The sequence below is a fragment of the uncultured Nitratireductor sp. genome (genome assembly GCF_913053745.1).
In the GTDB taxonomy this organism is placed as follows: Bacteria; Pseudomonadota; Alphaproteobacteria; order Rhizobiales; family Rhizobiaceae; genus Nitratireductor.
In genome coordinates this window covers 1-50358 of the sequence record NZ_CAJXGF010000012.1, presented here as the reverse complement: position 1 = coordinate 50358, position 50358 = coordinate 1, and the positions used below count along the sequence as shown (strand labels likewise).

The following is a 50358-nucleotide window of genomic DNA, read 5'->3' as shown; positions in this document are numbered from 1 at the left end:
CTCTTTCCCGGTCGCACCCAGGATCATGGATTTTGATTCGCTCATACCGACAGGATAGACGGCTGTGCGAATCTGGAAAAGAAAACAAAAAAACCGCCGCGCTATGGCGGCGGTTTCAATCGGCTTGTGAACCCGCGGGTCACTTCGAGACGAAGCAGCTTCCCCCGGCCGATTTAAGCTGCGAACAAAGTCGGATCGCATCGTCCTTCGACGACGACGGAATGCGCACACGATAGTATGTGCCCTTTCCGGCAATGTCGGCCTTGACGATGTTCACGCCCTTGCCCGTCAGCAGATCGCCATAGCGCTGGGCCATATCCTGGTAGGATTTCTGCGCAGCGTCTGCGGTCGGCTGCGATGAAATCTGAACCGACCAGCCGTCGGTCCCGGAGGTCACCGGAGCCGGTGCCTGCGTGCGTGCAACGGGTTGCGTCGGCTGGCTCTGCGCCGCCGCCACTTGGGCGGGCTGCGGCGCTTCGGCGGCAGGCTGCTGCGTCGGTGGGCTTGCAGGCCTTGAGGTCGGGACCGGAGCCGTTTCAGGCACATTCGATGGCGCAACACCGCCACTGCTTGGGCTATTTGTCGCGTTGTTGCCCGCAGGCTGCTGGCCGCCCGTCAACTGCGCATCCGGCGTGGTATCCAAGCTTGCCTGTTGCTGTGCAGTGGAGGCTGGGTTCTGCAAGGCGGTCGCGCCATTATCGGCGGTTCCGGCCGTCTGAGCCGGAGCCTCGGGCTCACGCGGAACGATTGTGCCGTCCGGGCGCACCACCATGGTGCGCACACGACGCGGCGCCATCGCCGTCACGGGCTCGCTGGTGGGCGTTGCGGTTTCGCCTTCGCCCGGCACGAGACGTTCCTCGGATTTCGACTCGACTTGCGGCACCTCGACGGGCTCTTCAGCGGTCGATACGAGCCGCTCCTGCACCGGATTGTCGCCAAGTTCCGCGCCGGAGACCCGCTGATACACCTGATTGTCCTGATTGGGGACTTGCTGTCCGCCCGGATTATCTGGCTTCACCTTGACCGGATCCTCATCCGCACGAACGAGAACCGGCGCGGCATTGTCATCGCCACCGCCACCGAAAGCGAAGAGTCCGATCAGCGCCAGCACCGCCACGCCGCCTAGCGCGGCCGCCAGCATCGTGTTGCGGCGATTTCTGAGAAGGCCGCGACGCGAGAGCGTTGTGGCCGCCGCTGCGGGAGCCGCCGCTTCCGTTCGACCGGAGAATTCATCGGTCGGATCGTCCCAGGGAGCCGTGCCTGAAGCCCTAAAGTCATCCTCGGCCTCGATGTCTTCCGGCTCCGCATTGCGTCCTCCCGCCGGCATGGCAGGCTGATCCGCTTCAGAAAAACTGTCGGCGAAGGCCGTATCGAAGTCAAAATCGCTGGACGCCTGCTCATCCTGCTGTAGGGCGGCCGCAGCATAGGCATCATTCGGCATTGTCGAGAACTGAGACGCTCCACCGCCTGCCGAAGCGGTCTCCGGCAAGCTCTCGCTATCGCCGAAAGCGCGTGCCAGAGCACGTTCCAGATCGTCCGCCTCGGCCTCGGGTGCCCGCTCGGGCTCACTCACGAATTCGGGTATATGCCGGGCATCTTCAACCGGAACACGCTCGTTTCCCGGTACATCTACGGTGTCGATATGCGGCATCGAAGAAGCATGCGTCGAAGACGTCGACGCTTGCGCAGGCTGCTGCCAGAACGGCGCGGACAAGGTCGACTGCGTCCCCGTCTCCTCAGGAGACCGAGGCATTTCGGGGTGCTCGTTTTCGAACGCATCCGAGGCTGTATCGAGCTCACGATAGGGGTCTTGCTGCGGTTCCATATGCGGTTCCATGACGGGCTCCGCCACGTCCTCTTCTGCAAGAGCCCCCGCGGTCAGCTGTTCTTCCAGGCTTGCCGTAAAGTCGTGATCTTCACGCGCAACGTCGCCATCCACCGCACTCGACCGTTCCGCTCCCTGAGCCACCGATGAAGCGAAAGCCTGCGGCGAAAGATACGGGTCGGCGCTCGAGGAACCGCCCGTGCCGGTGTCCACATCCTCCGCTACGTCGGAGCCGGCGGTAAACTCTTCACGGGAAAAGGTTTCGGCGACCACGTGGTCGGCCGCAGGGTTATGCCCGCCCGACATCGCATCCGGCGTGCCGGTACCAAAATCCGGCTCGATCCCATCCTCGGTCGCTTCGTCTTCGATATATTCGGGCGTCGGCTGGAAGGCCATGCCCTCGGTTTCACCCATCTCGCCATCGGCCTCGCGCCACCCTTCGGCGGCCAGCGATGCTTCAAGATCGGTGTCGAGCTGCGCAAAATCCTGATCGCTGAACTCCAGCGCTACATCCTCGACAGACGCATCCACCTTATGCTCGGCGGGCTGATCCGCCTCGGCAGCGAAATCCGAAGCCGCCGGCCGTGTTTCGTCAACATCGAACCCCGAGAAATGCTGTTCTACATTGTCGGCGTCAAATGCCTGTGCAGGTTCGGATGACTGAAGTTCCGTTCCCGGCATGACCGAGACATCCTCTGCCGGGTCAAGCCGCATCTCGCTCTCAAAACTGGCGGCGAAGCTCTCGTCCAGTTCATCGGCCATGTCGGAAGCGACATCTACCGGCGCTTGCTCGGCCACCTGACCCACCTCTTCGGCGGCGGGCTGCACGTCGAAGCGCCAATCGCTCGTCTGCTGTGGCTGCCAGTCATCGCTGGTGGCCGGTTCTTCGCGAACCTCGTCGGAGAACTCCGCCAGATCGCCCAGCAATTCGTTTTCGAGCTCAAGCGCAAGGTCGTCGCCCCCTTGCTCGGCGTCGTTACCGGGTTCCTCGGCGCGCCGTGGATCGTGCCCCATAATGCGGGTCAGTTCCGCAAATGGGTCGTCATCAGGGAGAACGGCGCTGTCCGCGCGTTGGTTCGAGCTATGATCTGCCATGTTTTTTCCGCACTCACACTCGGTAGACGCCCGCGACGTCGTACAATTGTCGGGTACCAGCGCAATGTGGGCAAAAGGTGACAGACAACCGCACCCCTCAAGGGATGGGTTCAGCGCATCTCAGAAGGCGCCTCCGCCCCGATCAACGCAAGTCCGGATGTCAGCACATCGCGAACTGCCTGCACCAGACCCAGTCTGGCGTAGGTCAATTCTGGATCGTTAACCTTAACAAAACGTAAGTCGGCTGTCTCACTGCCGCGATTCCACTGCGCATGGAACAGGCTCGCCAGGTCGTAAAGGTAGAACGCCAACCGGTGTGGCTCCATCGCCTGGGCGGCGCTTTCGACCAATCGCGGATATTCCGCCAGCTTGCGCACAAGCGCCATTTCGCCCTCGTCGGTAAGCTGTCCGAGTTGCGCCTTCATCTGGGCACGCGCGAATTCGGCAACGCCAAGCTGCTCGCTCGCCTGGCGAAAAGCGGAGTGGCTGCGCGCCGAGGCGTATTGTACGTAGAAGACCGGATTGTCCTTGGACTGCTCGGTCACCTTGGCGAAATCGAAGTCGAGCGGTGCATCATTCTTGCGATAAAGCATCATGAACCGGATCGGATCGCGCCCGACCTCGTCCACCGCTTCGCGCAGGGTTACAAACTCTCCAGCCCTCTTGGACATGCGCACCGGCTCGCCGCCACGGAAAAGCTTCACCAACTGGCACAGAAGCACAGACAGTTCGACTTCGTCTTCGGCGAGCGCACGCGCCACGGCCTGCAACCGCTTCACATAACCACTGTGATCGGCGCCCAGCACATAGATCAGATGCTGGAAGCCGCGATCCAGCTTGTCCTTCATATATGCCACGTCGGCAGCGAAATAGGTGAAACTGCCATCCGATTTCATCAGCGGACGGTCGATATCGTCCCCCACCTCGGTGGAACGTAGCAGCGTTTGTTCACGATCTTCCCAATCTTCAGGCTTCTGCCCCTTGGGTGGCGGCAATTTGCCCTTGTAGACGTGTCCATTCATGGTCAGATCGTTGATCGCCGAACGGATGGCACCACCATTGCCCGCATGCAACGAGCGTTCGGAGAAAAACACGTCGTGGCGGATGTTGAGCGCGGCAAGATCATCGCGGATCATCGCCATCATGCTGTCGACCGTCCGGTCCTTGACGATCGTCATCGCATCGGCCGAGGGCATCTCCAGAAGCTTCGTGCCGAACTCATCCGCCAGCGCCTTGCCGACGGGCTTCAGATAGTCACCCGGGTAGAGTCCGGACGGAATCTCGCCGATCGTTTCGCCAAGCGCCTCACGATAGCGCACCATCACCGACTGGCCGAGCACGTCGATCTGCACGCCTGCGTCGTTGATATAGTATTCGCGCTCTACGTCATAGCCGGCGAATGCGAGGAGGTTGGCCAGTGCGTCCCCCACCACCGCACCGCGGCAGTGGCCCACATGCATCGGGCCGGTCGGGTTCGCCGAAACATATTCGACATTCACCTTCTCGCCATTGCCCATGTGCGAACGGCCGTAGTCCGTGCCCAGATCGAGCATTTCGCCGAGCCGCGCCTGCCAGAAACGGTCGCTCAGCTTTAAATTCACGAAGCCCGGTCCGGCCACGCTCGCCGCCGCCACGTCGGGATCGGCTTCGAAAGCCGTAGCGATCTTTTCACCCAGAGCGCGCGGGTTCTCGCCGACAGCCTTCGCCAATACCATCGCCGCATTGGTCGCCACGTCGCCATGGCTGGCATCTCGTGGCGGCTCCACTGTAACGCGCGAAAGGTCGAGCGCCTCGCCGCTGCTGGAGCGCAGGCCGAGCGCTTCAATGGTCCTTGCGACCCGATCTGTGAAATCGGCGAAAATGTTCATGGACGATGTCCTGAAAAATGGATCGATGGATCTTTATTGTACGCCTTGCGGCGAAATTGCGGTTGGCACTAGCTCAATTCAGGAGTCTGGTCAAACAAGCGTCGGTGTTCCTTCACGGCATAGGTGTCGGTCATGCCCGACAGGAAGTCGGCCACCAACCGGGCCTTCTGCGCCTCCTCCCCCGCATCCAACTCCTCACGCCAGCCCTCGGGCATTTCTTGCGGATTGTCGAAATAAACATCGAACAGGTCCTTCACAATCCGATCAGCGTGGGCTCGCACGGCCACCACCGCTTCGTGGCGATAGAGATTGGCGTAGAGAAAACGCTTCAGTTCCTTTTCGTCAGCAGCCATGCGCTCGGAAAAGGCAACGATGGTGCGTCCGGCATCATGAATCGCGTCGGGACTTTCAGGGGCCAGGTCCTCAAGGCGTTGCCGGGATGCCACGATCACATCCTCCACCATTGCCGTGATCTGCCGCCGCATCAGTTCGTGGCCGCGGCGCACCGGATCGAGGTCGGGGTAGCGACGCCCCACCGTTGCAAGGATCTCGCCCGGCAACCCCACCGCCTCCATCATATCCAGTGTCAGAAGGCCCGAACGCAGACCGTCGTCGATATCGTGCGCATTGTAAGCGATGTCGTCGGCGATGGCCGCGCATTGCGCCTCGATGCCGGCAAAGCGAGCGAGCTCAAGATCATGTCGGGCCACATAGTCGAGAATGGGCTGCGGCACCGGGCCGTCGAGGCCGATCCCCTCACCGTCCGTCAACGGGCCATTGTGCTTGACGAGCCCCTCCAGCGACTCCCAGGACAGATTCAGCCCGTCGAACTCGGCATAACGGCTTTCCAGTTCCGTCACGATCCGCAAAGACTGGGCATTGTGATCAAATCCGCCCCAGCGGGCCATCCGTTCATCGAGCGCGTCTTCTCCGGTGTGACCGAAAGGCGTGTGGCCGAAATCGTGCACCAGCGCGATGGCTTCGGCCAGATCCTCGTCGCAGCACAGCGCCCGCGCCAGAGCGCGGGCGATCTGCGCCACCTCTATGGAATGCGTGAGCCGTGTTCTGTAATGATCGCCCTCATGGGCGATGAAGACCTGTGTCTTGTGCTTGAGACGACGAAATGCGGTCGAATGGATAATGCGGTCCCTGTCGCGTTGAAACGGCGTACGGGTCGGGCTCTCCGGCTCCACGAAAAGCCGCCCGCGCGAGGCCGCCGGATCGCTCGCGTAAACCGCCCTTGGCCGGTAGCCGAACCCGATATTCCGCAAGCCCTGTTCATTGTTCATGGTCTACAACACCTTGTTGGAAAACCGTTTCCGGGTCGCCACTGTCTCCATCTCAAACCCGATCGCATTGCTCAGGTTGACTTGCCGCCTGCGGCTTCATACCTATTCAATGAACACGAACGCAAGGTGACCGTCAGGACAACCATCATGGGCATGGACGCGGGTACGGAAATGAAAAGCGTTGAATTGACCGAGGCTGCCGCCCGGCGCATTGCCGTCATTCTCGAGGACGAACCGGGCAAGATCGCCCTACGTGTCTCCGTGGAGGGTGGCGGCTGTTCCGGTTTTTCCTATGCTTTCGATCTGACCGATCAGCGCAACGAGGACGACCACGCCATCGAGCGGGACGGTGCCACCGTCCTGATAGACGATCTGTCGCTCGTTTATATGGGTGGTTCGGTTATCGACTTTGTCGACGATCTGATCGGTCAATCCTTCCAGATCAAGAATCCGAATGCCGTCGCCTCTTGCGGCTGCGGAACCAGCTTCTCGATCTGATCCCTTTCGGATTTAACGGCGCGACGCCGCGTGTTCTTCACGCGGCGTTTTTTTGTGTCCGACTCTTTCCATAAAAGCGATTTCCGTTGACGGCGCAGCTGTGAACGATACAAGCCACAACGCCTCCACTAGCGAGGAAATTATTTTATATATCTGTTTTTAAAGGACTATTTTATGATAAAACAGACCCTTTCAGGGATGTTTCTGCTTTGCGTCTTACCGCAGTCCATTGCTTTTGCGGATCAGCAAAGTCCGCAGTCCGATTATCGGCGCGTTGAGCCTCTACTCGATACAAACAGCACGATTCTCGATCAGAAACTGATTTATCCCTCCGGCGAAGCCCAGCTCAAAGCAGTCATCGTCACGCTGATGCCCGGCGAGGAAACCGGACGCCATATGCACGCGGTTCCGCTCTTCGGTCATGTGCTCGAAGGTGAACTCGCCATCCATTACGAAGGCACGGAGGAAAAGACCTTCAAGCCCGGAGACAGCTTCATCGAAGCACTCAACGTCTGGCACAATGGTCGCGTTGTGGGCGAAAAACCGGCGCGCATCCTCGCCGTCTTTATCGGCAATCGGGAAACGCCACCGGTTATTCGCCCCTGACGGGCATGCGTCTTCGGGTTGCCGCCCGAAGACGCGGTTTCCCTCAGGTTTCGCGCTCGGCGCCCGCTTCCTGCGGCAGGATCAGATTGAGCACGATCGCCAGGAATGCGGCCGGCAAAAGCCCGGACGTCATCAGAATCTGCACGGTCTTCGGCAGGTGCTGCAACGCACCCGGTTCAAGCTGCAGTCCCAGCCCCACCGATAGCGAAACCGCAAAGATCACCATGTTCCGTCGGTTCCAATGCACCTCCGATAGCATGTTGATGCCGGCGGCAGCGACCATGCCGAACATGACGATCACGCCTCCACCCAACACCGTAATCGGCACGGTAGAGATCAGTGCCCCCACTTTCGGGATGAGACCGCAAAGAATCAGGAAAATTGCGCCACAGGTCACCACATGCCGACTCATGACGCCGGTCATTGAGATCAGGCCGACATTCTGGCTGAACGATGTGTTGGGCAGACCGCCGAATATACCGGCGATCGCTGTGCCGAGCCCGTCGGCATAGGTCGCGCCTGAGATTTCCTTTTCCGTCGCCTCGCGGCCGGCGCCGCCCTTGGTGATGCCGGAAACGTCGCCCACGGTCTCGATCGCCGAGATTACGGCCATGAAGCACATGCCGATAATGGCCGGTGCGGCCAGTTCGAACCCCCATTTGAACGGCACGGGAACGGCCACCCAGGAGGCATTGCCGACATTGGAGAAGCTTACCATGCCCATGGCGAGCGCCACCGCATAGCCGGCGATGAGGCCGAGCAGCACCGCCGCGATCGACCACATGCCGCGTGCGAAGAATTTAAGCAGCAGCGTAACGACGACCACCACCAGCGCCACGCTCCAGTTTTCGAGACTGCCATACTCGGGTTTGCCGATCAGCGGCACGCCGCCCGCCGAGTACTGGATACCCACCTGGATAAGCGAGAGGCCGATCATCAGCACGATCAGCCCCGTCACCAGCGGCGGAAGAGCGAATCGCAGGCGTCCGACGAAACTGCCGAGCAGGAAATGGAAGACCCCGCCGATCACGACGCCCCCCATCAGCGCACCCATGGCAGCCACACCTTGCCCCGCGACGATCGGAATCATCACCGGCAGGAATGCAAAGCTGGTGCCCTGGACGATTGGCAGGCGCCCGCCGACGGGGCCCATGCCGATGGTCTGGAACAGAGTCGCGATGCCGGCGAACAGCATCGCCATTTGGATCATGTAGATGAGGTTGGGAAAATCGGGAGAATTGGAGCCGAAGCCGAAACCTGCCGCCCCTGCCACAATGATCGCAGGCGTCACATTCGAAACGAACATCGCCAGCACATGCTGAATGCCCAGCGGCACCGCCTGCACCAGCGGCGGTGTGTAGTCGGGATTGCTCAAATCCGCAGGCGTTGCGCCCATATCGGCAGAAGCCGTTGTTTGTGTCATTTCGTTCCCCAGTTGCGTTTCAGAAGCCCTGAAATCTTTTTTGGCGAAGCATCGGTCACAAACGGACGCGCATCTATCTATATTTTTTTGAAAGACAGCCAGAATTTCGCACATCAGTCACGCTGAGCATTGAAGTGTCGACCGAAGGAAATTCTTCAACATTTTCTGATTGGATCGCGACCGCTCCCGAGTTCGAGACGGACAGCCTGAAACCGGCGTGCCCCGTTCGCTGTAAAGATCGAAAGACGCCGACGCTCCGATGTTTTCACTCCAAGCCCTCAAGAGGTCCGCCCGATACGAGCTGATCCGTGCCGGTTTGGAAGGCACCGCCCTCGCCTTGCGCACTGGACTTCCCCTGGCGACCGGGGGGCGCGGTGTGATCTTCGCGCTGCATCATGTCGACCCCGAAACCCCGGCGCGTTGGGTTCCCAACGCATGGCTAAGCGTAACCCCCGCCTTCCTGGAAGAAGCGATCCATACATCGCTTGAACAGGGGCTCACACCGATCGCCCTGCAGGATCTGCCCGAACGCCTCGCCGACCGTCGGGATACGCGCCGCTACGTCTGTTTTACGCTCGATGACGGCTATCGCGACAATGCCCGTTTCGCGGCGCCCGTTTTTCGCCGCCACGCGATCCCCTACACGGTTTTCGTGACCTCCGGCTTTGTCGAGCGCAGCCGTTCGATCTGGTGGAAAACAGCTCAGGAACTGGTCATGAAGATCGACACGGTCGATCTGTCGCCCTTCGGTCTCGACGAGCGCGTTGACACCGCAACACCGGTTGCCAAGGTCGCCTTGTTCGACCGCTTGTCGAAGATCTTGAACGAAGCGCCGGACGAAGACGTGGCGATTACGCGGCTGAACGTGCTTGCGCATGCACATGGCGTCGACCCGCTGGCAATAACCGAGCGCTTGACCATGAACGCCAGCGAACTCGCGGCGCTCGCCGGCGATGCCCTTGCCCGTTTCGGCGCGCACACGCTCACCCACGCCAATCTGCGCAAGGTGGACGACGCGCGCCTCCGATACGAAATGACCCACTCGGCCGCAAAAGTCCGCGATTATGTCGGCGTGGACCCGACCACCTTTGCCTATCCTTACGGCTATCCTTCCGCCGTGGGCGCGCGCGAAGTCGCCGCCGCGCAGGCAGCCGGTTTTACCGCGGCCGTTACGACACGCCCAGGTTTGCTTTCCTCCTCTTCCAGAGAAGCGCCCACGGCGCTTCCCCGCGTGTCGTTGAACGGGTTTTATCAACGCGGACGCTATGTGCGTGCACTGCTTTCCGGACTGCCCTTCTGGCTGCGGCGCGCGAATGCAAGACCCTGATTTCCACGCCGATCGTCGCACGGCACGCATTGTCAGTATCCTAGACAAGGCGGTTGCAGCGCCCTTGCGAGCCACCTAAGAAAGAGATGAGTTGTGGAAGGGTTCTCATGAAGATCGCTACCTGGAACATCAACGGCGTCAAGGCGCGTATCGACAACCTCCTGCATTGGCTGGAAGAAGCCGGTCCGGATATTGCCTGTCTGCAGGAGATCAAATCCGTCGATGAATCGTTTCCCCGCGAATCGATCGAAGCGTTGGGCTATCACGTGGAGACCCACGGCCAGAAAGGGTTCAACGGCGTCGCGTTGCTTTCCAAGCTACGCTTCGACGAGGTCCACCGCGGCCTGTCGGGTGACGAGAGCGACGAACAGGCCCGCTTCATCGAGGGCGTTTTCTCCACCGACAAGGGCGTCCTCCGCGTGGTTTCGCTCTATCTGCCCAATGGTAATCCGGTCGACAGCGAAAAATTTGCCTACAAACTCGGCTGGATGGAGCGGCTGGAAGCCTGGAGCGTTGAACGTCTCAAGCTGGAGGAACCGCTGGTTCTGGCCGGAGACTACAATGTCATTCCCGAACCGGAGGATGCCAGACACCCCGACGCGTGGGTGGGCGACGCTCTGTTCCGCCCGGAGAGCCGCCAGGCTTTCCGCCGGCTTGGTGCTCTCGGCTTCACCGACGCCCTGCGCGCCGTCAACGACGATGACGGTATCTACACCTTTTGGGATTATCAGGCCGGCGCCTGGCAAAAAAACAACGGAATCCGAATCGACCATCTGATGCTGTCGCCGGAAGCCGCCGATCATCTGGGCTCTGTTACGGTCGAAAAGCATACACGCGGCTGGGAGAAGCCTTCCGACCACGTGCCCGTGGTGCTCGACTTGAAACTTTCCGCCGCCTGACACGGCATCAGCCCCTGCACAATCGATGGCCCGCGCCGGAAGCGCGTGCTAATATGACCCGGTTATGTTCGTGTTCCGGCACGCAAGGATCGCTGCACTGACGGCGCTTGTCTCGTTCCCGGCCGCAATATCGGCTGCCGGCGATTGCCAATGCCGCGCAAACGGACAAGCCTTCTCTCAAGGGGAAACGACCTGTCTTTTATTGCCCGACGGCCCGCGCCTGGCGCGATGCGAGATGGTGCTCAACAATACGTCCTGGACGCTGCTGGATCGTGCGTGTCTTGCAGTGTCGAAGCGGTTGGAAAGGCGGTCATCCGTGAAAGTGGCGCATATCGGTGCGCGGTCCAGCGGGCATTAAACCGCTAGGCTATCCGATCAATCGAAACCGTTTTCGCGTAGATCGTGCGCAAGTGCGATCGCCGTCCGACGGTCGGATTCTCCGGCCAGTGCGAAAGCCTGTTCCTGCATGGTGCGGATCCAGCCCACATCGCCGGGAGCGGCATGGTCGAGCGCCGCCGTCATCATCGCCAGCCCCTTCACCATGCGACCGCTTTCGAACAGGATATGCCCCAGCATCGCCTGTGCGCCGGAATGCCCTTTTTCGGCAGCCAACTGGAACCAGCGAGCGGCTTGCTGCACGCTCTCTGCCACGCCCTCGCCATCCAGGAACATCCGCCCGACCTGATACTGCGCCTCCGAATTGCGGTAGGTCGCCGCGGCACGCATAAAGTGTTCCTGTGCGGCCAGTGGATTGGCGCGGATCGGACTATCGGGAATGCCCGCCTTGAGATATTTGCCCAGCGCAACCAGCGCATCGGAGACATAGGTTTCGTCGGGGCTGCCCGGTCGTACATCCTGCTGCGCGACCGCGTAGAAGAACTTGAAAGCTTCGTAGTCGTTGCGAGCGACACCGTCGCCTTCCGCATACATGCGCGCCAGTTTCCAACGCGCGCCGACCTGGCCGTTCTCGGCGGCGTAGCGGTAGGCCTCCACGGCCTCCTCCTTCTCGCCGCGCTTGTAAGCGGAAAAGCCGAAACGGAACACAGCCCAAGGGCTGCGCTTCTCCGGCTCCTGGATAACGGCGTTCTCGTCAAGCGCGTAAGCGGTCCCCGGCAGCGCCACCACGGACGCCACCAGCCCGGCAAGAACAGCAGTTTTCCCTGTTTCAAATATCCGCATAACAGTGCGTTTCTTTCTGAGCCCCCGGATGGGTAACGGCACCGTCGCGGGCCGACCCGACCGTCTGGGCGTACTTCCAGATCGCGCCGGATTGATAATCCGTCTCGCGCGGTTTCCATTCCTTCGCGCGCTCCTTGAGTTCTTCCTCGCTGAGCGCCACTTCGATCGTTCCCGTTTCGGCGTCGATCGTGATCACGTCGCCATCCTTCAAGAGGCCGATGGGGCCGCAGGCAGCGGCTTCCGGTCCAACGTGACCAATGCAGAGGCCACGGGTCGCACCGGAGAAGCGGCCATCGGTAATGAGCGCAACCTTGTCGCCCATGCCCTGCCCGTAGAGCGCCGCCGTGGTCGCAAGCATCTCACGCATTCCCGGTCCGCCCTTCGGGCCTTCATAGCGAATGACCAGCACTTCGCCTTCCTTGTAATTCCGCTCCTGAACGGCTGCGAAGCATTCCTCCTCGGAATCGAAGCAGCGTGCCGGCCCCGAGAACGTCAGTTTTTTCATGCCGGCAACCTTCACGATCGCACCTTCGGGGGCCAGATTGCCCTTGAGACCAACCACGCCACCGGTCTTCGTGATCGGGTTGTTCGCCGGACGCACCACATCCTGCTCCGCGTTCCAGGCAACATGCTCCATGTTTTCGGCAATTGTGCGGCCAGTCACCGTCATGCAATCGCCGTGCAGATATCCGTGCTCCAGAAGCGACTTCATGAGCAGTGGAATACCGCCGGCCTCGAACATGTCCTTGGCGACATATTTGCCGCCGGGCTTCAGATCGGCGATGTACGGCGTCTTCTTGAAGATTTCGGCCACGTCGAACAGCGTGAAATCGATCCCCGCCTCGTGCGCGATCGCCGGCAGATGCAGCGCGGCATTGGTGGAGCCACCCGAAGCGGCAACCACGGCGGCCGCATTTTCCAGCGCCTTGCGGGTCACGATATCGCGCGGACGGATCTGCTTGGCGATGAGTTCCATCACCTTCTCGCCCGAAGCGTAGTTGAACCGGTCGCGCATTTCGTAAGGTGCCGGTGCACCGCAGGAATAGGGCAACGCCAAGCCGATCGCTTCGGCAACCGTGGCCATCGTGTTGGCTGTGAACTGCGCGCCGCAGGAGCCGGCAGAAGGACAGGCCGCCTGCTCGATCTCCGTCAGATCGTCGTCGGAAATGGAGCCGACCGAATGCTGGCCCACGGCCTCGAACACATCCTGAACGGTGATCTGGCGTCCGCGATAATTGCCGGGCAGGATCGAACCGCCATAAATGAAAACAGAAGGCACGTTGAGGCGCACCATCGCCATCATCATGCCGGGAAGCGATTTGTCACAGCCGGCCAGACCGACGAGCGCGTCATAACAGTGGCCACGCATGGTCAGCTCAACGGAATCGGCGATGACCTCGCGCGACACGAGCGACGACTTCATGCCCTGGTGCCCCATGGCGATGCCGTCGGTCACGGTAATGGTGGTGAACTCGCGCGGCGTGCCGTGGGCCGCCGCAACGCCTTTCTTGACCACCTGCGCCTGACGCATCAGCGAAATATTGCAGGGCGCGGCCTCGTTCCAGCAGGTGGCGACACCCACGAGCGGCTGCGCGATCTCTTCTTCCGAAAGCCCCATGGCGTACAGATACGAGCGATGCGGCGCCCTTGCCGGGCCTACCGTAACGTATCGGCTTGGAAGTTTGTCTTTCGAAATTGCTTTTGCGTCCATAATTACCCCAGCCGCAGCGCGCGGCACTTCTCCTGAACAGTCGGTTGTGTCCCGTGCGCCATCGAGCATTTTCGATGCGCCGGGTTTATGGCGGGAAATTGGCGTTCCGTCCCGCCCCTGTCTTAACCGAATGCTTATTGAGAAACTGTTGCCAAATGGGCACAGAGGTCTGTGCACAAGTGTCAGGGGGCGTCAGCAGAAGGAAACAGGGCACGCGAAGCGCCCTGTCGAAGACGAGCCGTCAGGGCTGAGCCTCTTGCTTTTCGCGCTTTCGCGCAATGATCGAGGCGACAACCGAACCACCGATAAGAAGCACGGTCACCGAGAGAGCCAGTGGCGAAGGAATCTTGATCCAGTGAGCGATCAGCATCTTCAGACCGATAAACATCAGCACCAGCGAAAGACCGGTCTTCAGATGTTTGAAGGTGCGCATCATGCCCGAGAGCACGAAGAACATGGCTCTCAAACCCATGACGGCAAAAACATTGGATGAGAAGACGATGAAGGGATCGTTGGAAATTGCCAGAACGGCTGGAATGGAATCGACGGCGAAGATCAGGTCCGTGAACTCGACCGTGACCAGGACGACGAAAAGGGGTGTCATGAAGAGCATGCCGTTGCGCCGGGTCAGAAAGCGCGAGCCTTCATATTCCTGCGTCACGCGGCCGGTGCGCATCAGAAGTTTCACCACGCGGCTTTCGCCAGGGTCGACCATTTCCTCGTCCGACGTCATCATCTTGAAGCCGGAAAACACGAGCAGCGCGCCCAGTGCCATGCCGATCACCATGAACTGATCGACCAGCTTCACCCCCGGCACGATCAGCGAGAGACGCATCACGATCGCGCCCAGAATGCCATAGAAAAGCACGCGGTACTGCGCTTCCGAGGGCACTTTGAAATAGGTGAAGATGAGCGCAATGACGAAGATATTATCGAGGGAAAGCGCCTGTTCGATCAGATAGCCGGTCAAGAATTCCGCGCCGCGGTCCTTGCCGCCGAAATAGAACACGCCCATGGCGAAAATCATGGCCAGCGCCACATAGCCAGCAACGGTTTTCATTGCTTCACGTGTCGAGATTACATGATCGCGGCGATGCAGAACGAAAAGGTCGAAAAAGAGAACAATGGCCACGAAAGCCAGAAAGCCGGGCCACAGCCAGTCATGCATTGTCATTGGAAGGATACGAGGTTTGCGCCGCGTCAGCGCGTTGTCGTACGATCCGACATCACAGGCAACGCCTTGCCTGCCAGAGGGGCCCGGACCGGGTGACCACTCTTATGTGCGGCAAAACCGGGCGCAGTGCAAGCCCAGGCAGCGCACGAACCATGTCGTTATGCAATTCTGCATGGTGAAAGCCGTCGATCGAAACGAGAAGACCCGGCCGAAGCCGGGTCTTAAACAAGACGATTTGTTTAAAGCTTGGGTTGTTACCACTTGACCGAATAGCTCGCAGAGACAATTCCTGCCCAACCCGAATCCACGGACGCACCGAACTCGTTGGAATCCGCCGCGGTGATCTCGGCGGACGTTAAATAGGACACCGCGCCACCGAGGCGCAGTTCGCCGCCCAACGGATCTTTGATGCCGACGCCGGTCGCCAAAAGCCATTTGTCGGTCCGAAAATCGTACCCTGTGGCAACGCCACGATCCCATTGTAACGAAACGAGACCTGACACATTGTCGTTAAACGCGTGTCCAATACCGCCGGTTACCGTCCAACCATCCCGCCAATAATACTGGTTCAAGCTGTCGATCGTTCCAATGACAGGAACACCGGACATGCTCAGGTCGAGTGTCTCATTCACCGACCAGTCCGTCCATTTGACAGAACCGAATGCAAGCCAGCCGGGAGCGATGCCCGATTGAACCTTCAACTCGACGCTTTGCGGAAGGCTTCCGCGGCCCGTCGTTGTGAGCGGAATCACGCCAGCAAGCGAACCTGTTCCATCGGCGTTGTGCTTCGTTCCCGAACGGTACATGAGTTGGGTGCGGAATGCGATTTCGGGAATTTCATATCCGACCCCGGCACGCCACCCCGTGGCCGTGCTGTTGAGATCGACGCTCAATGGGGCGGAACCGAGACCCGGTAATGTCGGAAGCGCGCTCAACGAATAATCGAACTTTTCGACAAAACCGCCCCCCAGTATGGAAAGCCGTCCCTTTCCAAGGTCGAAAAAGACCGCACACGTCGCGCCAAACTCTGTAACCGTAAAATCCTCACTCAGCTTGCCCGTAAGACCGTACGGTGCGTCGTATACTGAGTTCGCCCCGTAGGCGCTCGTGAACGTTCCCGCGCAGGACAGATTGTCGCTTACCTTGAGTTTTATTGCAGCGCTGGGGATAGCATATGTGCCCAGATAATCTGTGCCAACGACTCCACCCGACGTCGTCCCCCCCGGACCGGTCTTGAACTTCTGCGTGGGCACAACAATGATCGCGCCCGCCCGCATGTTGAAATTGCCTTCCTCGTACAGAATATCGGTGTCTGCAGTGCCGCGCGAAAAACCACCGGCATGAGCAGACCCTATCGCTGCAGCTAAAACGGTCGAAGCCGAAAGAATGCGAACTAAACGCATGAGATCCCCTCTCCTCCAATTGTCGGTTCGAGAATAGCAGCGCCGTCCCAAACCTCAATTGTTACTGTACAACTTGTCGCACCTCACGCTTACGTTAACGTAATACGTCTATCGGATAGCCGTATGGCAACGGTTGCGCTTACCGTCAGCTACGCGCCGCGCACCTTAAAATTCCCTTGGAATCGGCATATTTTGGCTCACCGCGCGCACAATCCGGGCTCCAGTGGCACAAAAGCCACACCACCCTAGGATTTCGTCGAACTGTCATAAATCAGACGCTTTGAGCTCCTTTTCGCGCCTATCCCGCCGCAGCCGACGAATCAACCGCACATGCGAAAAGCCGCGCTCGCTATAATCGGCGAGCGCGGCTTTCGGATTCGACAATCCCTGTTCAGCCCTTCAGCCAGCGTCCCTGACACGTGCGAGTGCCACTTCCAGCTTACTCCTGGCTTCGGCGAACTCGGCGAGTTTCTCGCGCTCCGCCGCCACGATCTCCTCCGGCGCATTGGCCACGAATTTGTCGTTGCCGAGCTTCTTTTCCAGACGCTGCGTCTCGGAGACCGTCTTGGCGATCTCCTTTTCCAACCGCGCGGCTTCCGCCGAAAGATCGATCAGATCGCCCAACGGCAGGCAGAAGGTGGTGTCGCCGAGCACGATCTGCGCCGAGCCCTTCGGCGCTTCGCCGGCAAAGCCAAGCTCGCCCACGCGTGCAAGCCGACGAATGGCCGGGTCGTGACGGGCAATGCGCGCGCGCATGGCCTCGTCCGCCCCGACAGCCACCAGCGGCGCGGTGGCGGATGGCGGCACATTCATTTCCGCACGCACCGAACGGATGCCCGACACAAGATCGACAAGCCAATTGATGTCGGCCGCCGCATCGTCGTCCTCGAAATCGGGCGCTGGCCAGCGCGACAGCGCCAGAACGGCGACGCGCCCGGCGTCCCCGCCCGTGTGGGCCCACAACTCTTCCGTCATGAAAGGCATCATCGGGTGGAGGAGCTTGTATGTTTCGTCGAGCACATAGGCCGCACAGGCGCGGGCCTCGGCCTTGGCCTCCTCGTCCTCACCGGCGAAAACCGGCTTCAGAAGCTCCAGATACCAGTCGCAGAACAGACTCCACACGAAACGATACGCGGTTCCCGCCGCCTCGTTGAAGCGATATGTCTCGATACCCTCGGTCACGCCCTTCGCGGCGCGCGTCAGCTCCGTCAGGATCCAGCGGTTAATGGCGAGCTTCGCATTTTCGGGGCGGAAGCTCTCGTCCCGCTTGACGCCGTTCATTTCTGCGAAACGCGTCGCGTTCCAGAGTTTGGTGCCGAAATTGCGGTAGCCGGCCACGCGCGCCGGGTCGAGCTTCACGTCGCGGCCCTGTGCCGCCATGATCGTCAGCGTGAAGCGCAGCGCGTCGGCGCCGTATTCGTCGATCAATTCGAGTGGATCGATGACATTGCCTTTCGACTTAGACATCTTCGCGCCCGACTTGTCGCGCACCAGCGCATGCACATAAACGGTGTGGAATGGCTCCTCTTCCATGAAGTGCATGCCCATCATCATCATCCGGGCGACCCAGAAGAAGATGATGTCGAAGCCGGTCACCAAAACCGATGTCGGATAGTAACGTGCAAGCTCCGGTGTCTTGTCCGGCCAACCGAGCGTCGAGAACGGCCACAGCGCGGAGGAAAACCATGTGTCGAGCACGTCCTCATCACGTGTCAGGATTTCGCCGGGCTTGAAATTTTCCAGCTTGTCCTCGACCCAGGCCTTCCAGGGGCCCTCGTGCGAGATGTAGTGCTGGATTGCGGCCTCAAGCGCGGTCTCCTCATCCTTCTCGACGAAGACCTGTCCGTCCGGGCCGTACCAGGCCGGAATCTGGTGTCCCCACCATAGCTGGCGGGAAACGCACCAGGGCTGGATGTTTTCCATCCACTCGAAATAGGTCTTTTCCCAGTTTTTCGGCACGAAATTCGTGCGCCCCTCGCGCACCGACGCGATTGCGGGCTTCGCCAACGTCTTCGCGTCCACATACCACTGGTCGGTCAGGAACGGCTCGATCGGCACGCCGCCACGGTCGCCATGCGGCACCATGTGCTTGTGTGGTTCGACCTTCTCCAGGAGTTCGGCCTCCTCCATCATGGCGACGATCTTCTTGCGCGCATCGAAACGATCCTCACCGTCGAGCTCGGCGATCGTCCGCGCCAAAGGCGCATCGGCTCCCTCCAACCCGTCGAGAAACGCTTCGTTGCCCTTGAGCGTGATCGTGGCGTCGGTGGCCATCACATTGATCTGCGCCAGATCGTGCCGCTTGCCGACGTCGAAGTCGTTAAAATCGTGCGCCGGTGTCATCTTGACGGCGCCGGTGCCGGCTTCCGGATCAGGATAGTCGTCGGCGACGATGGGTATGCGCCGGCCGACCAGCGGCAGGAGCACATTCTTGCCCACCAACTCTCTGTAGCGTGGATCGTCCGGATGCACTGCGACACCGGAATCGCCCAGCATCGTTTCCGGACGCGTCGTGGCCACCACCACATAATCGCGTGTCTCATAGCCATCGGGATCGCCGTCCGAAGGCCGCCAGATCACGCGGTTGCCTTCTTCGTCCAGCCTGTAGGGATGCTCATAGGTCAGCCCATCGGCGAGCGGGTAACGGAAATGCCATAGATTGCCGTTGGTCTCGACCTGCTCGACCTCGAGATCCGAGATCGCCGTCAGAAGCTTCGGATCCCAGTTGACGAGGCGCTTGTCCTTGTAGATCAGCTCCTGCTTGTAGAGCGACACGAACACCTCGACCACGGCCTTCGACAAGCCTTCGTCCATGGTGAAACGCTCGCGTGACCAGTCGCAGGAGGCACCCAGCCGCTTGAGCTGGTTCATGATCGCGCCGCCCGACTCCGCCTTCCATTCCCAGACCTTGTCCACGAATTTCTCGCGACCAATATCGCGGCGATGCTGCTGTTTCTCCATGAGCTGGCGCTCGACCACCATCTGCGTGGCGATGCCTGCATGATCCATGCCCGGCTGCCACAGCACGTCCTTGCCGCGCATACGCTCGAAGCGCACCATGATGTCCTGCAGCGTGTTGTTGAGCGCGTGGCCCATATGCAGCGAACCGGTCACATTCGGCGGCGGAATGACGATGGTGAAAGGCTCCGCGCCGGGTTCGGCTCCGGCACCGGCGCTGAAGGCCCCGGCCTCTTCCCAGCGTGCAGCGATTTTCGGCTCAACGCTTCCCGCGTCGTATGTCTTTTCAAGCATGAGGGTTTCCGCGCTAAGAGCAATTCCGAAAAAAGTGGAAACCGATTTTGTCCGGAATTGCGTGGAATCAACAGATCATCCCGTTTCATCGTTTCCTGCGAAACGATGAAACGGCAAACCAGCAATCTGGTCCGTTCACAGCACGGTGTAAAGCCGAAGGGTCAGGTCAAGTCAACCGGCAGGCAACACAGCTTATCCGCCGCGCGCAATCCGCTCGATTTCTTCGCGCACGAGGCGCTCGACGATGTTCGGCAAATTGTTGTCCAGCCAATCCTGCAGCATGGGCCGCAGCATTTCCTCAGCCATTTGATCGAAATTGCGCCGACGGTTGGCCTCGAACGCCTCGTTCAACTCTCCAAAAGCCGCCGCCACCTTGCGGCCGGTATATTCCGACAGGATGCTTTGCTTCGCGTCGTCACCGGCTTCGCCTGTGATTGCCTGGGGCATTCGGGTCGGCTCATGTGAATGCCGGTCGGCTCCACCTTCTGCCATGGTGATCGTCGACCGAGCAGTCTGCGCCTCGGCGAGCCGCTGCATGAGACCACGATCCACGCCCGGCTCCGTGTCTGACGAAGCCGTCTCCGCCGTTGCGGAAAACGACGTTGCAGATTCCGCGGAGGATTTTTCGTCCTCACGCTTTGCCGCGTCGCGCAACTCGGTACGAAAACTCTCCACCTGATGAGACTGTTCGGCAGAAGCGGCTTCCTCGTGATCGGACGGACCCGCATGCAAGGGACGCGCCGATTGACGGGAGGGCTGGCTTTGCGGCAACGCATTCTGCGAAAACACCTCGGAGCCGTGCGCCTCCGCCTCTCCAAGAACATCATTCGGCGCTTCGTTCGTCGGTGCCTCTCCAGTCTCGCCGGCGTCGGCCGAACGCGCCGCAGGCGCATCGTTGTCTTCGATGATACGACGGATCGATGCGAGAATTTCCTCCATGGAAGGCTCGCGCTGGTTTCCGTTCGAAGTCAGCGCTTCGACTGCTGCTTCCATTTTCTGCGCCCCGAAACCCTGTGACATAGTCAAATTTGCCGCCTCTAGCCTGTGTCCGCTTCACCGGCATCGTCCGAAAGACAATCTCTGATCTCGCTCGGTCACCGGTGCAAACGGTCGAATCACAACACCGAGGGTACCGCAGGGCCGGTCCCATGAGAATCCCCACACCGGACCTGTCTCAGGTTGCACACAAGAATGCCGGGCTCCTTACGGGCCCGGCATGCACAATCGGATGAGAAAGAAAGGGCGAAACCGGCGTATCCGGCCCTGACAGGGGTCAGCGACCGTCCGGCGTGCGAAGGCCGTACCATTTGTCCTTTACGGCCTGATAATGTTCTTCAGGGCGATATTCGCTGACCTGAAGCCCGAGACGGCTCGCAGAGAGGCCTCCGGTGGCCGAAAGGATTGCGTAGCTTGCAACCACGATGTCGCGCTCGGCGCTGACTTGATTGATCTTCGCGTCGATCACATCAGCCTGGGCGTTCAATACATCGAGCGTGGTCCGCTGACCGACATTGCGCTCTTCGATCACGCCGTCGAGAGCAAGTTGTGCCGCCTGCACCAGTTCGCGGTTTGCGGAAAGCGATTCACGCGCCGCCTGATACTGGCTCCACGCCGAAACGACCGCTGCGCGAACCTGATCGCGGCTGACATCGAGATTGATGCGCGCCTGTCCGAGCGATTCCTTGTTTTTGCGCACCTGGGCGGAGGCCTGCCCACCCTGATAGATCGGCACCGTCAGATTGAGGCCGATGCGCGCAGCATCGCGCGATCCGTCAGCCGATAAGCCGGGCGTGCTGTCCTGATAGCTGTGCGACAATCCAACCGAGCCGGAGACCTGGGGCAGGAAGGCGCCTTCCGACGATTTCACCCGGAACGACGCGGTATCGATCTGGTGCTGTCGGGCCTTGATAACGGGATGCCCGGCCAACCCCAGCGACAGCGCGCTGTCGAGATTCCGGGGAAGAAGGTTTGCCAGCGGTCGGGCAGCCTTCAGGCTGTTCGGCTCATCGCCGATGAGCTGGCGGTACACCGCGGAACTCGATGTCACGGACGCTCTTGCAGCGCTGAGCTGCGCCAGCGCTGCCTGCCGGCGTGCCTGCGCCTGCGCCACATCGGTGCGCGTGCCCTCACCAACATCGAAGCGGGAGCGCGCAGAGCGCACCTGCTCTTCGAGGAATTCGAGATTCTGAGAGCGCAGCCCGGCGATCTGGCGGTCTCGAATCACGTCCATATAGGCGCTGGCGGCGTTGAAAAGCGTATCGAGCTCCTGATTGCGCAACGCCTCGCTGGCAGCACGAACCGACGCTTCTGCGGCCTGAACGTTATTGCGCGTCTGGAAGCCGTCGAAGATCGGTTGCGTCAGCGAAATGCCGAATTCGCCGGTGCGGATATCGGTGCCGTCATTGTGGGACAGTCCGAGCGAAGCGGTGCCCTGCACACGCGGCCGCATGCCGGACTTGGCAATCGCGACATCCTCGTCCGTCACCCGCACGCCGGCGCGTTCCGCATTGAGTGTGGAATTGTTCTCGTAAGCTTTTGCCAGAGCACCCAGAATGGTTTCGGCAGATGCGGCGACCGGCGCAGCAATCAACGCTGACGACGCCACCAGAGGGATCAGGAAACGACGGTAAAAAGACACGATCTGTCAACCTCGGACTGTTATCGGCAGCCGTGCCAACAGGACACCACCACCCCGATTGTATGTTCCGGTCTTCCGACCGGGCACCCACGCCCGGGAGACATACGCATCAGCCTGTCCCCCACCCCCAAATCAAGCGCTCTTTAAAAAGACGTTACATCAAACCCTTGATCAATTCCGTTGCAGGAAAGCAACAAGTATCCTCTCAAAAGACGAATGTGGGCTCTTTTTGGAACCCGGGCAGCGGCTTGACCGCCAGATTGAAAGCTCGACGGCTGGATACGACACCGTCATCCTTCACGAAAAGGTGCGCCTGGGCTGCATTGCCCACGCCCACCACCGCGACCAGGCGCCCACCGTCGCGCAGTTGATCCAGCAGGTTCTGGGGAACGTCGTCGACCGCGCCGCCGATGAAAATCACGTCATAAGGCGCATCGTCGGCGTAGCCGCCCTGCAATGCGCTGCTGACGACAGCGACATTGACGCAACCAAGATCGCTCAGCGCTTCCGTCGCGGTGGCAGCCAGTTCTTCGTCGCTTTCGAGCGCAACGACGAAGCTTGCAAGGCGCGACAGAACGGCAGCGCTATAACCGGTGCCTGCTCCCACGTCGAGAACCACATCGCTGGATTGGACATCGGCCAGTTGGATCAATTTGCCGAATGCGGCCGGTTCCATAAGGTAGCGCGCGCCGATGCCATCCGACGGCGATGCAATCTCCAGATCCTCATCGAGATAAGCGAGTGACTTCTTACGACCCGGCACAAACGCTTCGCGGGGAATGTCGCCCATCGCGTCCAACAGGGAAACGTTGGTCACATCCGAGGTCCGCAACTGCCCTTCCACCATGTTGGCGCGCTGCTGGGAGAAGTCGATTGTCATGCGTCTGATTCCCGAAGCCTGTTTTCGAGTCTTCTGCGGGTGAACATTCCCAATCGACCGAAAACAACGATTTAAACGGTTTGCTAACGGCTGCCGCCGCCCCTGTCAATCGCCCCGCGACGGCCGGGGAAGGACACGCGCGAACGCTCTCTGCGGGTTCACCCGGATCGCTTGAACTTCGATCGTTCTGCCGGCCCTTCCAAGCCTGCGCCAAACCATCGGATCAGCCCGGCAGGGGGCCGAATTCCTCATCGTCTCCCCCCGGCAGGTCAAACAACCCCGCGCCCCACCGCGCGCGGCGCCAGTCTTCCTTGGCCGCTTCGATACGTTCTTTCGATGAGGCGACAAAGTTCCACCAGATATGGCGCGGTCCGCCGAGAGTCGCGCCGCCCAGAAGCATCAGCCGCGCGCCTCCTGGCCCGGCGCTGACGGTGATGGAATCGCCGGGACGAAAAACCATCATTCGCCCGGCTTCGAACACCTGTCCAGCCACCGAAATCGCTCCATCGATCACGTAAATACCCCGATCTTCATGATCGTCGGGCAATGGAAAGCGCGCATCTGGGCCCAGAGAGACATCGGCATAAAACATATCTGTGTAAACTGTTGCCGGAGCCGTTTCGCCATAGGCGCGCCCCAGGATCAGACGCAGCGTCACACCGTCGTCGTCGATTTCGGGCAACGCCTCCTTCTCATGGTGTTCGAAAATCGGATCGGCGTCTTCCATGGTTTCCGGCAACGCCACCCAGGTTTGAATGCCCAGCAGGCTGTGCGGTCCCTGCCGCGCGACCGCGCTGGTGCGTTCGGAATGAGAGACGCCTCGCCCCGCCACCATCCAGTTCAGCGCACCGGGATGGATAATCTGGTCGGAGCCGATGCTGTCGCGATGGTGAAAATCGCCCCGAAAAAGATAGGTGACGGTCGCCAGCCCGATATGTGGGTGCGGGCGCACGTCGATCCCCTGGCCTGTCAGGAACTCCGCCGGTCCGGCCTGATCGAAAAAGATGAAGGGCCCGACCATCTGCCGCTTGGGCGCTGGCAAGGCCCGCCGCACCTCAAAACCGCCAATGTCTCGGGCACGCGGAATAATGAGTGTTTCGATGGAGTCGGCATCGATGTCATCCGGGCACCCCGGGGACAGAGCGGGATTCCAGCTCATGGCAGCATCCTTTGTAGCGGGCACGGTTCTGCAAAAAGGAATACCACCCCCGCCCTCGGCCGGAAACATCGCGATCGTTGACAATGCGTCACCGACCCGACCTTGCAGAAGAGTGAGCAAATGAAGGTGTGTAGCGAGCCGCAGAACGCCGGCAACCAGAACCTTAACCGCACAAGCAGCGCAAGGACCGCAACCCAGCTCACACAATAGCGAGACGCGCGATCGCTTAAGTAGCTGTCATTACTGAATAAAAAGGGAAATTGGAGGCCTCGCCCGGAATCGAACCGGGGTGCAAGGATTTGCAGTCCTCTGCGTAACCACTCCGCCACGAGGCCATGCCGGCAAGCGGCACCGGCTGTTCAATAGGTTGCGTCCAATTCGCCGTCAAGCGGGCAAACGCCTTCGCCGTAAAATTATCCGGGGAGACAGCGCTTTTCGCATGTCCGCGAAAGGTTTACCGACCGCGTGTGCCGACCTTCCGCTCCTTGCGGCGGCTCCACCAGACCGTCGCTCTACGCCGTTGACGCCGCACGGAGGCAATGTCGTAGGATAAAATCAAAAGCCCGAACGGTATCATCCAGAATCCCAACACCGGGAGAAAGCCGAACAGTCCCAGCAAGACAAGGAGGACGCCGCCAGCGATACGGGCAAGCCGCGAACGGGGTATTGGAATGCGTTTTCCCATGAGAGGAACCGACGGACGCCTGCTTTCCTCCGCCTTAGGACCGTGGTTTCGCTCACTCATCCGTCGTTCCATTAACCGTTCTCAGCCCTCAAGATGAGATTGTTCTACAAATGCAGAAGTCCCATATGTGTTGCAAAAGCAGTCCATGCGAGGACCTGTCCGAAAAAAACGGCAAAAATCACATTTGGCGCTTTGCAAAGCCGATTTTGGTTTGCTATAGGCTCGCTCACTCGCACGAGCAAAGGCATTCCCCGGTAGCTCAGTGGTAGAGCAACCGGCTGTTAACCGGTTGGTCGCTGGTTCGAATCCGGCCCGGGGAGCCACTTTTCACACCTTTCATATGATATTCTCTTGAATTCGATGCATGGCATCATCGTTTCAGACGACGGCGCCTTCGCACGCTCCCACCCGTCACACCGCTCGACGGTTTCTCTTCGCGGCAATCCCATCGACACGCATTCGCCGTTTTTCAATGGTTATTCTCAAATGCATCCGTGTGTGGAGTCTGGAATGTCGAAGAAAATGATCACATCGATCCTCGCTCTTGGAACTGCCGGTCTGATTCTCGGCGGCTGTGTTTATGAAGAGGGTTATGCATACGATTCCGATTATCGCCGCCCCTATGTGAGCAGCGGATTCTATGAATATGATCGTTACGACCGAGACGATTACCGCAGCTACCGTCAAAGATATGACCGCGATCACTGGCGCAAGCAGAGAGCCCGGCGGGCCGATCGTGAGGATCGTCGCTCACGTCGTGAGCGCAGGCACACATCGCGGGAAGGCATCATCAAGGAGGAGCGTGTCAAACGCATCGTCAATCCGCGCGTCCGCCTCCTGCCGCCCCAGGAGCGCGATCGGCATTAAAAGACGCGGGAGCGCGACGCGTTCCCCGACCGACCGCATCCGCCCGTCCGCAAAACTACGTATTCATGTCGCCGTTTCCCTGAGATGAGGAAATGCTCTAGTGTCGCGCCATGGTGTTGCGGGGTGGCGCACGGGGGCGCATCGTGTCCGAAGTCGAGTTGAAACTCCTGCTGGAAAAGCAGCAGATTCCCGCTGTCATCGCGCGCATCGAACAATTGCCGCAAGCGATGCGCAAAGTCCACGCAGGCAGGCTTTTGCGCAGTATCTATTTCGACACGCCGGCGCGCATTCTACGCAAAAACGGCATATCCATACGCCTTAGGCGCGACGGCAAGCGCTGGCTGCAGACCGTAAAGCTCAACGGCTCCATTGCCGGCGGTCTCTCCAAAGTTACCGAGATCGAGCAGCCGGCACTCAATGGCGGCATCTCCATCGACGCAATAAAAAACGGCGCCGTACGCGGTGAGATCGAAAAACTGGTCAGCGCAACACCGTTGCAGACCGTCGCCGAAACCCACATTCACCGCACCAGGGTGGATCTTTGTCTGGAGGGTGGCGCAAAAGCGGAACTCGCGGTCGACAGCGGCGCAATAAAGGCAGCCGGACGAAGCGAACCCTTGAACGAACTCGAGATCGAGCTTGTTGAGGGCCATCCGGCAGACCTCTACAAGACCGCGCGTCTCCTCCTGCCTGATGGAGCGGTGCGCTTCTCGCGCTTCTCCAAGGCGGCACGCGGGTTTCTGCTGGCGCAGAGAGGACATATCGAACCGCCCGCAAAGCCGCGCAAGGCGAAATCGGTTCCATTGAATCGCAAAGACGCTCCATCCGACGCCGCGCGCGGCATACTTCGCGAGTGCCTGGCGCAGATTGCGGAAAACATCGAAGCCGTCCGCCGTTGCGACGACATCGAAGGCCCACACCAGTTGCGCATCGGCCTTCGACGATTACGCGTTGCACTTGCCCTCTTCACCTGCGAGTTCGATCCGGCAAGCGCTGAGAAATTCAAGAAGGAAGCCCGCTGGCTCGGTCGCGAAGTGGGACGTTTGCGCGATCTCGATGTCGTCCTGCACGACATCGCGCAGCCCTTCTTCTCCGAAGGCGACCGATCGCACGGAGCCGCACCCGTTCTCGGCACACTGCAACGCCACACCGACGACGTCCGTGCTGATCTTCGTCATCTCCTGTCGGGCGAGCGGGTCAACAATTTTCTCCTTGACCTGTCCGAACTCGCCGAGACCGGTATTCGGGAAGGCAGTTCGACAAAGTCCCGATCGGCCGCAGGCAGGAAGCTGAAGGATCTTGCGCGTGCGAAACTCGAAAAACGCTGGAACCATGTCATAACCAGCGCCAAAGGTATCGACGCCTTCACGCTGGAGCGCAAGCACAGGCTGCGCAAGGAACTCAAGAAGCTGCGCTACACGATCGAGTTCTTCGCCCCCCTCTATACGCCCCGCAGCGTAAAGCGGATGACAGAAAAGCTCAAAACCCTGCAAACCGTTTTCGGCAGCCTGAACGATGCGGCAGTGGCGGATCAGATCCTGAGCAAACCGCCACTCTCTTCCATCAACGATCTCGCCGCACAACGGGCCATCGGGCGACTTGTCGGGAGTTGCGAAACCCGCGCGATCCACGATTGGCCAGCAGCCAAAATCGATTGGAAAGCGGTCAAAACCTGCCCGCCCTTCTGGAAGCAGGTCCGCAAATAGGTGTCATTCGCCGCGAGTGAGAACGAACTGGCTCGTCGCGCCCGATGGAGGAAATGCTTGAAATCGGAACGTTTCTTCTCTCTGCCGGTTGTCTCACCACAAGTCACAATTGGGCGGGCGCAATGAAACAGGAAAACGAACAGCGGCCTTTTTCGGCACCGGAAACCTTATCGGTCACGATACCAGCCGAACTCCTCGCCGCACTCGACCGCTTCAGGATGGTGCAGGACGCAAGTATGACGCGCGATCAGGCGTTGCTCGCGGCGTTGCGGGCCTGGGCACAGTCCAAGGGGTTGTTTCCCACGGCAGGTGATGGCGACGAGGGCTTACGGCCCGACGAACTCAACGCCACAAACGATGATTGACGCAACGCCGCACGGATAATCGCATGCCGACAAAGAATGAACGCGACCCGGTGATGGTGCTGTTCCGCCACGATCTGCGCCTCTCCGACAATCTTGCCCTTTGCGCGGCGACCGAAAAGAATCGGCCCATCGTCACCGCCTTCATTCTCGACGAGCAAAGCGAAGGCGTTCGCCCGCTGGGTGGTGCCCGGCGATGGTGGTTGCATCACAGTCTTTCTGCGTTAACGGCCGATCTCCAAAAGCGCGGACTCAAACTCGTACTACGACGCGGCCCAATGGCGGAGACGGTCACAGCACTCGCCGAAGAGGCCGGCGCCAGCACTGTTTACTGGAACCGGCGGTACGACCCCGCGGAGATCGCCGCCGACACTGACATGAAGGCCGCCCTTCGAGAGCGCGATCTCGAGACGGAAAGCTTCTCTGGCCATCTGCTCCACGAACCATGGCGGTTGAAGACAGGATCGGGGGGGCCATACCGCGTGTTCACTCCCTTCTGGCGCGCGCTGGTCGAGGCCGTGCATCCGCGCCCGCCGGCCGACCGCCCCGAAAATCTGACGCCCTTCGAAGGCAAGGTGGCAACGGATACGCTGGAGGACTGGCATCTCCTCCCCACGAAACCGGATTGGGCAAAGGGCCTGCGCGACACCTGGACACCAGGCGAAACCGGCGCTCAACGGCGGCTTACCGAGTTTCTTCAAGGCCGCGGCGATGGCTACAAGGCCCGCCGCGACGTTATGGGCGAAGCCGGCACGTCCGGCCTTTCGCCGCATCTCGCGCATGGCGAGATCACGCCGTTCCAGATTTGGCAGGCGCTTGACGGCGACACGGATCTCGCCGGTGAGGATGCACGCACCTTTCGCAAAGAGATCGGCTGGCGCGAATTCTGCTGGCATCTTCTGTTCCACAATCCGAAGTTCGCCACGGAAAACTTCAACCGTGATTTCGATGCCTTTCCCTGGCAAAGGGACGACAAGGCGCTCCGCGCCTGGCAGCGCGGTCAGACCGGCTATCCCGTCGTCGACGCGGCCATGCGCCAGCTTTGGCAAACGGGCTGGATGCACAACCGCGCCCGCATGATCGTCGCCTCCTTCCTCGTCAAGGATCTGGGGCTTCACTGGCGGCAGGGCGAGGAATGGTTTTGGGACACGCTGGTGGATGCCGACCCCGCCTCCAACCCGGCCAACTGGCAATGGGTGGCGGGTTCGGGTGCCGATGCGGCACCCTTTTTCCGCATATTCAATCCGGTGCTCCAAGGCGAAAAGTTCGATCCAAAAGGCAATTATGTGCGTGGTTTCGTGCCGGAAATCGAAGCACTCCCCGACAAGCACCTCCACCAGCCGTGGAAAGCACCCGCCGAGATGCTGGACAAGGCCGGCATAAAACTCGGCGACACCTATCCCCGCCCCATGGTCGACCACAAAGCCGCGCGCGAGCGGGCGCTGGAGGCCTACAAATCCGTCAAAAAGGCCGGCTGAGCACCGCCTTTCAGCCTGCTTTCCGCGAAAGAAAATCCGCCGCAACACGCATTTCGCGCATCGGCCGCACCTTCGCGATGCAGGCTTCATAGATCGGATCGGCTTTGTAAGCCGCCAGTGCTGCCTCGTCGCGAAACTCCGCGTAAACGATCACATCCACATCGGTGCCGATCTGGTCCACCTTGCGGTTCAAACCGATCTCGAAAAAATCCGAATGCGGAATGTCGGCCAGCATGCCCAGCCCCTCGGCAATCCGCTCCACGTCCGCCTCGTCTCTGGCACTAAAGAAAACGATGTGTCGAATCACGGGCCTGTCTCCTGAAACTACGCTGCAGATCGCGCCGCCAGGAAGCGGATGTCAATGCGCCGGCGCGCGACATCGCTTGAATCCATTTCTTCGATTTTCTCAATAATTAATTGTTTTAAAAAATAAATCTGCTTCGTCTTCCATTCTCCCGCGAGCCAATGAGAACCGCTTCATCGTGAACACGCAACAGTTAGAGCGCGATGCGATAAAGCGCGAAACCTTCCTTGCCTTCTCCTGCCGGTTCGATCGAAACCCCCTCGACACTGGCAGCGAATTCCGCCCCTTTCGGCCCCGTCTCGAACAGCACCGAAGTATCCGCCAGCGGTTTGAAACTCCAGTTGGCGTCGGCGGAAGGGTTGATCGTGCCCTGCTCGACGATATAGCGCACGATCACGTCGCGGTTCGTGTCAGGCGCGGCAAAGATAACCTTGTCCGGTCCAATGCCTGGAAAGTTGCCGCCGCCTCCGCCGCGGTAATTGTTCGTTGCGACGACAAATTTCTGATCCGGATCGATCGTTTCTCCATTGAACTTCAGGTCCACGATGCGGCTGGATTCCGCATTCTGAAGCTCGCCATCCGATGAATATTTCGCCGGTTGCGACAGATCGATCAGATACGTCACGCCATCGATCACATCGAAATTGTAGGACGGAAAAGACGGATCGAGCAGCGCCTGGTCCGCCTTTCCGGGCTCCACCTGGTTGAAGATGCCAGCCGACATCTCGAGCCACTCCTTGACCTCCGCCCCGGACACAAGAACGGCCTGCACCGTGTTGGGGTAAAGGTAAAGGTCGGCGACGTTCTTGATCGCCACATCGCCCGCCGGCACATCCGTGTAATAGTCGGGACCTCCGCGCCCGCCCGCCTTGAAAGGGGCCGCCGCCGAAAGCACCGGCAGATCCTCGTGCTCGCCGTCCTTCAACATGTCGGTGATGTACCATGTCTGCGCCTGACTTACGATCTGCACCGAGGGATCGTCCGCCACCAGCGCGAAATAGGAATGCAGCGGCGCCGATGTCTTGCCAACCGCCGTGCGCACATATTTCAGCGTCGCCTCATGGTCCGCGCGCACCGCATCCTCGACCGCAGCCTTGCTTTCCACCAGCGGCTCAGTCTGACGCTCCACCCGCTTGAAAATCGGTCGCGCTTCGGAAGAGGAGTTCACCACGACCCAACTTTGACCGTCCCGCTCCAAAAGCAGATCGATCAGCCCCAGATGCGACCCCCAGAACCCGCCCATAACGCCGGGCTTGCCGCCAATCGTTCCTTTCGCGTTGTCGACGCCTTCGAGCCCGTCGAACTTCGGCCCGGGAAAATCCAGATGGCTGTGGCCGGTAACAATCGCGTCGATGCCGGCAACGCCCGCGAGCAGAAGCGAGGCGTTTTCCAGGTTCTCCTCGTATTGCGCGGGACCTATGCCGGAATGCGAGAGCGCCACCACGATGTCGGCACCTTCTTCCCGCATCTGCGGCACCCAGGCTTCCGCCGCCTTGACGATGTCGCGCGTCATCGCCTTGCCTGTCAGATGCTTGGAATCCCAGTTCATGATCTGCGGCGGAACGAAGCCGATCAGGCCGACGCGGATCGGATGTTCATCGCCATTGCCGTCCTTCACACTGCGCTCGAGGATCACATAGGGCTTCATGAAGAGATCGTCCTGACGGCCATTGGCCGCGAGCGCTCCCTTGCTCAGATTGGCGCAGACGAAGGGGAAATTTGCGCCCGAAAGCACCTTGAACATGAAGTCGAGCCCGTAGTTGAACTCGTGATTGCCGAGCGTCGAACAATCGTAGCCCAGCGTGTTCATACCCTTGATCACTGGGTGAATATCGCCTTCCCGCATGCCGCGCTCATAGGCAATGTAGTCACCCATCGGGTTGCCCTGCAGAAAGTCGCCATTGTCCACGAGGATCGAGTTCGTCGCCTCGGCGCGGATCGCGTCTATGATCGAGGCGGTACGCGCAAGCCCCATCGTGTCGTTGGGCTTGTCGGCATAATAATCGTAAGGAAAAACGTGCACATGCAGATCGGTGGTTTCCATGATGCGCAGATGCGCCTGGTTCACCGAAGCGTTGGCGGAGAATGGGTGCATGAGCGCCAGCGAACCCGCCGCTGCCGAACCGGCTAGAAACGAGCGGCGCGAAATCGAAGCGTGCGTTGGGAACATGATCGTCTCTCCTTGGCCTTTGAAAAGGAACCGGCGAAGGGGCATGATTGCGCCGTCGTGCCGAGACTTCCAGCAAAATCTCGTGACGCGCGCATGACAGTCGGACGGCACGTCTTCCACGCGGCCCGTCGCAGGAAGAACAGTCCACAGGCAAGGGAACCCTTAGTGTGGCGCAACGCACAAGGGCGGAGGAAACGCAAGGATGAGCGATATGCCAGGCGAACGCGGTAAGAGCTATGCCTCCCCACCCTGCTTCATGCACGAACTGGACGGTGGTCACGGATCGTCGGGGGAAGAACACTGGCCGGAGGTGCGCCGCTGGCGCAAGGCCACGCGTGATCGCCTCATCGCGGAGCGACTGGCCGTTCCCGCCGCCGAGCGCAGTCGCCTTGCCGGCACCATCGCACACAAGCTCGACACGCTCATTGGCGATCCGTCGGGCCGGATCGTGGGACTCTACTGGCCGTTTCGGGGAGAGCCGGACCTGCGCCCATGGCTGGCCAGTCTTTATGATCGTGGCGCTGCCGGGGCACTGCCGGTGGTAATCCGCAAAGCCGCTCCCCTCGTCTTTCGCCCTTATCGTCCCGGAGACACACTTGAACGCGGCGTCTGGAACATTCCCGTGCCAGCGACGGATGAGGAAGCAATTCCCGACATCGTGATCTCGCCACTGGTCGGCTTCGACACGGGCGGCTATCGGCTCGGCTATGGCGGTGGCTTCTACGACCGCACCATTGCCGCCTTACCGAAAAAACCATTGCTTGTGGGCGTGGGTTACACTTTCTCGCAACTGCCGACGATCTACCCGCAGCCCCACGATGTCCCAATGGATCGCATCGTCACCGCCGGTTGACCGCGATGTCTCACGCCATTTGCGGCTTCAGCCCCACGCCGGTGCGGTCCACCACTTCGCGCAGAGCAAAGGCGGAATTGATCTTGATCACATGGGGCATGCCCGTCAGCCATTCCTTGTGAACACGCTCGTAATCCTGGAGGTCGCGCGCGGCGATCCTCAGTATATAATCGTACTCGCCCGACATCAGATGACATGACACGACATTGGGGCAGCGCTGAACCGCCGCCTCGAACTCGCTCAACGTGCGCTCGAACTGCCCCGACAGAGAAATATGAACAATCACCGTAACGCCGTGTCCGAGGGCTGCATTTGAAAGCCGGGCGTGGTATCCCTTGACCACGCCGCTTTTCTCCAGATTGTCGAGACGGCGCGAGCAAGCCGATTGGGACAGCCCCACTTTCTCGGCAAGCGCGGAGTTCGATATTCGCCCATCCTGCTGAAGCGCATCCAGAATGGCGATATCAATCCTATCCAAAGCCATTATTCGAATTTCCTCCCGTATATTTTCTATTTTATGCAAGAAATAGCGAAAAATGCAACCGAGCGCAAACATCTTCGCAAGGACGTTCCGTCAATTTTGTGGTCTCATCAGTTAAGCCAGAAAATTCGCTGAAGCTGGAGGAGACTCGGATGCGCGTCGGCTGCCCGAAAGAAATCAAGAATCACGAATACCGCGTCGGTCTGACGCCGGGCTCGGTGCGCGAATATGCGGCGCACGGGCATGATGTGTTGGTGGAAACCGGCGCGGGCGCGGGGATCGGCGCCGACGACAATGCCTATCGCGCCGCCGGGGCGACCATCGCAGCATCGGCCGGAGAAGTTTTCGCCAAATCCGACATGATCGTGAAGGTGAAGGAACCGCAGCCGACGGAATGGGTCCAGTTGCGCGAAGATCAGATCCTCTACACCTATCTTCACTTGGCGCCCGATCCGGACCAGACGCGCGGCCTCGTCGAGTCCGGCGTCACGGCCATCGCCTACGAAACCGTAACCGATAACCGCGGTGGCCTGCCCCTGCTCGCGCCCATGTCGGAAGTCGCCGGTCGCCTCGCTATCCAGGCAGGCGCCACCGCGCTTCAAAAGGCCAATGGCGGACGCGGTGTGCTGCTCGGCGGCGTGCCCGGCGTGCTGCCGGGCAAGGTCGCCATCATCGGCGGTGGCGTGGTCGGCCTTAACGCGGCCAAGATGGCCGTCGGCCTCGGCGCGGATGTCACCATTATCGACCGCTCCCTGCCCCGCCTGCGCGAAGTGGACGATATCTTCAACGGCCGTGTCCACACACGCTATTCCACCGTCGAGGCGCTGGAGGAAGAATGCTTCTCCTCCGACGTGGTCGTCGGCGCAGTGCTCATTCCCGGTGCCGCCGCGCCCAAACTCGTCACCCGCGAAATGCTTTCGGGCATGAAACAGGGCGCGGTTCTGGTCGACGTCGCCATCGACCAGGGCGGCTGCTTCGAGACCTCGCACGCCACCACGCATTCCGACCCGACCTATGAAGTCGACGGCATCATTCACTATTGCGTGGCCAATATGCCGGGCGCCGTTCCCGTCACCTCTGCACACGCCCTGAACAACGCCACATTGCACTACGGCCTCCAGCTCGCCGACAAGGGCCTCAAGGCGCTTGTCGACGATCAGAACCTGCGCAACGGCCTCAACGTTCACAAAGGTCGCATCACCAATCAGGCCGTGGCCGAAGCGCTCGGCTACGAAATGGCCGAGCCGAGATCCGCGCTCGCCGCCTGATCGCAGGTACTTTTCCTACCAACGTTGCCCGCCGGAAACGGCGGGCTTTTTTTTCGGATATGAAGCGTTCGCCGGTTTCCAGTCTCAGACGCGGTCGATCCGCACCTGGTAGCAATTGTATTGCGCCGAGCGCATGTGCAGATACGCGACGTCGTCGCGTTGCAAAAGTTCGTGCGCTCGTGTGCAGATATCCTTTTTGGGTGTAACCGCCCCGGTGCCGTAGACGATGCGGTCGTCATGGCCATAGCCGCGCAAAAGCCATTCCGTACGCGCCCGAAAGAGTTCGGGCATCACGTCACTGTCGGGCGCCCGCTCGCATACTTCTGCGCACAGAAAAATCGGGCCGGTCTCGGCATAAGGCTGGGTTTCGGGAAACGGCCGATACGCCATTGTAAGATACGGCTTGCCCGCCGGAACCGAGCGCAGACAATGGCGGCAGGGTACCCCGCTTCCGTCGGATATCCGCCGCTCCGGCTTCATTCCATAGGCATCGAATGCACCATTGCGAAAGGCATTTGCCTCCTCGCTGGCCATGGCAACGAACTTGATCAATCCCATATCTGCTCTCCTTCGAAGACGATCGGGAGCAGTTTGCGCGGTGAAAGCTGACCATCCCACCCGTTTCCGGCCAAGTGTGGCTGTCAGCGGAGAAAATCGTCGATGCGCCGCAAAGTCACACGCCGGTTGCGCCAATTCTCGTTTGGAACCGGCACCAGGAGGAATTCCTCGCCATACCCCGCCGTCTCCAGCATGCGCGCCGGCACGCGGAATTCCTGCACCAGAACACGCCTCAACGACACGGCCCGGCGTTCGGAAAGCTGCTGGTTGTAGCCGAAAGACCCAACCGCGTCGGTGTGTCCTTCCAACAGCACCACCGTGCCCGGTCGACGACGGCGCAGACGCTGCAGCGCCTCGGCAATTTGTTCCACTTTGCGGAACTGCGAATAGGGAATCTCGGCCGAATCGAACTCGAAATTGATTGCCTGAATGTCGATCGAGGGGGCACGCCGGCGCAGATCGGGGCGACGTTTCAGTTCCCGCACCGTCACCCGGTCCTGCGGGCGCACGCGCTGTGCGGGCGCGGCTTCAAGGCTGCGCCGAATGCGCGACGCCGATGGCATGGACGATTGCGCCGCGGCCGCGCCCGGTATCAGCGATGCCGCGATGGCCGCTCCCAGCATTTGTCGGCGGTTCAGCATGGAAGGTTCCTTTCAAAGACACGCTTTATCGATCGGACGCATCTTCGTTGAACGCGGCTGAATCGGCGATGAACGCGCCGTTGCCCGGCCTTCAGCTTTCCGTTCCGGTGGCCACGGACGTATCTTCCCGGCCTCCCCACTCGGTCCACGAACCGTCGTAAAGCCGATTGTCGGTATGGCCAACCGTTTCCAGCGCCAATGTGATCACCGCCGCTGTCACGCCCGAGCCGCACGACGTCACGACGGGCCGGTTCAGATCGACGCCCGCCTTTTCGAACAGCGCCCGCAATTCCTCCGGTGGAAGAAGTCTGCCATCGCGCGAGAGCGTCGATGCCGGCACATTGCGCGCACCGGGCATATGGCCGGAGCGCATGCCCGCGCGTGGTTCAGGCTCCGCGCCGGTGAATCGGCCGGTCGGTCGCGCATCGGCAATCTGCGCCGACCCATCCTCGATCACCCGCCGCACGCCGTCGAGGTCTGCAACACGCGCCTCATCCAACTCGGCATTGAAGACCGAGGGCGCAATCTTGGTTGGCTCGTTGGTGAGCGGCCGCCCCTCCGCCCGCCAGCCGTCCAGTCCGCCGTCCAAAATTCTCACATCCTGCGCACCCATCGCCCGGAACATCCACCATACGCGCGGGGCAGAGAACAGGCCTGGTCCATCGTAAACGACAATGGTGTCAGCTTCCGATAGGCCCATTGCACTCGCATGGCGCTGAAAGGTGGCTGCATCCGGCAGTGCGTGCGGCAGTTGCGAATCTGGATCCACAACCGTGTCCTGATCGAAGAACACGGCACCGGGTATGTGCCCTGCCTCGTATTCCGCCTTGGCGTCCCGCCCCTGCGAGGGAAGATACCAAGAGGCGTCGACAATAGAGAGACCCGGCTCATCCAGCCGCTCTTCCAGCCAGGTCGGCGACACTGTGAAACGGCTTGTCGTCTCGCTCATCTGATCCTCTCAATCCCGCCCATCACGCTCAGTTGGCCGGCAACGGTCCGAAACGGATGCGAAAGCGGCGATTTTCGCGCCCCTTCTTCTCGATCTTGCCGATGTGTATCTCGCCCACTTCGGCCGTGCGCCCGACATGAGTTCCGCCGCATGGCTGGCTGTCGACGGCCGCATCGTCGCCGATGCAGACGAGCCGGATACGGCCCGCTCCCTGCGGCGGGCGTACATTCTTCGACTTCACCAGACCGGGGTTGGATTCCAGCTCCTCTTCGCTGATCCAGCGGGTGAAAACGGGATAATCGCCGTTGACCAGTTCCATCAGCCTGGCGGTGACGTCCTCCTTTGTCACGGTCGCATCCGGCAGATCGAAATCCACCCGTGAATCCGTCTCGCTCACCGAAGCGCCGGTGATCGGAAAAGGACAAATCACGCTTAACAGATGACAAGCCGTGTGCATTCGCATCAGCTTGAAACGGCGATCCCAATCGATGGCCAGTTGCAGCGTCTCTCCCACTTCCGGCAGAACCTGCTCGGCTGCCGGCACGTGGATAATCTCGTCTTTCGTCTGACCGGTCACGGTCGCCGCGATCTGGATGGCCGAGCCGTCCTCGCGCGTCAGGCGCCCCGTGTCGCCCGGCTGCCCGCCCGAGGTTGCATAAAACATTGTCCGGTCGAGCAGAATGCCACCGCGATCGTTGATGTCGACGACACGCGCCGCTCCGTCGCGCAGATAGGCGTCATCGCGAAAAAGCGTTTCCGTCTGCGCCATCAGGCCACCTCCTCGAACGGAATGTCGATCTCGGGCGATCGATCCATCCATCCGGGAACGGGCAGTCCCTTTTCACGTAGAAAGTTCGGATTGAAGAGCTTCGACTGATAGCGGGTTCCGTAATCGCAAAGCACCGTTACGATGCGATGTCCCGGCCCCAGCTCGCGCGCGAGGCGGATGGCACCGGCAATGTTGATCCCAGTCGAACCGCCGAGGCAAAGCCCCTCCTCCTGTACGAGATCGAAGACGATCGGCAATGCTTCGTCGTCCGGAATTTGATAGGAGAAGTCTGGCGTAAAATCGTCCAAATTGGCCGTGATCCGCCCCTGCCCGATGCCTTCGGTGATGGAGCTGCCTTCGGACTTCAACGCACCATCGGTGTAGTAGCTGTAAAGGGCTGCCCCCATCGGATCGGCGAGCGCCACTTTCACATCCCGGTTCCTGCCACGCAGCCCCTCGGCAACACCGGCCAGGGTGCCGCCCGTGCCCACGGCAGAAACGAAACCGTCGATCTTGCCGCCTGTCTGCTCCCAGATTTCGGAGGCCGTTGTGCGCACATGGCCGTCGCGATTGGCAACATTGTCGAACTGGTTCGCCCAGATGGCACCGTTCGGTTCGCTTCTGGCGATCTGCTCCGCCAAACGGCCGGAAACCTTCACATAATTGTTCGGATTCTTGTACGGCACCGCCGGAACCTCAATCAGCTCGGCGCCAAGCACCCTGAGCGCATCTTTCTTTTCCTGGCTCTGCGTCTCGGGGATCACGATCACCGTGCGATAGCCAAGTGCCTTGGCCACCACGGTCAGGCCGATGCCCGTATTGCCCGCCGTGCCCTCGACAATCACGCCGCCAGGCGTCAAAAGCCCGCGTTTCTCCGCGTCACGAATGATAAAAAGCCCCGCTCGGTCCTTGACCGACTGGCCCGGGTTCATGAACTCGGCCTTGCCGTAAATCTCGCAGCCCGTTTCCTCGGAGGCCCGCTTCAGGCGGATCAACGGGGTGTTACCGATGGCGTCCACTACCGAATTCTTCATGGCATCCTCTTCGAATTTTTGCGGAGGTTAGAAAGCCCGCGCGAGGGTTGCAAGGAGGGATTTTTCGCCAGCGGGCGAAAGCGCGCAAACCTGTCGCGTATTGGTCTTCCATCCATGACAGCTAATGTTCGGCGACGAACGAAGCCTTTTCGGTGTGTAGCATCCATTCGGTGCTTTTCATCGCGCCGGCGTCCCGGTACATGTGCCAGAGAGTCGAAGAGGGGATGGAATGGCGCTCTACCGGGCCAGTCCGGAGGATGGAATTGCGTGGGTAACCGGTGCAAGCACCGGAATCGGGCGTGCGCTTGCCATCCATCTCGCCCGAAGCGGCTATACGGTCGCGGCGACCGCGCGCGCGGAAGATGGCCTTGCCTCAATCACCAGGGAGGCCGAGCATCTGGAAGGCCGCATTTTCGTCTTCCCATGCGATGTCATGGACGAAGCCGGTATGGCGCGCACCGTGGCCTCCATTGAAAAGAACCTCGGCCCGATCGTGCTCGCGGTCTTCAACGCCGGAACCTACCTGCCGGTTTGCGGCGATCGGCTGGAAACCACCAATTTCGTGCGCAGCTACCGCATCAACGTGTTCGGCACGCTCAATGGGCTCGTGCCGATCTCCGACCGCATGCGCGATCGCGGTTTCGGCCAGATCGTCGTCATGGGTTCGGTCACTTCCTTCTTCGGAATGCCGTCGGCTGCCGCCTATGGTTCAACAAAGGCCGCCCTCAACAATCTGGTCGAGGGCCTGCGCTACGATTTCGAAAAACTCAACATCCGAACCCAGATTATCAATCCGGGTTTCGTCGCCACCCCGCTCACCGAGAAAACGAATTTTTCGATGCCCGCTCTCTTGAGCGCGCCGGAAGCCGCCCGGCGCATCGCCAAAGGCATTCGCGGCGGCGGTTATGAGATCGCGTTTCCGAAGCGTCTGGTATGGCCGCTGAAATTCCTTCGTCTTTTCCCCAAGCCGGTGGTTTTCTTTGTCATGTTCCGTCTGACCGGGTGGAACAAGCGATCGACAGGCCTCCGCGGTCGAAAGCGCAAAGACCCATAAAATCGGGCATCAACACCCCTTTCTAACCGCCATGCGCCCGCTCCATCTCGGGTGGCGCATCCCGGCAAGCCAGATAGATTGCCAGCGATGCCGCGATCAGGATGGCGTAGAAGACGAACAAAGTCTGATAAGCGGCCACCGGTTCGCCAGGCACAGTGGAGACGGCGACCACACCGCCTGTCAGAAACTGCATCACTCCGGCCCCGCCCACCGAGAAAAAGTTTAAAAGCGTCACGCCCCGCCCCGTCAGATGCGCTGGCACGAATGCCCGGCCATGCGCCATCAGCAACCCATAGCTCGCACCACAGATGCCGATCACCACGAACACGACCGTCGTCATCGCGATTGATGAAACCGGCACCATCGCCAGAAGCAGAATCGCCATCAGGCCGACCAGATTGCCGCCAACAGCCACCCATTTTCGCGTCCTGAAGAAAACATCCAGCGGCCCGTAGACAAAGCTCCCCGCGGACATGGCGAGCGCCATGAAAAGCGTTACCTGACCGATCAACAAAGCGTCGGCACTGTACACGTCGGACAGGTAGGGACCGGCCCATAGCCCGCGAATGCCCGCTGCCGGCGCGTAGTTGAGCGCTGTCAACGGCAGGATCGGCCAGAGCACGCGCAGGCTCAGCAACTCCTTGTAACCGCGGAACCCGAATCCCGCCTCGCGTTCGTTCTGTGCGGCCGGTTCCGGATCGCGGACCAGAAACTGAATGGCAATGCCGGTCAGTATGGTGAAAAATGCCAATCCCGCCATCACACCACGCCAGCCGAACGCTTCGGCAGCCGCAGCCATAGGTGCCGAGCCGATGACATTGCCCATGGTGCCGAAAGCGATCAGCCAGGAGATTAGAATGGTCAACCGAGCGGGAGAAAAGGACTTGGCGAAGATGAAGACCGAGGCCATCAGAACGGCCGAGCACCCGGCCCCGTTGAGAGCCATGGCGAGAATGATCATGCCGGGGCTGGGAGCGAATGCGAACATCAGCGCCCCGCCGCCACCGCAAACTGTCAGGAGAAAAGCCGCCGTTCGGCGCGGGCCGTAACGGTCGAGCGAGACTCCGACCACGAACTGCATCAGGGCAAAAACGACGAACCATGCGCCCGACGCCATGGAAAGTTCGGCCTTGGTGGCGCCAAGCTCACTCGTCAGAGCCGGAGTCAGGACGGCCAGGAACGACCGGTAGAACTGCGACAGAACGTATCCGATCGCCAATGCCGCAAGACCGGTCATGCTTTCGCTGCTCCCTCCACATCCTGGCAGAACCGCCAGATGCTTCTGGCCTAGCCGAACCGTATCGGAGAGACAATTGGGCCAGACCGGCCTATCGGCCGATCAGCGCTTCTTGAAAATCGCTTGAAAAAGCGGCTAAGCAGCGTGTGCGCCGGGCCGTCGGCCACGATTTCTGCGTCGGCGGCGAACAGGCTTGTCGCCCGCATTCTGTCGCTGGTCGGCCTGGTGCTGTTGCTTGCCACCGGATCGTTTCGGCTTGCGATTGTCGCCCGCCTTGGCCGGCTTTTGTGCATTGCGCCGCTCGCCCGCATTGTTGGCCGCGGGTTGACGCACCGGATCGGGTTCGGACGTATGGTCCGCCTTCACCGGCAGCCGCATGCGAATGATCTTCTCGACCGCCTTCAGCTTGTCGGTTTCGGCCGGATCGCACAGGGTCACCGCCTCGCCGGAAGCGCCATTACGGCCGGTGCGGCCGATACGGTGTACATAACTTTCCGGCTGATCCGGCAGATCGAAATTCACCACGTGGCTGATGCCCGGCACATCGATGCCACGTGCGGCGATGTCGGTGGCGACGAGAATGCGCACCGAACCGTCACGAAAACCGTTCAGCGCACGTTGGCGCGCATTCTGCGACTTGTTGCCATGGATCACGGCGGCCTCGAACCCATCGCGGCCCAGGTCGCGCGTCACCCGGTCAGCGCCATGCTTGGTGCGCGCGAACACGATCACCGAACGCATGGCCTCGTCGGCCAGCATGTCGGAGAGAATCTTGCGCTTCTGCTTGGTGCGCGCCATCACAAGATGCTGCGTGATCTCGCCCGCCGTGGTCGACTGCTTTGCAATCTCCAACCGCAGCGGATCGTTCAGCAGGCTTTTGGCCAGCCCGTCCACTTCCTTCGGCATGGTGGCCGAGAACAGCGCCGTCTGGCGCTGCGGATGCGTGGCGCGCGCGATGCGGCGCACATCGTTGATAAAGCCCATGTCGAGCATGCGGTCGGCTTCGTCCAACACCAACCAGCGCGTTTCGGCGAGCGAAAGCTCGCCCGAACGCACGATGTCGGTCAGCCGGCCCGGCGTCGCCACCAGAATGTCGACGCCCTGGGCCAGCCGCCTCACCTGGCTGTTGCGGGAAACGCCGCCCAGAACCAGCGCCGTGGCCAGATGCGCATGGCGCGACAGTTCGCGCACCACTTCGTCGATCTGCACCGCCAGCTCGCGCGTCGGGCACAGGATCAGCGCCCGCGCCGTCTTGCGCACACGCTTTGATCCGAGTGCGATGATCTGCGAGAGAATGGGCAGCGAAAATGCCGCCGTCTTGCCGGATCCGGTCTGAGCGATGCCCAGCACGTCACGCTTGTCGAGCATAGCCGGAATGGCCTTTTCCTGGATCGGCTTGGGGCTCGTGAACCCCACGTCTTCAGCCGCCTTCAACAAAGAGCCTGTAATTCCCAGTTCCGCGAAACCGATCTGTTTCGCATTGTTGTCATTGGTCAATGTGCAATCTTTCCCATGCCGGCATCCGCAGACGCCGCAAATGATAGGTGGCAGGGCGCAACCTGCCGGATAAATGTTTGAATGAACGACAAGACGACGGGTCTGCCCGTGCGGCTGCGCTGTCGCGCCGGCACTGCCGGCTCAAGCTTTCGCCCGTTGGCGATGGCTTCAGACGCAACCAGTCTCTTTAGAAAGTCGGCGTGCCGACCCATGCGTCTCGGCGTCATATGGGGCATCTGTGGCGAAAGCGCAACCGCAAATTTGTGCGTCGCAACCCCTCACCCCTCGGCAGCGAGCGTTCTCAGCGCCAGCATGCTGCGCCAGTTGCGGCCGGTCATTTCCAGTTTCAGGGTCGGCTCCATCTTGGGCGCGAACCGCGATTGGCCCATACCGTCCGGCGTATGCAGATAGAGCGTGCGCCCCTCGATGCGAAACTCTTCCGTGCCCGTGGCCTTCGCCTCGAGCGCCCGCACCCGTTCCGGGTCCGGTTCGCACTCCAACGCGTAGACATGCAAGCAGGTCGGCGTGTTCTCGGCCTGCCGAAACGGATTGCCGGCGATCATCGCACGCCAATCGTCGAGACTTCGCAGCATGACCGCTTTCTCAAATCCCATGTGCTTCCTGACGAGATCGGCCACGCGCCTCCGCACGGCTTCTTCACCGGCCGAAGCCGTCAACACCGCATTGCCGCTGTTGATATAGGTCGCAACCCCGGCGAATCCTTCCCCGCTCAGGATCTGCCGCAATTGCTTCACGGGCAGTTGCGTTGCACCGCCCACGCCGCGAAAGAGCACAATGTAGCGGGCCCCTGTCATGCTATCCGATCCTCAGATGATCAATCCGGCTATCGTGTCGTTGTCGGTAATGTCCTGGTAAGCCCAGCCGGCAGCGTCGAACCGCCCGGTCAGAATGCCAAAATTGTCGCGGTTTTTGGTTTCGATGCCGATCAGCACCGATCCGAAATTGCGCGCCGATTTCTTGAGATACTCAAATCGTGTGATGTCGTCCTCCGGTCCCAGAAGATCCAGGAAATCGCGCAATGCGCCGGGACGCTGAGGAAAGCGGAAGATGAAGTATTTTTTCAGCCCCTCGAAGCGCAAGGCCCGCTCCTTCACGTCCGGCAAACGCTCGAAGTCGAAATTGCCCCCCGATACCACGGCCACCACCGTACGCCCCTTGAGCGTTTCCGGCGAAAAATCCTTCAGCGTGTCGATGGCCAACGCACCGGCGGGTTCCAGCACCACGCCCTCGATGTTCAGCATCTCGATCATGGTCGCGCAGAGCCGATTTTCCGGCACCAGATGCACCGCTTCCGCATCGAAAGCCTTGAGATGGGAAAACGGCGCCGCGCCGATCTCGGCCACCGCCGCGCCGTCGACGAAATTGTCCACCCGGTCGAGCCGCACCGGTCGGTCCTCTACCAGCGCCTGCTGCAGGCTCGCCGCACCCTCCGGTTCGGCAAAGGCGAAAGAGCCGGCCTGGCCGCTCGCCCCGAGGTAACGCGTCACGCCCGAGGCAAGCCCGCCACCGCCCACCGGCAGGATCACGAGGCTGTCGCCCATGCTCACGCCATCGAACGCCCTGATTTGATCGGCGATTTCGCGCCCCACGGTCGCCTGGCCCTCTATAATGTCGGGGTGGTCGAACGGCGGCACCATGGACGCCCCGCTTTCCTCGGCAAACGCCAGTGCGGCCCGGTAGCAATCGTCGAAGAAATCGCCGATCAGGCGGATTTCAACGAACTCGCCGCCGAAAATGCGCGTTTTGTCGATTTTCTGCTGGGGCGTCGTCACCGGCATGAACACAACGCCCTTGCAACCGAAGTGCCGGCACACATAAGCGAAACCCTGTGCGTGATTGCCCGCCGAGGCACACACGAAGGTGTGCCCGTTTCCGCCCTTCGCCATAGCCTTGCGAAAGAAATTGAAGGCGCCGCGAATCTTGTATGAGCGAACCGGCGTCAGATCCTCACGCTTCAGGAAAACGCGCGCGCCGGTCTTCTCGGAGAGGTAGTCGTTCTCCTGAAGCGGCGTTTCGGCAAACAGCGATCGCAGCGCATCCGCCGCATCCGCCACCGCGTCTACGAATTCGCTCTCATCCGATGCTGCACTCATGCTCTCTTGCCTATCCAGTCCTTGTGTCCTACGGGCTATTGCATATCGGGGCGCGTGACGCCACTCTCGCGCCAGGGAGGGGGATCGCTTCCCGAACACAGACGCTTTGATGGGCAGCCTGAGGTTCAGTTCTTGCAATATCTTGCCGTTCGCGCCGCGCTGCACATTGCGGCGGTCTTTGCCATCTACCTCTCGGCCGCCATGCTCATCCCGGCGGCCGTCGACCTTTACTATGGCAATGACGATTGGCAGGTCTTCGCCTTTTCGGCGCTTTTCACCGGTGGGCTCGCCATCGGCGTGTCGCTGGCCTCCCAGGGGCGCGCACCGGTCATTTCCTCGCGTTTCGGCTTCCTGGTGGTCAACCTGTTGTGGATGACGGCCTGCATTGCCGGCGCCGTACCGCTTCTGGCCTCTTCGGTGGAATTCAGCGTCGCCGACGCCTTCTTCGAATCCGTGTCGGGCGTCACGGCAACCGGCGCGACGGTGATTGTCGGCCTCGACAGCATGCCGCCCGGCCTGCTCATCTGGCGCTCCATCCTGCAATGGATCGGTGGCCTTGGTGTGATTGCGCTTGGCCTTTTCGTCCTGCCGTTTCTCAATGTCGGCGGCGTGTCCTATTTCCGCATCGAATCCTCGGACATCGAGGACCGCCCCTTCGACCGCTTCTCCACCTTCGGCCTTGGTCTTATCAGCATCTATTCCCTGCTCACGCTGGCCTGCGCCATCGCCTATGCGGCCGCCGGAATGCGCGCCTTCGACGCGGTCAACCATGCGCTGACGACCATCGCGACGGCGGGCTTTTCCACCCATGACGCGTCCATGGGGTATTATGCCGACAATCCGGCTGTGCTCTGGATCAGCACGATTTTCATGTTTATCTCGGCCTTGCCGTTCTCCATCCTGATCCTGTTTGCGATCCGCGGACGGCTCGATGCCCTGCGCGATCCGCAGATCCGCGTTTTCGCGGGATACGTCATCGTCTTCGTACTCGCAGTCGCGATCTATTTGCGCATCGTGCACGACCACACATTTTTCGCCGCACTCACCCATTCGGCGTTCAATTTCGTTTCGATCATCACCACCACTGGCTACGCCAGCGACGACTATTCTCAATGGGGCGCTTTCGGGGTCGCGGCCGCCTTCGTCGCCATGTTCCTTGGCGGATGTTCAGGCTCGACCACCGGCGGCATCAAGGCCTATCGCTTCCTGATCCTGTTCAAGCTTCTGGCGAACGGTCTGCGCCGTTTCGTCTACCCCAACACGATCGTCACCGTGCGCTATGGCGACCGACCGGTGGACGACGATCTTCAGCGCGCGGTCGTGCTCTTCATGTCGGCGTTCCTCGTCATCTGGGCGGTTATCATTCTTCTGCTGGCCGCTACGGGGCTGGATTTCGTCACCGCCATTTCGGCTGCCCTCACAGGCCTCACCAATGTCGGCCCCGGTCTCGGCCAGGTGGTCGGCCCCGCGGGCAGCTTCGCGCCGGTTCCCGATCTGGCAAAATGGATCATCGCCTTCGCCATGCTCATGGGCCGGCTGGAGATTCTCGCCGTTCTCGTCATTTTCACGCCGGTTTTCTGGGAGAGATAGACTTCCATCGGTAGCCTCTTTTCTCTTAAACAGATGCTGACTTAGCACTTGCGGTGCATGAAGCACGCACAGGATCATTGTCGAATGCCGTTCCACAAGCTCCAGCGTCCGTTCGTTGTCGTTCTGATTCTGCTGATCGCCGGCTGCGCAAATCCGCATCCCTCCCGATTGCTCGCAGAGACGATCGCGCCAGCGCGCGCCGATCAGATCGCGGGAAGCCACGGCATTTTCATTGCCACCAACCGGGAAAGGACGGAAAAGCCGGGTGAAGTATTTGATGGCGGACGCGCACCCGAAGCAGCCTTTGCGCAAGTGGAAATCACCGTTCCCGCGGTGCACGAGACGGGCAGGATGGAACTCGCGCCCAATCCCAGGGTTGCCGATCCCGCACGCTATTTCGCCGCTCACCGCGCCATTCTTTATGCGCAGCAGAACGACTTCGAAAACGCACTCAGAGACGATATTGCCGCCCGCAACGGACGCGCGCTCGTTTTCATCCATGGCTACAACACCGGCTTCGACGAAGCCGTCTACCGCGCCGCGCAGATTTTTCACGACGCGAACTATGCGGGCACACCCATTCTTTTCTCCTGGCCGTCGGCGGGCCGCACAATCGATTATGTTTATGACAATAACAGCGCCACAACAGCCCGCGATGCGCTCGAAAGAACCCTGCGAACGGTCGCCCGGGCGGGGGCGACGCATATCGACGTCGTTGCTCACTCGATGGGAAGCTGGCTCACCATGGAAGCCCTGCGTCAGCTCGCAATCTCCGGCGACCGAGATCTCGGCGGTCGCCTGGCCGACGTGGTTCTCGCCTCGCCCGACATCGACATCGACGTCTTCAAGGGGCAAATGCGCCGCTACGGCGTGCCCAAACGACCCTTTGCCGTTCTCACCTCGCAAAACGACCGTGCACTGACGCTCTCGGGCTTTATCGCCGGCAATCAGCCCCGGCTCGGCGATTATCGGGACGCAAGCGAACTGACAAATCTCGGCGTGACCGTCATCGACGTGACGAACGTCTCCTCGGGCGATTGGCTAAACCACACCAAATTTGCCGAAAACCCGGTTCTGGTACGCCTGCTCGGTGAACGCCTGTCCAGCGAGGGCGAACTGAACGAAAGCAATGAGGATCTCGTGATCGGACGGGTCGAAAACCTGGTGCGCGGACTTGGCCAGACAGTCGGTTCGGCCGCCGACATCGTCATCACCACACCGCTCACGGTCATCGAACTCGCCACCGGCCAGGGTCGCCGTCGCTAGGATCCGGATCGAGCGGCCACGCGAAGGGCAAAGTCTGTCCCGAAGTCAGAGAAAAAGGTCGACCTTGCGAAAATTGGAGACGTCGATAATTCCGGTATCGGAGATCCTGAGCTCCGGGATCACCACCAGTGCCAGAAGCGAGTGCTGCATATAGGCGTTGTTGAGCGTGCAACCCATCGCACGCATCGCCTCGGTCAGCTTGGCCGCCTTCTGCGCCACCACCTCGGCACGCTCGTCAGACATAAGTCCGGCAATCGGCATTTCCACCAGCGCCAGCTCGCGCCCCTTGGAAAACAGCACCACGCCACCGCCCACCGCGCCAAGTCGGTTGGCCGCCAGAGACATGTCGCCCTTGTTGGTGCCGACGACAATCATATGATGAGAATCGTGCGCCACGGTCGAAGCCAGGGCGCAGTCTTCCATATAGCCGAAACCCGACACGAAACCATTGGTCACCTGCCCCGTTGCACGGTGCCGCTCCACCAGCGCGATCTGGCAGACATCGTTGCGTCGATCCATGGCGACGATGCCGTCTTCGACGCCGAGTTCGGCCTCAAGCGCCCTTGTCGGAGCCTGATTCTCGATGACGCCGATCACCCGCGCGCGCGCATGATTTGCACCATCGGGTGCGGCAATGTCGAAATCCTTCGCCGCAAGCTTTTTGCCGAGCCGCACTGTATTTTTCGCTGCCGCCGGGTAAGCGTAAGCCGCAATCTCGGCATCGAGCCGGCCGCGCCGCGCCAGCCGGGCGCCCCGGGCAAAAACCTCATCGATTGCCAGTTCGGCCAGATCCGAGACGATCAGGAAATCCGCCCGGCGTCCCGGAGCGATGGAGCCCAGCTCGCGCTCCAGCTTGAAGTGCTGCGCCGTGTTGAGCGTCGCCATCTGGATCGCGGTGACGGGGGCCAAACCCTGCTGGATGGCGTGCCGCACCACGCGGTCCATGTGGCCGTCGCGCACCAGCGTGCCGGAATGGCTGTCGTCGGTGCACAGGATGAAGTTGCGGCTGTCGAGCCCCTGCTCGGTCACCGCCTTGATCTGCTCGGCGACGTCGTACCACGCGGAGCCCAGCCGCAGCATCGCCTTCATGCCCTGCCGGACGCGGGCGATGGCGTCCTCGGCGCGCGTGCCCTCGTGGTCGTCCTCCGGCCCGCCGGCAACGTAGCCATGAAAAGGAAGCCCCAGATCCGGCGAGGCGTAATGCCCGCCGACCGTCTTGCCGGCCTTCACCGTCGCCTCGATAGCGCCGACCATGGTCTGGTCGTTCGCCGCCACGCCCGGGAAGTTCATCACCTCGCCGAGGCCGATGATGTTCGGCCATGCCATCGCCTCGCCGATCTCGTGCGGCCCGAGCGACGCGCCGGCATGTTCCAGCCCCGGCGCCGACGGCACACAGGACGGCATCTGCACGAACACGTTGACCGGCATCGCCTCGGCTTCGTCATGCATCATCCTGACGCCGTCAAGACCGAGCACGTTGGCGATCTCGTGCGGATCGACGAACATTGAGGTCGTGCCGTGCGGCACTACCGCGCGGGTAAACTCTGTCACCGTCACCATGCCGCTTTCGATATGCATGTGCGCGTCGCACAGGCCGGGCACGAGATAGCGTCCGCGCGCGTCGACCACCTTGGTGCCGTCGCCGATGCAATGCGAGGCGTCGGGCCCGCAATAGGCGAACCGCCCGTCGACGATGGCGAGGTCGGTTGCCGGGATCACCTCGCCGGAATGGACATTGACCCACATGCCGTTGCGCACGACGAGATCGGCGGATTTGCGCCCCATCGCGACATTGACGAGGTCTCGGGCGCATTCGGTCCACGGGCGCGGCGGGGCGAAGGTCGGCTTGGTCGAGGGCATGGCTGTCTCCGATTGTCAGTCAAACCATGCCCTTTGCGCTGCGAAAACGCCAGATGGCAATTGCACGCGTCAGGCAAGTCCGCGCGCGATCAGCAGCACCGCCGACGCGCCGGAAATGCCCAGCAGGATCCTGCGGAAATTGCGGTCGATTAGCCCCTTGAAGAACGGTGCCAGCACGACGCCCAGCGCAAGGCCCGGCACCAGCATCACGGCATGAACGACATCGGCGAGGCGGATCAGGCCGTTGACCTGCAGAACGGCGAGGATGACGACGCAGCCGATGGCGAAAAAGGCGCTCATGTTCGGCCGGGCGTGCTCCGCCGTCTGGTCCTGGTAGGCGATCGCCATCGGCGGCCCGCCGACCGAGGTGATGGTCGCCGTCAGGCCGGAGATCGACCCCATGACCAGCAGCAGCCGGTTGGAAAAGCGGAAACGCAATCCGGCGAGCGACATGGCGACGGCGAGCGCGATCAGCGCGCCGAACACCACCATGAACTGCTTCTCGTCGGTCAGCCGCACCAGGATCGCCGCTCCGGCGATCGATCCGAGCAGCCGTCCTGAAACCGACCACGACACTTCGCGCCAGTCGATCCCGCCATGCATCGACAGCATCGCGGCGCCGGCGGTGAGCAGCGTCAGCATGATGATCGGGACGGGAACGAGCGCCGGCGCGAACAGCGCCAGCAGCGGCGCGGCCATCAGGCCGAAGCCGACGCCGGCGCGGTACTGCACGATGGTGGCAAACGCGATCACCGCATAGGCGAGCGCGTATTGCCAAAGCGCGAGGCCGTCGAGCGCATCGGCGATGAATTGGGGCAAGGCGCGCCGCTCCTGTCAGTTGCTCACAACGATGTCCTGCTGGGTGGCGACCTTGTCAAGTTCATCGAACGTCGCCGGCTCGATCCCCCTGCCCGTCAGGAAATGCACCCTGTCGAAACGCGCCCGCAGAAAAGCAATGAATTCGGCGGTCTTTTCCGGACCGTAGAAGCGCGGCGTGAACTCGACATGGAACATCGCCTCACGGACCCCGGCATCGAGCGCGCTTCTGACGATTTCGGGCTCGAACCCCTCTGCGTCGATCCAGACACAGCCGACATCGCCGACCGGGACGCCGGATTTCGCCAGGATGGCCCCGACCGGCAGCACGTCGACCTCGACCGAGCGGCCGCTCGGCGTGTCAGCCATTGCCCGCAGCGTATGCGCGCCGGAATTGACCGCGTCGGCCTGCATCACCGCCCTGCCCGCCTTGTCGCTCGCCGCGCAATTGACGGCGGCAAGCACGCCCCCGAGGCAGTTGAGGTGGATGTTGTGCGAAAGGATCGCGAAATTCTCCGGCATCGGCTCGACCGAGACAACGCGTGAAAACAGGCCGGACGTGGCGAATTGCAG

Annotated in this window: 41 protein-coding genes and 2 tRNA genes; 14 read left to right on the top strand and 29 right to left on the bottom strand. The window is 60.9% G+C overall.

What is annotated here, in order from left to right; all coding sequences use genetic code 11:
• Positions 1–139: 139 nt before the first annotated feature.
• From QZ638_RS03710 to QZ638_RS03700, 3 genes are all read right to left on the bottom strand, one after another.
• On the bottom strand, positions 140–2920 hold the full coding sequence (locus QZ638_RS03710; RefSeq protein ID WP_295807016.1) for an SPOR domain-containing protein: 2781 nt from the start codon (positions 2918–2920) through the stop codon (positions 140–142).
• Between the two features lie 110 nt (positions 2921–3030).
• Complete coding sequence (argS, locus tag QZ638_RS03705; protein WP_295807012.1) at positions 3031–4788, bottom strand: arginine--tRNA ligase; 1758 nt, start codon at positions 4786–4788, stop codon at positions 3031–3033.
• Between the two features lie 68 nt (positions 4789–4856).
• Positions 4857–6077, bottom strand: a complete 1221-nt coding sequence (locus tag QZ638_RS03700) for a deoxyguanosinetriphosphate triphosphohydrolase (RefSeq protein ID WP_295807010.1) — start codon at positions 6075–6077, stop codon at positions 4857–4859.
• Positions 6078–6224: 147 nt separating this feature from the next.
• Between QZ638_RS03700 and erpA the strand changes: the two genes are divergently transcribed.
• Together erpA and QZ638_RS03690 are read left to right on the top strand one after the other, a co-directional pair.
• A complete protein-coding gene (gene erpA, locus QZ638_RS03695; protein WP_295807007.1) occupies positions 6225–6575 on the top strand; it encodes an iron-sulfur cluster insertion protein ErpA in 351 nt (116 codons plus the stop codon).
• Positions 6576–6749: 174 nt separating this feature from the next.
• The gene (locus QZ638_RS03690) at positions 6750–7181 is read left to right on the top strand and encodes a cupin domain-containing protein (protein ID WP_295807005.1); all 432 of its coding nucleotides are present in this window, start codon (positions 6750–6752) and stop codon (positions 7179–7181) included.
• Between the two features lie 43 nt (positions 7182–7224).
• Here QZ638_RS03690 and QZ638_RS03685 read toward each other — a convergent pair whose 3' ends face one another.
• Entirely contained in the window at positions 7225–8604 is a 1380-nt protein-coding gene (locus tag QZ638_RS03685) for a nucleobase:cation symporter-2 family protein (protein WP_295807003.1), read from the bottom strand.
• A 259-nt stretch (positions 8605–8863) separates the two neighbouring features.
• On the opposite strand from QZ638_RS03685, the gene QZ638_RS03680 reads away from it, so the two are divergent.
• Both QZ638_RS03680 and xth read left to right on the top strand, forming a co-directional pair.
• A complete protein-coding gene (locus tag QZ638_RS03680) occupies positions 8864–9931 on the top strand; it encodes a polysaccharide deacetylase family protein (protein WP_295807001.1) in 1068 nt (355 codons plus the stop codon).
• Positions 9932–10038: 107 nt separating this feature from the next.
• Positions 10039–10830: an exodeoxyribonuclease III gene (xth, locus tag QZ638_RS03675; protein ID WP_295806999.1), complete on the top strand. Its 792-nt coding sequence runs from the start codon at positions 10039–10041 to the stop codon at positions 10828–10830.
• A 375-nt stretch (positions 10831–11205) separates the two neighbouring features.
• On the opposite strand, the gene QZ638_RS03670 is transcribed toward xth, so the two are convergent.
• From QZ638_RS03670 to QZ638_RS03625, 10 genes are all read right to left on the bottom strand, one after another.
• Entirely contained in the window at positions 11206–12009 is an 804-nt protein-coding gene (locus QZ638_RS03670; protein WP_295806996.1) for a tetratricopeptide repeat protein, read from the bottom strand.
• Positions 11996–13720, bottom strand: coding sequence for a dihydroxy-acid dehydratase (gene ilvD, locus QZ638_RS03665; RefSeq protein ID WP_295806995.1), 1725 nt, complete (start codon positions 13718–13720; stop codon positions 11996–11998). The genes QZ638_RS03670 and ilvD overlap by 14 nt, the downstream gene beginning before the upstream one ends.
• Positions 13721–13961: 241 nt before the next feature.
• Positions 13962–14894, bottom strand: coding sequence for a TerC family protein (locus QZ638_RS03660; RefSeq protein WP_295806994.1), 933 nt, complete (start codon positions 14892–14894; stop codon positions 13962–13964).
• A 254-nt stretch (positions 14895–15148) separates the two neighbouring features.
• Positions 15149–16297: an outer membrane protein transport protein gene (locus tag QZ638_RS03655; RefSeq protein ID WP_295806993.1), complete on the bottom strand. Its 1149-nt coding sequence runs from the start codon at positions 16295–16297 to the stop codon at positions 15149–15151.
• A gap of 399 nt (positions 16298–16696) precedes the next feature.
• Positions 16697–19549, bottom strand: coding sequence for a valine--tRNA ligase (locus QZ638_RS03650; RefSeq protein WP_295806990.1), 2853 nt, complete (start codon positions 19547–19549; stop codon positions 16697–16699).
• A 192-nt stretch (positions 19550–19741) separates the two neighbouring features.
• Positions 19742–20542 (bottom strand): PopZ family protein, encoded by an 801-nt coding sequence (locus tag QZ638_RS03645; protein WP_295806988.1) that lies wholly within the window; start codon positions 20540–20542, stop codon positions 19742–19744.
• 280 nt (positions 20543–20822) lie between these two features.
• Positions 20823–22187: a TolC family outer membrane protein gene (locus tag QZ638_RS03640; RefSeq protein WP_295806985.1), complete on the bottom strand. Its 1365-nt coding sequence runs from the start codon at positions 22185–22187 to the stop codon at positions 20823–20825.
• 205 nt (positions 22188–22392) lie between these two features.
• A complete protein-coding gene (locus tag QZ638_RS03635; RefSeq protein ID WP_295806983.1) occupies positions 22393–23067 on the bottom strand; it encodes a protein-L-isoaspartate O-methyltransferase in 675 nt (224 codons plus the stop codon).
• Positions 23068–23290: 223 nt separating this feature from the next.
• Positions 23291–24226: a pirin family protein gene (locus QZ638_RS03630; RefSeq protein WP_295806980.1), complete on the bottom strand. Its 936-nt coding sequence runs from the start codon at positions 24224–24226 to the stop codon at positions 23291–23293.
• 261 nt (positions 24227–24487) lie between these two features.
• Positions 24488–24561, bottom strand: a tRNA-Cys gene (locus QZ638_RS03625).
• Positions 24562–25159: 598 nt separating this feature from the next.
• On the opposite strand from QZ638_RS03625, the gene QZ638_RS03615 reads away from it, so the two are divergent.
• The 5 genes from QZ638_RS03615 to QZ638_RS03595 all read left to right on the top strand — a co-directional run bounded on the left by QZ638_RS03615 (position 25160) and on the right by QZ638_RS03595 (position 29324).
• Positions 25160–25234, top strand: a tRNA-Asn gene (locus QZ638_RS03615).
• Positions 25235–25421: 187 nt separating this feature from the next.
• On the top strand, positions 25422–25778 hold the full coding sequence (locus QZ638_RS03610; protein ID WP_295806978.1) for a hypothetical protein: 357 nt from the start codon (positions 25422–25424) through the stop codon (positions 25776–25778).
• Between the two features lie 143 nt (positions 25779–25921).
• Complete coding sequence (locus QZ638_RS03605; protein WP_295806975.1) at positions 25922–27484, top strand: CYTH and CHAD domain-containing protein; 1563 nt, start codon at positions 25922–25924, stop codon at positions 27482–27484.
• Positions 27485–27606: 122 nt separating this feature from the next.
• Positions 27607–27849: a hypothetical protein gene (locus QZ638_RS03600; RefSeq protein WP_295806970.1), complete on the top strand. Its 243-nt coding sequence runs from the start codon at positions 27607–27609 to the stop codon at positions 27847–27849.
• A 23-nt stretch (positions 27850–27872) separates the two neighbouring features.
• Positions 27873–29324 carry a deoxyribodipyrimidine photo-lyase gene (locus QZ638_RS03595; protein ID WP_295806967.1) on the top strand — a complete coding sequence of 484 codons (1452 nt, stop codon included), beginning with the start codon at positions 27873–27875 and terminating at the stop codon, positions 29322–29324.
• A gap of 10 nt (positions 29325–29334) precedes the next feature.
• Here QZ638_RS03595 and QZ638_RS03590 read toward each other — a convergent pair whose 3' ends face one another.
• Positions 29335–29631 (bottom strand): Dabb family protein, encoded by a 297-nt coding sequence (locus QZ638_RS03590; protein WP_295806964.1) that lies wholly within the window; start codon positions 29629–29631, stop codon positions 29335–29337.
• Positions 29632–29821: 190 nt separating this feature from the next.
• Positions 29822–31798 (bottom strand): bifunctional 2',3'-cyclic-nucleotide 2'-phosphodiesterase/3'-nucleotidase, encoded by a 1977-nt coding sequence (locus QZ638_RS03585; protein ID WP_295806962.1) that lies wholly within the window; start codon positions 31796–31798, stop codon positions 29822–29824.
• A gap of 202 nt (positions 31799–32000) precedes the next feature.
• Between QZ638_RS03585 and QZ638_RS03580 the strand changes: the two genes are divergently transcribed.
• A complete protein-coding gene (locus QZ638_RS03580; protein WP_295806959.1) occupies positions 32001–32651 on the top strand; it encodes a 5-formyltetrahydrofolate cyclo-ligase in 651 nt (216 codons plus the stop codon).
• Between the two features lie 10 nt (positions 32652–32661).
• Here QZ638_RS03580 and QZ638_RS03575 read toward each other — a convergent pair whose 3' ends face one another.
• Positions 32662–33135 carry an Lrp/AsnC family transcriptional regulator gene (locus QZ638_RS03575; protein WP_295806956.1) on the bottom strand — a complete coding sequence of 158 codons (474 nt, stop codon included), beginning with the start codon at positions 33133–33135 and terminating at the stop codon, positions 32662–32664.
• A 149-nt stretch (positions 33136–33284) separates the two neighbouring features.
• On the opposite strand from QZ638_RS03575, the gene ald reads away from it, so the two are divergent.
• Positions 33285–34400: an alanine dehydrogenase gene (gene ald, locus QZ638_RS03570; RefSeq protein WP_295806954.1), complete on the top strand. Its 1116-nt coding sequence runs from the start codon at positions 33285–33287 to the stop codon at positions 34398–34400.
• 84 nt (positions 34401–34484) lie between these two features.
• Here ald and QZ638_RS03565 read toward each other — a convergent pair whose 3' ends face one another.
• The 5 genes from QZ638_RS03565 to QZ638_RS03545 all read right to left on the bottom strand — a co-directional run bounded on the left by QZ638_RS03565 (position 34485) and on the right by QZ638_RS03545 (position 38351).
• The gene (locus tag QZ638_RS03565) at positions 34485–34958 is read right to left on the bottom strand and encodes a DUF1203 domain-containing protein (RefSeq protein ID WP_295806951.1); all 474 of its coding nucleotides are present in this window, start codon (positions 34956–34958) and stop codon (positions 34485–34487) included.
• Positions 34959–35041: 83 nt separating this feature from the next.
• Entirely contained in the window at positions 35042–35599 is a 558-nt protein-coding gene (locus QZ638_RS03560; RefSeq protein ID WP_295806949.1) for an OmpA family protein, read from the bottom strand.
• 91 nt (positions 35600–35690) lie between these two features.
• Positions 35691–36548 carry a 3-mercaptopyruvate sulfurtransferase gene (sseA, locus tag QZ638_RS03555; RefSeq protein ID WP_295806946.1) on the bottom strand — a complete coding sequence of 286 codons (858 nt, stop codon included), beginning with the start codon at positions 36546–36548 and terminating at the stop codon, positions 35691–35693.
• Between the two features lie 28 nt (positions 36549–36576).
• Positions 36577–37320 carry an alanyl-tRNA editing protein gene (locus QZ638_RS03550; protein ID WP_295807020.1) on the bottom strand — a complete coding sequence of 248 codons (744 nt, stop codon included), beginning with the start codon at positions 37318–37320 and terminating at the stop codon, positions 36577–36579.
• Positions 37317–38351, bottom strand: coding sequence for a cysteine synthase A (locus tag QZ638_RS03545; protein ID WP_295806943.1), 1035 nt, complete (start codon positions 38349–38351; stop codon positions 37317–37319). Before QZ638_RS03545 ends, QZ638_RS03550 begins: the two co-directional genes overlap by 4 nt.
• A gap of 229 nt (positions 38352–38580) precedes the next feature.
• Here QZ638_RS03545 and QZ638_RS03540 point away from each other — a divergent pair, with 229 nt between their 5' ends.
• Positions 38581–39405: an SDR family NAD(P)-dependent oxidoreductase gene (locus QZ638_RS03540; RefSeq protein WP_295806940.1), complete on the top strand. Its 825-nt coding sequence runs from the start codon at positions 38581–38583 to the stop codon at positions 39403–39405.
• Positions 39406–39427: 22 nt separating this feature from the next.
• On the opposite strand, the gene QZ638_RS03535 is transcribed toward QZ638_RS03540, so the two are convergent.
• The 4 genes from QZ638_RS03535 to ilvA all read right to left on the bottom strand — a co-directional run bounded on the left by QZ638_RS03535 (position 39428) and on the right by ilvA (position 44253).
• Positions 39428–40642 (bottom strand): MFS transporter, encoded by a 1215-nt coding sequence (locus tag QZ638_RS03535; protein ID WP_295806939.1) that lies wholly within the window; start codon positions 40640–40642, stop codon positions 39428–39430.
• A gap of 135 nt (positions 40643–40777) precedes the next feature.
• The gene (locus QZ638_RS03530; protein ID WP_295806938.1) at positions 40778–42139 is read right to left on the bottom strand and encodes a DEAD/DEAH box helicase; all 1362 of its coding nucleotides are present in this window, start codon (positions 42137–42139) and stop codon (positions 40778–40780) included.
• Positions 42140–42417: 278 nt separating this feature from the next.
• Entirely contained in the window at positions 42418–42954 is a 537-nt protein-coding gene (locus QZ638_RS03525) for a DUF1697 domain-containing protein (protein WP_295806936.1), read from the bottom strand.
• 12 nt (positions 42955–42966) lie between these two features.
• Positions 42967–44253 (bottom strand): threonine ammonia-lyase IlvA, encoded by a 1287-nt coding sequence (ilvA, locus tag QZ638_RS03520; RefSeq protein WP_295806932.1) that lies wholly within the window; start codon positions 44251–44253, stop codon positions 42967–42969.
• A 132-nt stretch (positions 44254–44385) separates the two neighbouring features.
• On the opposite strand from ilvA, the gene QZ638_RS03515 reads away from it, so the two are divergent.
• Positions 44386–45843: a TrkH family potassium uptake protein gene (locus QZ638_RS03515; protein ID WP_295806929.1), complete on the top strand. Its 1458-nt coding sequence runs from the start codon at positions 44386–44388 to the stop codon at positions 45841–45843.
• An 84-nt stretch (positions 45844–45927) separates the two neighbouring features.
• On the top strand, positions 45928–47109 hold the full coding sequence (locus QZ638_RS03510) for an alpha/beta hydrolase (protein WP_295806926.1): 1182 nt from the start codon (positions 45928–45930) through the stop codon (positions 47107–47109).
• A 45-nt stretch (positions 47110–47154) separates the two neighbouring features.
• On the opposite strand, the gene ade is transcribed toward QZ638_RS03510, so the two are convergent.
• The 3 genes from ade to QZ638_RS03495 all read right to left on the bottom strand — a co-directional run.
• Complete coding sequence (gene ade, locus QZ638_RS03505; RefSeq protein WP_295806922.1) at positions 47155–48969, bottom strand: adenine deaminase; 1815 nt, start codon at positions 48967–48969, stop codon at positions 47155–47157.
• 69 nt (positions 48970–49038) lie between these two features.
• Positions 49039–49788 carry a sulfite exporter TauE/SafE family protein gene (locus QZ638_RS03500; RefSeq protein ID WP_295806919.1) on the bottom strand — a complete coding sequence of 250 codons (750 nt, stop codon included), beginning with the start codon at positions 49786–49788 and terminating at the stop codon, positions 49039–49041.
• A 15-nt stretch (positions 49789–49803) separates the two neighbouring features.
• Positions 49804–50358 (bottom strand): FkbM family methyltransferase (locus QZ638_RS03495; protein ID WP_295806916.1); only part of this gene is annotated, 555 nt, incomplete at its 5' end.

Coding starts and splice junctions, on each gene's coding strand:
- QZ638_RS03710 (WP_295807016.1), bottom strand. CDS start 2,920: ATGGCAGATCATAGCTCGAACCAACGCGCGGACAGCGCCGTTCTCCCT.
- argS (WP_295807012.1), bottom strand. CDS start 4,788: ATGAACATTTTCGCCGATTTCACAGATCGGGTCGCAAGGACCATTGAA.
- QZ638_RS03700 (WP_295807010.1), bottom strand. CDS start 6,077: ATGAACAATGAACAGGGCTTGCGGAATATCGGGTTCGGCTACCGGCCA.
- erpA (WP_295807007.1), top strand. CDS start 6,225: ATGGGCATGGACGCGGGTACGGAAATGAAAAGCGTTGAATTGACCGAG.
- QZ638_RS03690 (WP_295807005.1), top strand. CDS start 6,750: ATGATAAAACAGACCCTTTCAGGGATGTTTCTGCTTTGCGTCTTACCG.
- QZ638_RS03685 (WP_295807003.1), bottom strand. CDS start 8,604: ATGACACAAACAACGGCTTCTGCCGATATGGGCGCAACGCCTGCGGAT.
- QZ638_RS03680 (WP_295807001.1), top strand. CDS start 8,864: ATGTTTTCACTCCAAGCCCTCAAGAGGTCCGCCCGATACGAGCTGATC.
- xth (WP_295806999.1), top strand. CDS start 10,039: ATGAAGATCGCTACCTGGAACATCAACGGCGTCAAGGCGCGTATCGAC.
- QZ638_RS03670 (WP_295806996.1), bottom strand. CDS start 12,009: ATGCGGATATTTGAAACAGGGAAAACTGCTGTTCTTGCCGGGCTGGTG.
- ilvD (WP_295806995.1), bottom strand. CDS start 13,720: ATGGACGCAAAAGCAATTTCGAAAGACAAACTTCCAAGCCGATACGTT.
- QZ638_RS03660 (WP_295806994.1), bottom strand. CDS start 14,894: ATGACAATGCATGACTGGCTGTGGCCCGGCTTTCTGGCTTTCGTGGCC.
- QZ638_RS03655 (WP_295806993.1), bottom strand. CDS start 16,297: ATGCGTTTAGTTCGCATTCTTTCGGCTTCGACCGTTTTAGCTGCAGCG.
- QZ638_RS03650 (WP_295806990.1), bottom strand. CDS start 19,549: ATGCTTGAAAAGACATACGACGCGGGAAGCGTTGAGCCGAAAATCGCT.
- QZ638_RS03645 (WP_295806988.1), bottom strand. CDS start 20,542: ATGGAAGCAGCAGTCGAAGCGCTGACTTCGAACGGAAACCAGCGCGAG.
- QZ638_RS03635 (WP_295806983.1), bottom strand. CDS start 23,067: ATGACAATCGACTTCTCCCAGCAGCGCGCCAACATGGTGGAAGGGCAG.
- QZ638_RS03630 (WP_295806980.1), bottom strand. CDS start 24,226: ATGAGCTGGAATCCCGCTCTGTCCCCGGGGTGCCCGGATGACATCGAT.
- QZ638_RS03610 (WP_295806978.1), top strand. CDS start 25,422: ATGTCGAAGAAAATGATCACATCGATCCTCGCTCTTGGAACTGCCGGT.
- QZ638_RS03600 (WP_295806970.1), top strand. CDS start 27,607: ATGAAACAGGAAAACGAACAGCGGCCTTTTTCGGCACCGGAAACCTTA.
- QZ638_RS03595 (WP_295806967.1), top strand. CDS start 27,873: ATGCCGACAAAGAATGAACGCGACCCGGTGATGGTGCTGTTCCGCCAC.
- QZ638_RS03585 (WP_295806962.1), bottom strand. CDS start 31,798: ATGTTCCCAACGCACGCTTCGATTTCGCGCCGCTCGTTTCTAGCCGGT.
- QZ638_RS03580 (WP_295806959.1), top strand. CDS start 32,001: ATGAGCGATATGCCAGGCGAACGCGGTAAGAGCTATGCCTCCCCACCC.
- QZ638_RS03575 (WP_295806956.1), bottom strand. CDS start 33,135: ATGGCTTTGGATAGGATTGATATCGCCATTCTGGATGCGCTTCAGCAG.
- ald (WP_295806954.1), top strand. CDS start 33,285: ATGCGCGTCGGCTGCCCGAAAGAAATCAAGAATCACGAATACCGCGTC.
- QZ638_RS03565 (WP_295806951.1), bottom strand. CDS start 34,958: ATGGGATTGATCAAGTTCGTTGCCATGGCCAGCGAGGAGGCAAATGCC.
- QZ638_RS03560 (WP_295806949.1), bottom strand. CDS start 35,599: ATGCTGAACCGCCGACAAATGCTGGGAGCGGCCATCGCGGCATCGCTG.
- sseA (WP_295806946.1), bottom strand. CDS start 36,548: ATGAGCGAGACGACAAGCCGTTTCACAGTGTCGCCGACCTGGCTGGAA.
- QZ638_RS03545 (WP_295806943.1), bottom strand. CDS start 38,351: ATGAAGAATTCGGTAGTGGACGCCATCGGTAACACCCCGTTGATCCGC.
- QZ638_RS03540 (WP_295806940.1), top strand. CDS start 38,581: ATGGCGCTCTACCGGGCCAGTCCGGAGGATGGAATTGCGTGGGTAACC.
- QZ638_RS03535 (WP_295806939.1), bottom strand. CDS start 40,642: ATGACCGGTCTTGCGGCATTGGCGATCGGATACGTTCTGTCGCAGTTC.
- QZ638_RS03525 (WP_295806936.1), bottom strand. CDS start 42,954: ATGACAGGGGCCCGCTACATTGTGCTCTTTCGCGGCGTGGGCGGTGCA.
- ilvA (WP_295806932.1), bottom strand. CDS start 44,253: ATGAGTGCAGCATCGGATGAGAGCGAATTCGTAGACGCGGTGGCGGAT.
- QZ638_RS03510 (WP_295806926.1), top strand. CDS start 45,928: ATGCCGTTCCACAAGCTCCAGCGTCCGTTCGTTGTCGTTCTGATTCTG.
- ade (WP_295806922.1), bottom strand. CDS start 48,969: ATGCCCTCGACCAAGCCGACCTTCGCCCCGCCGCGCCCGTGGACCGAA.